Origin of the sequence: Serratia nevei, assembly GCF_024160145.1 — a bacterium.
Lineage (GTDB): Bacteria > Pseudomonadota > Gammaproteobacteria > Enterobacterales > Enterobacteriaceae > Serratia > Serratia nevei_A.
The window spans coordinates 1-47,697 of the sequence record NZ_JAMYWQ010000036.1; the positions used below are offsets into that span (position 1 = coordinate 1).

Below are 47,697 nucleotides of genomic sequence, written 5' to 3' on the forward strand. Positions count from 1 at the left end.
TGTGGTGAAATTGATAATGCCAAGAGCCTGGGAAAGTTCCATTTTAAGGGTCCATGACGATGCCATGGACCCTTTGTACAGCAACCACAGGATCGGTCAATTGATCCTTAAACGATCGGCATTACCCAACCGGGTGGCTTTTGTCTTTCAGCGCCGATCAGTCCAGCTTGGGATGCTGGTCGATCAGGATCTGCTTTTTCTTTTCCAGCTCGGCGATCTGCGCGTTGATATCCTCGACTTTCTGTTCGATGTTGTCGTAGGTCTCCTGCAGCAGTTCTTTCGCCTCGGTGCGGTCCGAAGCGGCCGGCGTCGCGCCGCGCAGCGGTTTGTTGGCGGTTTCTTTCATGTACAGACCGGTGATAAGACCGATCACCGCCACGACCATCAGATAGTAGGCCGGCATGTACAGGTTGCCGGTCGCCTCTACCAGCCAGGCGGCGGCGGTCGGCGTCGCACCGGCGATCAGCACCGAAATGTTGAACGAAATCGCCAGCGCGCTGTAGCGGATATGCGTCGGGAACATCGCCGGCAGAATCGAGGCCATCACCCCGGTGAAGGCGTTGAGCAGCACCGCCAGCACCAGCAGGCCGACGAAGATCAGGCCAATCACGTTACTGTTGATCAGAATGAAGCACGGGATCGCCAGCGCCAACAGGCCGATGCTGCCGCCGATAATGAACGGCTTACGGCCGATGCGGTCACTGGTCAGGCCGATCACCGGCTGCACGAACAGCATGCCGATCATGATGGCGATGATGATCAGGACGCCGTGATCTTCCGAGTAGTGCAGGTTATGCGACAGGTAGCTCGGCATGTAGGTCAGCAGCATGTAATAGGTCACGTTGGTGGAAATCACGATGCCGACGCACACCAGCAGACTTTTCCAGTGTTTGGCCGCGATCTCTTTGAACGAGGTTTTCGGCGGATTTTCGATGGCGTTGCGATCGTCTTTCTCCATCTTGTCCACATGCTGCTGGAATGCCGGGGTTTCTTCCAGCGCATGGCGCAGATAGAGACCGATCAGGCCCAGCGGCGCAGCGATGAAGAACGGAATACGCCAGCCCCAGTCGAGGAAGTTGGCTTCGCCGACGATGCTGGAGATCAGTACCACCACGCCTGCCCCCATCACAAAACCGGCGATGGAGCCGAAGTCCAGCCAACTGCCCATAAAGCCGCGCTTGCGGTCCGGCGAGTATTCGGCGACGAAGATTGCCGCGCCGGAATACTCACCGCCGACGGAGAAGCCCTGCGCCAGCTTGGCCAGCAGCAGCAGGATCGGCGCCCAGATGCCGATCGACGCATAGGATGGGATCAGGCCGATACAGAAGGTGCTGACCGCCATGATGATAATGGTGACCGAGAGGACTTTTTGCCGGCCGAACTTATCGCCCATGGCACCGAAGAACAGACCGCCGAGCGGACGCACCAGGAAGGGCACGGAGAAGGTCGCCAGCGCGGCAATCATTTGTACGCCGGGCGAGGCGCCGGGGAAGAAGACCTGGCCAAGCGCATAGGCGACAAAGCCGTATACGCCGAAGTCGAACCACTCCATCGCGTTGCCGAGGGCCGCCGCGGTGATCGCCTTCTTGAGTTTGCTGTCATCGATGATGGTGATGTCGTTAATGTGCATTGGTTTATGTCGTTTTTTTCTTAACTTCATATAATCATCCCTTAATGAATTATTCGTCGTTTGTGAAAGCGTAATCTCCGTTCACTGTTGTTTTCGAGTTATCAAATCGGCTAATCGAATCGCGGTTCAAGACGATTCATTATCCACATTAAAACTGCGGTGTGGATCACAAAATAACGTCATTCATGCCGAGGTTATGTCATTTAGGTGACTAATTATTTTGCATCTATAGCTTAACGTTATATCTTGCGACGATCAAATTCAGCAGTTTAACTTAAGTTTTTGCACTAATTTGGTGCGAGAATGGTCTGATAATTGCGCAATTTGGCGATTTTTCGTCTGATGGGCGATGCTTAAAGTATAGAGAGCGCGGGGGATAAAACAGGAAAAACTGATGTGTTTTCGGCAAAAAAGCGCCTGGCCAGATGGCCAGGCCACCGGGTTATGGCACTGACGAACCGCCGAATTCCAGGTAGATTTTCGCCAGATTTTGGTACTGCGCGAAGCGGTTTTCGTCCACGGCCAGTTCCGCCTGACGGCGTTGCTCCTGAGCGTTTAGCCAGTCGGTAATGGTGACGGCGCCCTGCCGATATCGCACCTCGTTCAGCCGTTCCGATTTGCGCGCCAGCGCCAGCGAGGCCTGCAATTGCGTCTCCTGCGCCGACAGCTGCGCACGCAGCGACAGGGCGTTGTTCACATCGCCCATCGCCTTGTACAGCGCCTGTCTGAATTCCAGCACTTGCTGTTCGTAGTCATTGCGGGCGATCTTGATATCCACGCCCATTTGCCGCCATTGCAGGAACGGCAACGTCAGGCCCGCCCCGAGGCTGCCTGTCGGATTGCGCAGGAACTCCAGCAGCGCACTGCTGCTGGCGCCCAGCGAGCCGGTCAGGCTGAACGCGGGATAGTATTGCAGGCGTTTTTCGTCGACGTTGGCCAGGGCGGCGCGCAACCGTAGCTCTTTGGCGCTGAGATCCGGGCGACGGCTCAAGACGCTGGCGGGAATGCCGGTGTTGATCTGCGGCATCGCCGTTGTCGGCAGGCGCGCGGGTGCGAACGTGGCCTGCCCGGCAGGAGCGCCCAACAACACCGCCTGCTCGTTCAGGGCCTGTTGGTGTTCGTGTTGCAACGCCAGCAGCCGGCTTTGCTGCGTCAGCACGTTTTGTTCCGCGTTGACCACGTCCAGCGCCGAGATGCTGCCGGCGCGGTAGCGGGCGTTGGCCAGCCGCAGCGTCTGTTGGGCATAGGTAATGCTCGCCTGGCTGACACCGATCTGCTGATTGAGGAAGCCGATGCGCCAGTAATTGGTGGCGGCGTTGGCCAGCAGCGTCAGGCGCACCGCCTGCAAATCCTGCTCGGAGGCTTGGCTGGCCCACTCGGCGGCGTCGCGCTGGCGCGCCAATTTGCCCCACAGATCGACTTCATAGCTCGTCGAGAGAGACGCACCGCTGGTTTTATTCCATGCGGAGGATTCCGACAGCGGGCGATTGATGCCGCTGTTCAACGAGGCGTTGACGTCGGGCGCGGTGCTGATGCCGACGCGTTCAGCCTCGAGGCGCGCGCGGTAGACACGCAGCGCGGCGACGGCCAGATCGTTGTTGCTTGCCATCACCTGTTGCAGCCAGCGATCGAGCTTGGGATCGTGGAAATCGCGCCAATCGAATGGTGTCGGCGCGGCGTTGGTGGCCGCATGCTGCCAGCTCGTTGGGTAAGTGACCTGCGGCGCGCGGTAGTCGCTTTTCAGGGCGTTGCCGCAGCCGGCGGTGAGCAGGGCGGCGAGACTTAACGCCAGGGGAGATAAAATTTTCATGGGTTACTCGCTGGCCAATGAAACGACCGGATCCATCCTTGCCGCTTTGCGGGCGGGGAGATAACCGAAGATCATGCCGATTAAGGTTGAACAGAAAAACGCCGTCGCGGCGGCTTGCCAGGAATAGATGGCGGTGAACATGCCGCCCGCCAGCGAGGTGAACAGCGAGCCGGCGGCGAACGACAGCGCGATGCCCAAGACGCCGCCGATCAGACAGACCAGCACCGCCTCTATCATAAATTGTTGCATGATATCGCTGCGCCGTGCGCCGACCGCCATGCGCACGCCGATCTCGTGGGTGCGCTCGGTCACCGAGACCAGCATGATGTTCATCACGCCCAGGCTGCCGATCACCAGCGAGATCGAGGCCACCATCAGGATCAGCAAACTGAGCGTCATCGAGGTGCGCTCGATCGATTTACGGAACTGATCGCGGTTGAAGGTCATGAAATCCTTCACCCCGTGGCGCTGGGTCAGCAGTTGTGTGATGGCGCTGACGGCGGCTTCGCTGGCGACGTCATCCTTCAACCGCACGGTGATGCCGCTGAGCGTAGTCTTGCCCACCATGCGGTACATCACCGTGCTGTAGGGCATCCAGACGCTGATGCGGTTGGGCGCATAGTTGCGTTCGCTTTTGGCGACGCCGACCACCCGTGCCGGCACCGAGCCGAGAAATACGATCTGGCCGAGCGGTTCGACGCCGAAATCGCCGAACAGCGCCTGGCGCGCGTTGTCGTCGATGATCACTTCCTGCAGCGCGTTGCGATCGTCGCGGAAGGTGGCGCCTTGCACCAGCGTGATGCCGTTGACGCGGAAATAATCGCGCCCGACGCCGGTGATTGACGCGGTGGCGGATTTGCTGCGAAAACGGATGCTGTCGGACGCGCTGACCTCCGGGCTGACGCTGTCGACGAAGCTTTGCTGCGCCAATGCGTCGGCGTCGGCCGGCAGCAGGGTGCGGATGCTGTCGATGGCATCGTCGAAGAAGTCACGCCCTGGATAGATGCTCACCACGTTGGTGCCGAGCCCCTTGATATTCTCCAGCGTGCGCTGCTTGGCGCCTTCGCCCAGTGCCACCACCGTAACCACGGCGGCGATGCCGAAGATAATACCGGTCATGGTCAGCGCGGTGCGCAGGCGATGGGCGTTCATCGCCTTCAGCGCCATGTGCAGCGATTCACGGGTGCGGTCGATCAGGCTTTGCCAGCCGCTTTGCCGGCTGCGGTTCGGCGGCGGCAGCGCTGCGGCGGGTGCCGATTGGCGGCCGCTGTCAGCGATGATCTCGCCGTCCCGCAGCTCGATGATGCGCTGCGCATGCTGCGCCACGTTCATATCGTGGGTGACGATCACCACGGTGTGGCCGCGCTGATTCAGCTCGCTGAGGATCGCCAGCACTTCCTGGCCGGATTGGGTGTCCAGCGCGCCGGTCGGTTCGTCCGCCAGGATAATTTCGCCGCCGTTGATCAGCGAGCGCGCGATGCTGACGCGCTGCTGCTGGCCGCCGGAAAGCTGCCCGGGCTTGTGGTCTTCGCGTCCCTCCAGGCCCAACCGCGCCAGCAGTTGCGCCGCCCGCTGCCGCCGCCGATCGCGCCGGGCGTTGGCGTAGATGGCCGGAATTTCAACGTTGCCCAGCGCGCTGAGATCGGGCATCAGGTGATAACGCTGGAAGATAAAGCCGATATGCTCGCGGCGCAGGCGGGCCAGTTCGTCCGGTGACAGGTGGGCGGCGTTCTGGCCGCTGATGTAGTAGTCGCCGCGATCCGGCACGTCGAGACAGCCCATGATGTTCATCAGCGTCGATTTGCCGGAGCCGGAGGCGCCGATGATCGCCACCAGCTCGCCGGCGGCGATGGTCAAATCGATGTCTTTCAACACTGTCAGCGCCTGACCGCCGTTGGTGTAGGTCCGGCTGATGCCTTTTAGCTCGATGATCGCGTTCACAGGAAAATGCCATCCTCAGCCGATTTGGCGGCGGGCTGCGACAGCACCACGGTTTCACCGGCTTTCAGGCCGCTGAGGATCTGAATGTCGACATTGTTGGTGATGCCGGTGGTCACCTCGCGCGTTTCCAGCCGCTGGCCCTGGGTCAGCACCTGCACCTGCTGCACTTTCCCGTCGGTTTTATGCACCGCCTGGATCGGCACCAGCAGGGCGTTTTTCGCTTCGCCGAGCAGCAAGGAAACCTGCGCGGTCATGGCGATGCGCAGGCGGTTTTCCGGGTTGGGCACGTCGAGCAGCGCGTTGTAATAGACCGACGCGTTCGAGGTGCCGGAGCCGGACGCGGAGCTGGTGCCGGCGAGCGAGTCGTCTTTCATTACCGATTCCGGCGCCAGTTCGATGGTGCGCAGCGTGGCGTCGTAGCGTTTATCCGGATCGGAGAAAATGGTGAAGTAAGCCTTTTGCCCTGGAGAGATGCGGGTGATGTCAGCTTCAGAGATCTGCGCCTTAATGGTCATCATATCCAGCCGCGCCAGCTTGACGATAGTCGGCGCACTTTGGGTGGAGTTGACCGTTTGCCCCTGTTGCGTGACCACGGCGATGACGATGCCGTCCATCGGCGCGACCACGCGGGTATACCCCAGATCGATCTTTTTCTTGTCGACTTCAATCTGCGCCTGCACCAGGCGCGCATTGAGCGAAAGCAGTTCGGCGCGGGTGGTGGCGAGCGTGGCCTCGGCGGTTTCGAAGTCTTCACGCGAGCTGGCTTCGTCGTTCAGCATGCGCCGCTGACGTTTGAAACGCGACTCGGCCTGCTTCAGCTGTGCCTGCTTGGCCTGCAGTTCGGCCTTGATGACGTTCAGCGCCGCCTCGGCGTTGCGCAGGTCGTTGCGCTGTTGCAGATCGTCGATGTCGGCGATCGGCTGCCCTTTGGTGACGCGATCGCCCAGTTTGACCTTCAGCGATTTGACTTCGCCGGAGACCCGCGCGCCGACGTTAACGCGTTCGACGGCATCCAGTCGCCCGGTGGCCAGCACGGCGTTCTCGATATCGCCCAGGCGGGCCGGCGCGGTAACGTAATCCTGCTGCGGCGGGCGTTGCCAGTAGAGGGCCAGCGCGATGGCGGCGGCGATGAAAATGATGACGGCGATCAGCGCCAGACGGCGGGGTGTGAGTTTCAGTGATGACATGCCCAGGTTTTCCATAACGATAAAAGCGGCGGTTCCAGTCTGCCATCATGGCAGCGCCAGCCTGAACTGGCGCTAAACGTGAGGCGCTTTCCCGCTGGAAAGGGGATAGTAAAGGCTTTCCCGCTAAAGATCACGGTGAGTTATTATCCGCCGGGTGGGCAACCGGCTGCGCGGTACGCTATACTGGCTAAAAAACCAGTATTCATTTATCAGCAGGATAACGCCGTCGCCATGATGCCAAACCGCCTCGAGCCGGAACTCGACCTTTACCAATACCCGGAGCACCTGCGCGCCTGCCTGGCGCCGTTGCCCAAAGGGCCGGGCGTCTATGTGTTTCACGGCCAGAGCGAAAGCCTGCCGCTTTACATCGGTAAAAGCGTCAACGTACGCAGCCGGGTAATGGCGCATTTCCGCGCGCAGGACGAGGCTAAGATGCTGCGGCAAACCCGGCATATCAGCTTTATCGAGACTGCGGGCGAGTTGGGGGCACTGCTGCTGGAGGCGCAGTTGATCAAGCAACAACAGCCGCTGTTCAACAAACGCCTGCGGCGATCGAAACAGCTGTGCGCGCTGCGTCTGCAGGCGGACACGGTGACGATTGCCCACGCCAGGGAGATCGATTTCGCCGTCACGCCCCACCTTTATGGGCTGTTTGCCAATCGCCATGCCGCGCTGGAAAAGCTGCGCGCTATCGCCGACGAGCATCGTTTATGTTACGGCAAGCTGGGGATCGACAAGCTGCCCGCCGGGCGCGCCTGCTTCCGCTACAGCCTGCGCAAGTGCGCCGGCGCCTGCTGCGGCATGGAGCCGGCGCAGGAACATGCGCGGCGGCTCGGCGCGGCGCTTGAGCAGCTGCGTATTGCCTGTTGGCCGTTTGCCGGGCGAGTGGCATTGGAAGAACAGGGCGAGACGTTGCGTCAGTACCATGTGATACACAATTGGTTTTATCTGGGCTCGGTCAGCAGCCTGGCGCAGGCGCAGCGGCTGCAGAGCGCGGCCAGTCATTTCGACAGCGATGGCTACAAGATTTTGTGCAAGCCGCTCATCGCCGGCGATTACCGGATTATTGAGCTGCCGTAATGCCATAACGCTGGCGATAGCCTAAGACTTATCTGTAAATTCAGGGTATTATGCTGAAAAAGCTTGAGTCCATAATGTTGTTGTGGATAATGGCGCCCCGAAGCGAAGGAACGCGCTATTAACTCAGTTGGCAGAGTGATTGGTTTTATAATGGCTTGTTTTGGCTTGAAAATTGATAGACGCGGGTTCGAGTCCTGCATAGCGCGCCAGCTTTCTTCCCTTCATCTCACCGCGTCACCGCGCTTATCGTAAAGCGCACCCAGGTTGATTTGCACTATCGGCTCCTCGTTGGGATTTTCGGGTGTGCTTTACCGTAACCGCTGGCTTTCCTTCCTCTTTCTCTTTCGATCCTTTGCTAAACTGTAAGCAGGCAGGTTTGCTGCCCGGCAACAGGAGGTCGATATGTCTCACTCCGAGCAACTGCAGGAACTTTTGCAACGCGTCGCCGCCCTTGAGGCGAGAGAGAAAGCGCTGAGCGCTGCGTCCAACGCTTATCAGGCGATTATCACCACCATGTTGGGCAATATGGAGAAGACCGAACGTGACCGGATCATCGCGATGATCGATCAGGCTCATGAAATCGCCTATGCCCGCGCCATTCAACGCAGCAACGAACCGCAAAAACAGAAAATCAAACAGGCCGACGACGTGGCACAGCGCATGTTCATGTTTGCGCAAGGCAAAGCCGCTCAGCCGCGCTGAATCCGAACTATAACAGTTGCCGCCATTAAGTTGGCTAACTGATCTACCCGGCGAAACTGTACTTGTGTTACTTTTAGCGGTGAGATTGGATGGTAATGCTGTACCCAGCATAAGGTTGTAACGATGGACGCGATTAAAAGCATCTTGGTTAGAGAGATTGAACAGATTAACCGGCGCGAAGGGCGTGACGGCAAGCCGCGCTTCAACGGCGAATTCGCCCGTACTCACCGCTATCTGTGCCTGGCCATGTTCGCCGGTTATTTCGCGGTGATCGCCGTCATGTACCAGGTGCCGTATATGGGAATGTATGCCTTCCTGGGCTTCACCGCCTTCGTGCTGTTTATGTTCGCCATGCTGCTGATCGAGATCCGACCGGTATACCGTTTTGAGGACATCGGGGTGCTGGATCTGCGGGTTTGCTACAACGGCGAATGGTACTTCACCCGCGCGCTGTCGCCTTATGCGGTGCAGCAATTGCTGGATGATCCGTCCATCGGCGCCGCGCTGAAACAGAAGATGCGAGTGATCATCGGCAATAAAGGCGAAATCGACTTCTACGACGTGTACGATCTGGCCTACGGAAAAAAGCCGCAGGATGAGCAGCCGCAGCTGGCGGCGGCAAACTGAAAGGTTTCCGGCCGGCGGCTTGTCGATTATACTCAGCGTTTGAACGCGAAGCAGAGTGAGGACCAAGCGATGAGTGATGATATTTTCGATTTTGATATCGATGCCGAACTGGCGAAAGCCGAAGAAAAAGCGGCGCAGAAGGTAAAAGAGGTTCCTGAGTTTCTTGAAGACGAAGCAGACTGCGAAGGTTGCAAAATCTGATCGCCTGACCGATAAAAAAACCGCCGCGGCGGTTTTTTTATGTCAGGGCATCGCACGTTATCACTCCAGCACGAATCCCCAGATCAGGAACGCCGCCACCAGAATCAGGCAAAGCGCGGACACCGTTACCAGTATTTTCCCCAGAATGTCTTTTTCTTGTTCCCGCTGCGTCACGTTCAAATTATCCAATTAAAAGCCTGTGGACCAAACCGGCGATGCTGAGATCGAGCACCGCTACGGCCAGTGCCATGATCACCATCACCGAAAGAAATCGAGTCTTGCCGTTCACGTCCCTAATCCTGTGGTTGCCGCCGTTAAATTATTTTCATATCAAACGGATATAATTTAGCTGCGCCGTCCCCGAAACATCATGACAGAGATTAAGAACGTTCTTAAGGCCAGAAGTTCCCTCGCGTGATAATGCCGGCCCCGTTAGTCGGCCACGATCCTGACGCCGATCTTGCTGACTTGATTGCCGTCCATTTCGGCGATGGTCCAGGTCAGGCCGTCCCACTCTACCTGGTCGCCGATCACCGGCTCGCCGCCGATCAGTTGAATGACGAACTGGCCAAGCGTCTGCTGTTCGTCCACGTCGTCTTGCAAATTGAGGCCATAAACCTGCGAGATGTCGCTTAAACGGGCGTCGGACTGCAGGATAAAGTCGCCGAAGAAACGCTCGTCGAGCGTCACGGCCGGTGCCTGGCTGAACAGCTTGCCGAGGATCGGCAGGTCGTGCTCATGGCCGATAACGCACAGAATATCGTTCTCCCGCAGGCGCGTACTGCCGCTGGGGTGCAGCAGCTCTTTGCCGCGGAACAGGGCGGCGATGCGGGTATTGGGCGGCATTTTCAGCTCGCGCAGCGCCGCGCCGACGCACCAGTTTTCCGCCGAAAGCTGATAAACGAACTGCTCCCACTGGTTTTCCGGGTGCACGTCGAGACCCACTCGGGAGATCGGCGTCAGCGCCGGCGGCACGATCACCTTGGCTTTTTTGGCGGCAAACGACAGCGTGGTGCCTTGCAGCAGCAGGGAGACCAGCACCACGAAGAACGCCACATTGAAAAACAGCTGGGCGTTGGGCAGCCCGGCCATCATCGGGAACACCGCCAGGATCACCGGCACCGCGCCGCGCAGGCCGACCCAGGAGATAAAGCCGCGCTCGCGCAGGGTAAAGCTGCGGAACGGCAACAGGCCGATAAACACCGACAGCGGGCGGGCGAACAGGATCATCCACAGCGACAGCAGCAGGGCAGGGATGGCGATCGGCAGCAGCTCGTGCGGGTTGAGCAGCAGGCCGAGCACCAGGAACATGCCGATCTGGCTGAGCCAGGCCAGGCCATCGAAGGTTTGTACGATGCCGTGACGGTTGCGGATCGGCCGGTTGCCCAGCAGCAGGCCGCACAGGTACACCGCCAGAATGCCGCTGCCGTCCAGCGCGGTGGTCAGCGCGAAAATAAGAATGCCGCCGCTTACCGCCAGCAACGGATAGAGGCCGTCCGCCAGTTTGATGTGGTTGATCAGCGTCAGCAGCAGCCAGCCGCCGCCCAGACCGAAGACGATGCCCATGCCGAACTGCTGCATCAGATGCAGCGGGAAGGTCCAGCTCAGCGCGGTTTCCCCGGCGGCGATCATCGCAATCAGCGTGATGGTGAGAAACACCGCCATCGGATCGTTGCTGCCGGACTCGATCTCCAGCGTGGCGCTGACGCGCTCGTTCAAGCCTTTGCCGCCCAGCAGCGAGAAGACCGCGGCGGCGTCGGTGGAGCCGATGATGGCGCCGATCAGCAATCCCTGCAGCAGATCGAGATTGAACAGCCAGGCAGCGGCCATGCCGGTCAGGCCGGCGGTGATCACCACGCCGACGGTGGCGAGAGACAGCGCCGGCCACAGGGCGACGCGGAACGAGCTGACCCGGGTGCGCATGCCGCCGTCGAGCAGGATCACCGCCAACGCGAGGTTACTGACCAGATAAGCGACCGGATAATTGCTGAAGACGATGCCGCCGGGGCCGTCGACGCCGGCCAGCATGCCGATCGCCAGGAAGATGACCAGGATCGGAATACCGAGGCGGGAAGAAAATGAGCTGAGCAGAATGCTTGCCCCCACCAGCACGGCACCGATGACGAACAAACTGTTAATGGTGCTGGCATCCAAAATATCGCTCTCCTGAGGCTGGGGGATAGGGGCACTGCGCGTGTGTCGATGATAACGTGTTTAGTGGGTAAAACGCCAAGGCTGATTGCGAAAACAACCGATCAATTATTGCCCTTTGATGCGATTAAACTAAGAAAGTGAGGGGAAGAGGGGAAGTTCTGCCTTTTATTCAACATTATCAGACTGCTGTATTTCTGCTTTGGCAACAATGCCCGATCGCTGCGGAGAGTAAAACCATTAAGCCCGCGCAGGCAGGCCTAATGGTTTGCAGGCGCGCCAGGGTTAATGGTCGAGCGATTCCAGCGCCCGTTTGATCAGCTCGGTAGCCAGCTTTCTTTCCGTTTCGGAAATGCCGTCGAGATTGAAGTTGGAGAGGTCTGTTACCAAAACGCTGCGTTCTTTGCCGCTGATCGAAGCGTCGAGTGCGGACAGCAGCCTGCCGAGGATCTTCAGCAAGGTGGCGTTTTCCGCTACGGCTTCTTGAGCCGGGGTCTTTTTATCGGTCATTCAAAATCCTCTCTGTCGTGACGGAAGGGAGATGCAGCTAACGCTAACGATTGAATGAAACGATCGCGCAGCCCTTCGGGGGTGTTGAGCCCAATCACTACCGTTAAGGCAGGGATCCGGATTTTTACTTATGCATTGCAGTTATAACGGCTAGGTTACCTATGCAGCCGTACCACTTTGCCCGAACGGGCACCGCCAGGCTGAGCAATGTGTGCTCTGCATGCAAACGACCAGTATAGGCTTTTTGCGCGGCGGCAATATGACAGAAAAACCCTGCAAACGGTCAGGTTTGCAGGGCAAAGGATTATTGCGGTTTGCCAGAGAACAGGAAGCGCAGTATCGGAATGCGTTTGTGCAGTTCATATAAAGCGAAGGCCAGCGAGAAGACAAACAGCAGGCCCAGCAGGAATCCCAGCAGGTTGTTGCCGATATAAGGCGTCACGAAAGCGCCATATATCAGGGTCAACGGATGGTGTACCAGATATATAAACAGCGAGGCGTTGACCAGATAGGTGATGCGCGGCGAGTGATAATTCAGCAGGTTATGTCCGAACGAGAACACCACATTGGTCATCAGGATCCCCATTAGGCTTTTGATCACCACTTCCAGCTCGAACATATAGCTGCTGTGCGCCAACAGTTTCTGGTTCAGCATATATGCGATAAACAGCAGCAGCGCGCCGAGCAGCGCCAGTGGCGAACGGCGCAGGAAAATCTCCTTAAGCCACACGTACTTAAACGCATAGGCGCCGAGGATGAAGAACGGCAGGTAGAACATCGTCTCCATCACCACGAAATTGAACAGACCGTTGGATAATAGCTGCGGCGCGAAAATTAAAATAATGCGGTGCGCGGCCGAATAGCATAGCGCATAAATAAAGAAGCACAGTGAGATGTTTCCTAATCCACGCAGTCTATTTATTATCGCCGGAATATGCTCACGGGTTTGACGCTTGATTTTGCGGAACAGATAAAAACAGGTGCAGGTTAACAATGACAACGTCAATAAGAACCACAGATGAGAAACCAATTCCCAAACTGTTACATTTATTTTCTGATAGACAGAAAACTCATCCCAGCCGCTTAATTTATCGGTGAAATATTTCAGCATGAAAAACTGCGGCACCGTAATTAGCGGGATAGAGCTCAGCAACGGGATCGCCACCCGCTCCAGCCTGACCTTCAGCCACCGGTGGCGCTCGTAGCGCTCGTAGAGCATGTAGGAGAAGTAACCGGAGATCACGAAGAACACCTGCATGCGGAAGGCATGGATGAAGTCGTTCAACACCGTGAGCGAGAAGGAGGGGACTGCGCTGTTCACCGCCCAGGCGTGGCTGGAATAAATCAGTGACAGGTGAAACGGAATGCCGAGCAACATCAAATAGGCTCGGATCGAATCGAGGAAAAACTCGCGCTGTTTGCTGCCTTTAGTCATAGATTACCGCTGGTGATTTAATCGGGTGCTCATTAACACGCTTAATAAGTCGTCAAAGGTTAAATTGTTATCCGGAACCCTACTATAGCCCCCCGCATTTTTCCATAGCGTCTTGTTGCGCGGCTTGCTACGCTGGTGTTCCATCAGCTGCTTAAACAATGAGCCGTAAGCATGAACCATCCATTTATCATGTTGTCGGAAAGCTGAGTAATCCATTAATATGGATTTAAATGATTTGAGCACACGAATAGGGGGGGATGTGCTAGTTAATATATTATCCGGACAACCACGCGCCACGAGCGTTCGTTGGTTAGGTGCTACCGTATTGTTCACGCTGTTCAGTTCGCCGGCATGGGCCTTTTCTATTGATGATGTGGCCAAGCAGGCGCAGGATCTGGCGGCGAAAGGTTTCGAAGCCCCGAAGAGCAACCTTCCTTCTCAGTTCCGCGAGATGAAGTTCGCAGACTATCAGCAGATTCAGTTCAATCACGATAAAGCCTATTGGAGCAAGCTGAAAACCCCTTTCAAGCTTGAGTTTTATCATCAGGGGATGTATTTCGATACGCCGGTGAAAATCAACGAAGTCAGCTCTACCAGCGTAAAACAGATCAAGTACAGCCCGGATTACTTCAACTTCGGTTCGGTCAAGCACGACCCTGAATCGGTGAAAAACCTCGGCTTTGCCGGCTTTAAGGTGATCTACCCGATCAACAGCGCCGACAAAAACGATGAGATCATGAGCCTGCTGGGCGCGAGCTATTTCCGCGTGGTGGGTAAAGGGCAGGTTTACGGGCTTTCCGCTCGCGGCCTGGCTATCGATACCGCCTTGCCGTCCGGCGAAGAGTTCCCGCGTTTTCGCGAATTCTGGGTTGAGCGTCCGAAGCAGGGCGACAAGCATCTGGTGATCTACGCGCTGCTGGATTCCCCGCGCGCCACCGGTGCTTACCGCTTCACCGTGATCCCGGGCCGCGACACCACCGTGGACGTCGAATCCAAAGTGTTCCTGCGCGACAAGGTGGGCAAACTGGGCCTGGCGCCGCTGACCAGCATGTACCTGTTCGGGCCGAGCCAGCCGTCGCCGACGCTGAACTATCGCCCGGCGTTGCACGATTCCAACGGCCTGTCTATCCATGCCGGCAACGGCGAGTGGATCTGGCGCCCGCTGAACAATCCTAAGCACCTGTCCGTCAGCACCTACACCGTCGAAAATCCGAAAGGCTTCGGTCTGCTGCAACGCGGCCGCAACTTTAAGGATTACGAAGATCTGGACGATCGTTACGATCTGCGCCCGAGCGCCTGGATCGAACCGAAGGGCGACTGGGGTAAAGGCAAGGTCGAGCTGGTGGAGATCCCGACGGCGGATGAAACCAACGACAATATCGTGGCGTTCTGGACGCCGGATACGCTGCCGGAAGCCAAAAAGCCGCTGTCGCTCAGCTATCGTCTGCGTTTTACCCGCGATGAAGACAAACTGCATTCGCCAGACATCGCCTATGTGGCGCGCACCATGCGTTCGACCGGCGACGTGAAGCAGTCCAACCTGATCCGCGAGCCTGACGGCAGCGTGGCCTTCCTGGTCGACTTCGTCGGCCCGGTGCTGAAAGGGCTGGACGCCAACACGCCGGTTGCTTCTCAGGTCAGCATCGGCGACAACGGTGAAATGGTCGAAAACAACGTCCGCTATAACCCAGTGACCAAAGGCTGGCGTCTGACGGTGCGTCTGAAAGTCAAAGACGACAAGAAGCCGGTAGAAATGCGCGCGGCGCTGGTCAATGGCGATAAGACTCTGTCGGAAACCTGGAGCTATCAGCTACCTGCAAATGAATAAGTCTACTCACCCCGCCCAGGATTATCTTGCGGCGCTGCCTCTGACCGCCGAGCGGTCGGAGGCGCTCAACCCTCAGACGCTGGATGACGCTCAGGCACTGGAGGCGCTCCATCGGCAGATGGGCGCTGCCGACGCCAACGTCGACAGCCTGTCGGCGGACGATGTGGCGCTGGCCTCGGTCAAACCGCGTATTGAAAGCGCCTGGCCGGATGCGGTCAGCGATGACGACTTCGATACCGACGCCGAAGGGCGCGCCATTCTGAAGGCGACGCCGCCGATCAAACGGACCACCATGTTCCCGGAAGCCTGGCGCACCAACCCGGTGGCGCGCTTCTGGGATTCTCTGCTGGGGCGTTCGCCGCACAATCGGCACGCCACCAAAGAAGAGGCCGAGGCCGAGAACCGCTGGCGTATCGTCGGCTCTATGCGCCGCTATGTGTTGCTGGTGCTGATGCTGGTTCAGACCGGCATCGCCACCTGGTACATGAAAACCATCTTGCCTTATCAGGGTTGGGCGCTGATCGATCCTGTCGCCATGCTGGATCAGGACCTGATGCAGTCGGTGCTGCAACTGCTGCCGTATGTGCTGCAGACCGGCATTCTGATCCTGTTTGCCGTGTTGTTCTGCTGGGTCTCGGCCGGTTTCTGGACCGCGCTGATGGGCTTCCTGCAGTTGCTGATCGGCAAAGACAAATACAGCATTTCCTCCACCATCAAGGGCGATGAGCCGATCAACCCGGCGCACCGCACCGCGCTGATCATGCCTATCTGTAACGAAGACGTCGAACGCGTGTTCGCCGGCCTGCGTGCGACCTATGAGTCCGTCGCCGCGACCGGTCAGTTGGAACACTTCGATATCTACGTGCTGAGCGACAGCTACGATCCGGACATTTGCGTGGCCGAGCAAAAGGCGTGGATGGAGCTGTGCCGCGATGTCGACGGCCACGGCCGCATCTTCTATCGCCGCCGCCGCCGCCGCGTAAAACGCAAGAGCGGCAACATCGACGACTTCTGCCGTCGTTGGGGCGGGCAGTACAGCTACATGGTGATCCTGGACGCCGACAGCGTGATGAGCGGCGAATGCCTTACCGGGCTGGTGCGTCTGATGGAAGCCAACCCGAACGCCGGCATCATCCAGTCCGCGCCGAAGGCGTCTGGCATGGATACCCTATATGCGCGCGTGCAGCAGTTCGCCACCCGCGTCTACGGGCCGCTGTTCACCGCCGGCCTGCACTTCTGGCAGCTGGGCGAGTCGCACTACTGGGGCCATAACGCCATCATCCGCGTGAAGCCGTTTATCGAGCACTGTGCGCTGGCGCCGCTGCCGGGCGAGGGTTCCTTCGCCGGTTCAATCTTGTCGCACGACTTCGTCGAAGCAGCGCTGATGCGCCGCGCCGGCTGGGGTGTGTGGATCGCTTACGATCTGCCGGGCAGTTACGAAGAGCTGCCGCCGAACCTGCTGGACGAGCTGAAACGCGACCGCCGCTGGTGCCACGGCAACCTGATGAACTTCCGTCTGTTCCTGGTGAAAGGCATGCATCCGGTGCACCGCGCGGTGTTCCTGACCGGCGTGATGTCCTACCTGTCGGCGCCGCTGTGGTTCATGTTCCTGGCGCTCTCCACCGCGTTGCAGGTGGTGCACACCCTGATGGAACCGCAATACTTCCTGCAGCCGCGGCAGCTGTTCCCGGTCTGGCCGCAGTGGCGGCCCGAGCTGGCGATAGCGTTGTTCTCCACCACGCTGGTGCTGCTGTTCCTGCCGAAGCTGCTCAGCATCGTGCTGATCTGGGCCAAGGGCGCGAAAGAGTACGGCGGGGCGTTCCGTCTGTTCATTTCGATGCTGATGGAAATGCTGTTCTCGGTGCTGCTGGCGCCGGTGCGCATGCTGTTCCATACCGTGTTCGTGGTGAGCGCGTTCCTCGGTTGGGAAGTGGTGTGGAATTCGCCGCAGCGTGACGATGACGATACGCCGTGGGGCGAAGCGTTCCGCCGCCATGGCTCGCAGATGTTGCTGGGCCTGGTGTGGGCCGGCGGCATGGCGTGGCTGGATCTGCGCTTCCTGTGGTGGCTGTCGCCGATCGTGTTCTCGCTGATCCTGTCGCCGTTCGTGTCGGTGCTGTCGAGCCGCGCGACGCTGGGCATGAAGAGCAAACGCGCCAAGCTGTTCCTGATCCCGGAAGAGTACAACCCGCCGCGCGAGCTGCTGGCGACGGAAGAGTACCTGCATCTCAACCGCAACCGCGCGCTGACCAACGGCTTTATGCACGCCGTGGTCAACCCGTCCTTCAACGCGCTGGCGACGGCGTTGGCGACGGCGCGTCACCATCTGCGCGCTACCCTCGATCGCAACCGCGAGGAGCGGGTGAACGAAGCGCTGCAGCTGGGGCCGGAGAAGCTGGTGAAGGGCAAACGTCTGGAGCTGCTGAGCGATCCGGTCACGCTGGCTCGTCTGCACCAGCGCGTCTGGCTGTTGCCGGAAGGCGCCGCCTGGCGTGAGCACTATCAGCAGTTGCCGCACAACCCGCTGGCGCACCCAACGGGCCGGCGTTAATCGCTAAACGGCAATGTTCGACGGGGAATGCGCATGGCGCGTTCCCCGTTTTTTTACCTATTGCTTACGCGTGCCGGTGCCGGCGGAAAAAGGGAACTGTGGTAGACTGCGGCCGATGCGTTGTTCACTCGCGAAACAACCCCTTGCTCAGAGTCGATGTCGTGAAGCTCTCTTCCTCCCTTCGGCTGGTCTGCGTGGCGGCCGGCGTGATGGTCTTAACCGGTTGCGGCAGCATCATTAGCCGTACCGTGCCCGGCGCGGGGCATGGCCACCAGTACTATCCCGGCGTGCAGTGGGATCTGCGCGACACGCCCTGGCGTTACGTCACCGTGATAGACGTGCCGTTGTCGATGGTGGTCGACACCTTTATGCTGCCGTTCGATGCGCAGCACGGCCCCTATGAATAAACCGGTTCAGCGGGTGGCGAATACCACCAGCTGATAACCTTTCTGCCCGCAATGGAAAGACGCCAGCGCCGTCATGCCCAGCCCTTGCACGTGCGCGGCCAACGAATGCGGGTTATCGTCGTCGATAAACAGCGCGCCCACGTCATAGTCATGACTGGTGTGCGCTTTGACCGCGGCGTAGAGGCGTTTCAGCACGCCTTTGCCGCGCCAGGCGGCGTCGAGGCAAACCGGGCCGTAGAGAAACACCCGCTGCTCACTCAGCGCCCGCCCGGCGAAGGATTGCGTGGCGAGCGTCGCCAGCATCGCATCCACCACCGGCGGCCGCGGCTGCACGTCGGCGGGCATCAGGCAAACAAACCCTGCCAGTTGGCCCTCCTGTTCGGCCACTAGTATGCCGATGCCGCGGTTGATCGCCGTCAGCTGCGCCTCATTCATGCGCGATACGATAAATCCCTGCCGTTTTTGGCGCTCGCTGAGCGCTTCCGGCACGTTTTCCCCCTGCAGTTGCAGGATGGCGGGGTAGTCGGTAGAACGAGCCTGACGAATCATCATGGCGCCTCCCTGGCGATCAAAACGTGGTGCGGGTTAACGTTCATCCCATTCATCGGCCGCGGCCTGGCCTTCTTCGGTATCCAGCGGCGGTTCGAGCTGGAAGTCGCCTTCTTCCCATTCATACAGGGTATTCTCGTCTATCCACTCGGCGGTGATTTCCACCTCGTCGTAGTCACCGTCGAAAATCGCCTGCGCTGCCGCACCGCTGCGCAGCGGCAGGCATTCCACCGCTTCGCCTTCTTCTTCGAAGAACTCGGCCTGCCACATCGTGTCGCCATCTTGCATCACGTATTTTTGCAGATTGAACTGCTGCGGCACCGGCGGTTCGTCATCGCTGCCGCCTTCGGCGGTGTCGATAAACTCGTCGCGTGCGGCCTCGATAGCTTCTTCCAGGGTTGCATACAGGCTCATGTTCGCCTCCGTTGACGATGAGAGTAAAGCGCCCGGCGCACTGCCGGTGCCGTGGGGGGAAACGTCAAAACTAATTGTTGTCTCACTGGCGCAGGATGCAAATTTTTTTGTTGTCCGCTTTGCGGTGTCAGGGAGGGCGGTGCAGGCAAATAGTTTATAAAATGATATTATATTTTTTTATAAACTGATTGGAGGGGAGATGGATATCGACGCGATGCGCAAGGCGGCGGCGCAGGCCGGTGCGATGCTGCGCACCTTGGGCAATGAAGATCGGCTGCTGCTGCTGTGCCGGCTCAGCCAGGGCGAGATGGCGGTGAGCGAGCTGGCGCAGGCGCTGGATATTCGTCAGCCGACGCTGTCTCAACAGCTTGGCGTGCTGCGCGAGGAAGGCTTGGTCTCCACCCGGCGCGCCGGCAAGCAGATTTACTATGCGGTGGCCGACGCCAAAGCGCTGGCGCTGCTCACGACTTTGTATCAACTGTATTGCCCACTGCCGGAGAACTGCGATGACCATTGACTGGCAACACTTCACGCCTTATTCCGCGCTGGCGGGCGGGGCGATTATCGGCGCTGCGGTAGCGCTGCTGTTGTTGTTCAACGGCCGCATCGCCGGTATCAGCGGCATTACCGGCGGCTTAATGGGCGCGGCCGGCCGCGAATGGGGCTGGTGCGCCGCATTTCTTGGCGGGTTGCTGCTTTCCCCCTGGCTGTATGCTATCGCTGCGGCTTTGCCGTCCGGGGAAATGGCGGCCGGCAGCGGCGGGTTGGCGGTCGCGGGGCTGTTGGTGGGGCTGGGTACCCGATTGGGCAGCGGCTGCACCAGCGGGCACGGCGTGTGCGGCGTCGCACGGTGGGCGCCGCGATCGTTGGCCGCCACGGCGGTGTTTATGCTGCTGGGCTTTACGAGCGTGTGGCTGATGCGCCACCTGCTGGGAGGGTGAAAATGCTCAAATCCCTGTTGGCGCTGCTGAGCGGCGTGATTTTTGGTCTGGGGTTAATTATCGCAGGCATGGCCAATCCGGCTAAGGTACTGGCGTTTCTCGATATTACCGGCCAGTGGGATCCTTCGCTGGCGCTGGTGATGGTTGGGGCGATTGCGGTGGCGGCACCGGCCTTTATGTGGGCGCGGCGACGCGAGCGGAGTCTGTTGGGGGAACCGTTGCAGATCCCGGCCGCCGGGCGTGTGGATCGCCGTTTGCTGGTGGGCAGCGCGCTGTTCGGCGTTGGTTGGGGCATCGCGGGCATTTGCCCTGGCCCGGCCTGGGTGTTGGCGGGGGCGGAGATTCAACGGGTATGGCCGTTCCTGCTGGCGATGCTGGCGGGCATGGCGCTGTATGAGATTATCATGAGGCGGAGGCGTTCATGTCGATAGACAAGGCGGTATTGCGCATTGCGCGCCCGACCGATCGGTTGCAAGAGATTGCCACGCTGTATTGCCGTGGGCTGGGGTTTGAAAGGCTGGGCGAGTTTGTCGATCATCAGGGCTTTGACGGCATTATGATCGGGCATCCGCAGCATGCCTACCATCTGGAGTTCACGCAGCATCGCGGGGTGCGGGTTGGGCAGGCGCCGACGCAGGATCATCTGCTGGTGTTTTATCTGCCGGATGAGAACGAATGGCGAGCCGGGTGTGAGCGGATGCGGGCGGCGGGATTCTTGGCGGTCGTCGCCTATAACCCCTATTAGGATAGGGCGGGGCAAACCTTTGAAGATCCTGACGGCTACCGGGTGGTCTTGCAACATCAGAGCTGGCAAGCATAAAAAAACCGGCGCATCGAGCGCCGGTTTGCGAGATAAAAATGGGTTATGCGTCAGGCGTTGGTCGCCGGTTTTTGCGCGCTCTTGGACTGGGTATTTTCCAGCATGCGGCGAATCGGCACGATCAGCACGATCAGCACGGCGGCGCAGATCAGCAGCGCGACGGAGCAGCGCGCGAACAGATCCGGCAGCATATCCAGCTGGTCGGCCTTGACGTGGCCACCGATCAGGCCGGCCGCCAGGTTGCCCAGCGCGCTGGCGCAGAACCACAGCCCCATCATTTGCCCGCGCATTCTCTCCGGCGCCAGCAGCGTCATGGTGGCCAGCCCGATCGGGCTCAGGCAGAGCTCACCCAGCGTCAGCATCAGGATACTGCCCACCAGCCACAGCGGCGATACGCCGGCGCCGCCGTTGCTCAGCACATTCTGCGCGGCCAGCATCATCAGGCCGAAACCGCCGGCGGCGCACAGGATACCGATCACGAACTTGGTGATGCTGCTCGGGCGCACGTTATTGCGTGCCAGCGCAGGCCAGGCCCAGCTGAACACCGGTGCCAGCAGGATGATGAACAGGGCGTTGATCGACTGGAACCACACCGCCGGGATCTCGAAGCCGCCGACCATGCGATTGGTGTAATCGTTGGCGAACAGGTTGAACGAGGTCGGCTTCTGTTCAAACGCCGACCAGAAGAACGCGGCGGAGATCAGCAGGATAAAGCATACCAGCAGGCGTGCACGCTCTTTGCGGCTCAGGCCGGCAAAGGCGAACAGATAGATGAAGTACAGGGTGACCGACGCGGCGATGACGTACACCAGCACGCTGGCGACCTCGACCGGATTGATCACGATGGTGCCATGGGCGATCAGGACGATGACCGCCGCCAGGCCTACCGCCAATGCCAGCAGCCAGGCGCCGACGCCTTTTTTCTTCGCGACCGGGCTGTTCCAGGTGGAATCCAGGCCCACTTCGCGGTCATAGCGTTTCATCGCCGGTACGGCGAACACCCGGAAAATCACCAGCGCCACCAGCATTCCGATACCGCCGATGCCGAAGCCCCAGTGCCAGCCGTGCGACTTGATCAGCCAGCCGGAGATCAGTGGGGCGATGAACGAACCGATGTTGATGCCCATGTAGAACAGCGAGAAACCGCCGTCGCGGCGCGCATCGCCTTTCTTGTACAGCGTGCCGACCATCACCGAGATACAGGTCTTGAACAGGCCGGAACCGAGCACGATGAACATCAGGCCGATAAAGAACAGGTTGGTGCCCATCACCGCGGACAGGGCGATCGACAGGTGGCCGAGGGCGATCAGGATCGAACCGTACCAGACGGCCTTGCGTTGGCCGAGCCAGTTGTCCGCCAGCCAACCGCCCGGCAGCGCCGCCAGGTACATGCTGCCGGCGAAGATGCCGACGATCGCCGACGCGTTCTCACGCGCCAGGCCGAGGCCGCCGTCGTACACGGTGGCGGCCATAAACAGGATCAGCAGCGGACGGATGCCGTAGAACGAAAAGCGTTCCCACATTTCGGTGAAGAACAGAGAACCCAGCGGATAGGGATGGCCGAAGAAGGTCCGGCTTTCTGACTTATTGACAGAGGATTGCATAACGATTTCCCAATAAAAAGGCGCTGCATGGCTGCAGCCCGTATTGTGGTTGTATGTGTATTTAATGAAGGCGATCCGCCCAATGCGGATTACCCGACAAAACCGCGGCTGCAACGCTGATAAACCGTGGAAAGCGTGCTGACCTTTTTTCACTTGGCCGATGGTTCACATCTGGCGTGATATTATTTAACCATTTGATAACTGGTCGTTGGTTTTGTCTAGTACCTGTATCCCATTTTTTAGACGAAAAGTCGACAAGCATCTCCTTTTATGGTTTTTCTGTTGGTTGTGGCGGGAATATGATTGACAGCGGGTTTTATGCGCTGAAAGTTAATTAATTTTTAATAAACAAGATGTTGAAGTAAGAATGTTCTGAGTGGGGCGAAAATTCGCAGGCCAGAAGGAAGCATTATTAAAAGTAGGGGAAACGCATCGTTGATCCGGCCAACGGCGAAAACTGGCGATAAATGCAGCTATTGCTCTTCCTGCAACGTGTCTTCCCGCATGTAACCCGGCCGCCGCCGCAGGCACCACCAGGAATAGCCGGCGTTGAACAGCACCACCAAAGCGGTGACGCCGAAGACCGCGCGAAAGCCGTAGCCGGCGGAGACCGCAGCGCCCAGCAATGGGCCGCTGACGTTGCCGACGTCGCGGAACGATTGGTTATAGCTGAAAATGCGGCCGGCCACCTGATTGGTGCAGTTGTAAATCAGCAGCGTCTGTACCGCCGGCAGCAGCGCGCCGTCGGCCGCCCCCAGCAGAAAGCGCAGCACGCCGAGCTGCCACGGCGTTTGCACGAACGCCATCGGGATCAGCAGCAGCACCGAGACGATCAGCATACATATCAGAATGCGCTCCGGGCCGATGCGATCGCCCAGCTTGCCCAGCCGTGGGGCGCTCATCAATGCCGCGACGCCGGGCACCGAGGCGATCAGCCCGCTGATAAACGCCAGGTTATGGGTGGCGCCGGCCAGATCGCGCACATACAGCGTCAGGATCGGCGCAATCGAGCCGGTGGCAATCTGGATAATCATGGTAGTCACGAACAGGCTGAGCACCAGCTTCGGGTTTTTCAGTGAGGCAAACACCTGCCGTGCGTGCAACATGTCGCGTTTTTGTACCGGGGTGAACTGCTCTTTGACATACAGCAGCGTCAGCACGAAGCAGATGAACAGCACCGCGGCGGTGATGTAAAACACCGGGCGCAGACCATAGAGGTCGGCCAACAGGCCGCCGATCAGCGGGCCGATCAGCGCACCGCCGACGCCGCCGGTTGACAGGGTGCCGAGCGCCCAGCCGCTGCGGTTGCGCGGCACCTGGGTGGCGATCAGTGCGTTGGCGTTGGGGATGAACCCGCCGAGCAGCCCCAGCACCGCTCGCAGCGCAAGAAATTGCCAGACCGTTTGCGCCATGCCCATCAGTACCATGACGATCGCCATGCCCAATGCGGAGCGCAGCAGCATCAGTTTACGGCCGCGTCGGTCGGCCAGGGCGCCCCAAAATGGCGCGGCGATAGCGGAAAACAGGAAGGTGATGCTGAACAGCAGACCGGACCACATGTTGAGCGCCTGATGGCCGGTTACACCCAGCGTCTCTACGTACAGCGGCAGAAACGGCATCACCAGGCTGAAGGCGGCGCCGGTGAGAAAACACCCTACCCAGGCGACGAAAAGGTTGCGTTTCCAGTTAACGGGTTCTGCTGCCGAAGCCATAAATGTCCACTGCCGAAAGGTGACGCGCTTTGCCGGCGGCAAGATGAAGGGGCAAAACGTGAAAGTTAGCTTGGTAAGTATGCGCCGCCAGCGCGGCGACGGCAAACGAAGGGACAAGGATTGGGCAAAAAATGAAATAAAGTTTTAAAAAAGACGTTTAAACCTTATTCCGCGCTTAGCGCGCGGAATTTACAGCGTTTTATAGTCCGGCCAGCGCCTCGAAACCGGCGGCGGTGGTGGTGGCGCTAAAGTCGGTGACCTCGTAGTGAGCCACGGCGTTAAACGGATCTTCGGCCAGGATGGCGTCCAGCCGCGCACGCTCAATGCCCTTGGCCAGGATCACGCCGCCGGTGCGGGGATTTTTGCGGCCGGAGGCGACGAAGGTGCCGTCCTGAAAATATTTCTTAAGCCAGGCGATGTGCCCGTCAAGGTGGCTGTCGACTTCGGCGATCGGGCGATGGTAGGTCAGGCTGACAATGTACATGGCGGCTCCGGGTTGGCGGCAAAGGCTTTACCATCCCACCGTCGCCGTTGATTCTCAAGAGGTGCGCAATAAAAAACCCGCCGGCGGCGGGTTTGCTTTATCAGTAGAGCGAAGGCTCGCCTTCCGGGCGGGTCTTGAAGCGGCGATGCAGCCACATGTATTGGTCTGGCGCCATCAGGATCTCTTTCTCCACCACTTTATTCATAAAAGCGGCGGCCTCGATTTCATTATCCAGCGGGAAGTTCTCCACTGCCGGTTGCATGATCAGCTCATACCCTTTACCGTCCGGCAGGCGGCGCGGGGTGAACGGAACGATCGCCGGTTTACCCATCCGCACCAGCACGTAGCTGCCGGTGGTGGTGGCGGCTTTGTCCACCGCGAACAGCGGCACGAAAACGCTGCTGCGCGGGCCGTAGTCGTGATCCGGCGCATACCAGATGATATCGCCCTGTTTCAGGGCGCGGATCATGCCTTTGACGTCCTTGCGATCCAGCATCGACTTGTTGGAGCGCATGCGCCCCCAGGTTTGCAGCCAGTCCATCAGCTTGTTGTCGTGCGGGCGGTAAACGCCGATGCCCGGGTTGTGAATGCCGAAGATACGCGCGCCCAGCTCCAGCGTCAAAAAGTGCAGGCCAATCAGCAGCACGCCCTGGTGGTTGTCGCGCGCCTTTTGGATGTGTTCCAGGCCGCTGACCTTGAACCAGCGCTCGATGCGCCAGTTAGGCCAGAACCACGCCATGCCGGTTTCAAACAGCCCCATGCCGACCGATTCGAAATTCTTTACCACCAGCGCATCGCGTTCGGCCTGCGGCATGTCGGGAAAACAGAGCTCGAGGTTGCGTTGGGCGATAGCGACGCGGCGCTTGAGAAAGCGCATGGCAAACCGCCCGATCGAGGTGCCGAGCCAGTAGATGACGGGGTAAGGCAGCAACACCAGCAGATACAGCAAGCCGATGCCGATCCAGGTCAGCCAATAGCGTGGGTGCAATAAGGAGCGATTGAAAGTAGGAACTTGAGTCATGGGTTCTCTGTTTGAATACGGTTGTTTAAGTGTCATGACAGAGTCATAGCATGGCCCGGCAACCAAATGAGCTCGGCCGCAAGGTTCGTTTCTGCCGTTTGTTTGCGACTATTGTGGCATTTTTCTCGCGTTCCGGGAAAACACAACGCATTAAAATCCCCTTTTGGACGTTAAATATGCATTGGGCGCCGAATTTTCCCACAAACTTTCCTGCGCAAAGCCAACCCCGGTACCAGGGCCGGGGCATTTTTCATGGGTAAACGTGTTGGCATCATGAAGCTGCGCGGCGGCGGTTTTTCGGGTATGATGTGCGCCGCGCGCGGGCCGGCAGGCGGCGCGCGATAATCAGTCACCTCCCGAAAGACAGGAAAGTACACCATGCCAGTGTTACATAACCGAATTTCTAACGAGGAACTGAAGGCGCGCATGCTGGCGGAAACCGAGCCGCGTACCACAGTTTCTTTTTACAAATACTTCTCCATCGACGATCCCAAAGCGTTTCGCGACAGCCTGTACGTTCAGTTCGAAAAACTGAAGGTGTTCGGCCGCATCTACGTGGCTAAAGAGGGCATCAACGCGCAGATCAGCGTGCCGCAGCATAACTTCGACGCGTTCAAAGCCGCGCTGTTCGCCTCGCATCCGGCGCTGGATCAGGTGCGCCTGAACATCGCGCTGGAAGACGACGGCAAATCCTTCTGGGTGCTGCGTCTCAAGGTGCGCGAACGCATCGTGGCCGATGGCATCGATGACGCGAGCTTTGACCCGAGCAACGTCGGCGAGTATCTGCAGGCCGATCGCGTCAATCAGATGATCGACGATCCGAATACGGTATTCGTCGATATGCGCAACCACTATGAGTACGAAGTCGGTCACTTCGAAAACGCCATCGAGGTGCCGTCGGATACCTTCCGCGATCAGCTGCCGATGGCGGTGGAGATGCTGCAGGACAGTAAAGACAAGAACATCGTCATGTACTGCACCGGTGGCATTCGCTGTGAAAAAGCCAGTGCCTATATGCTGCACAACGGCTTTAAAAACATCTACCACGTGGAAGGCGGGATCATCGAGTACACTCGCAAAGCGAAAGAGCAGGGGCTGCCGCTGAAGTTTATCGGCAAAAACTTCGTGTTCGATGAGCGCATGGGCGAACGCATCTCCGACGATGTGATCGCCAACTGCCACCAGTGCGGTGCGCCGTGCGACACCCACACCAACTGCAAGAACGACGGCTGCCATCTGCTGTTCATTCAGTGCCCGAGCTGTGCCGCCAAGTTTGAAGGGTGCTGCAGCGAGATTTGCCGCGAAGAGCTGAAGCTGCCGCGCGAAGAGCAGCGCGCGCGCCGCGCCGGCCGTGAAAATGGCGTCAAAATCTTCAATAAGTCGAAAGGCTTGTTGCAGACCACGATGCACATTCCGGCACCGGAAGAAGAAGGCCCAGCCCGCTGAGCCTGAGGAAATGCGAAGCCCGGCCGCCAAGCCGGGCTTTTTTTATTTCTCGCGCACGCCTTCTACGGAGATGATCAGCTCAACGTCTTGTGACGCCGGGCCCAGATCGGTGGTGATGCCGAAATCTTTCAGCTTGATCTTGCCGTTGGCTTCAAAGCCGGCGCGGTAGCCGCCCCACGGATCGTTGCCCTGGCCAATCAGTTTGGCGTCCAGCGTGACCGGCTTGGTGACGCCGTTCAGCGTCAGGTTGCCGACCACCGCATAGCCGTCGCCGTTTTTCTTCACTTCGGTGGATTCAAACTTGGCCTGCTTGTTCTTCTCTACGTTGAGGAACTCGGCGCTGCGCAGGTGTTTGTCGCGCTCGGCGTGGTTGGTGTCGACGCTGGCGGTATTGATGGTCACGTTGACCTTGTCCTTGGACGGATCTTTTTCGTCGAAGGTGAAGCCGCCGTCGAAGTCCTTAAAGCTGCCGTACAGCCAGCTATAGCCCAGGTGCTGGATACGGAATTCGATAAAGGCGTGCTGGCCCTGTTTGTCGATCTTGTAGTTCGCCGCCAGTGCGGAACCGGCGCTCAGCAGCAGGGCGCCTGCGGTCAGGCCCAATACGGTCTTTTTCAACATAGCAATCTCCATAAATCCAAAGGTTAATCGGCGCTGCTACCCAGCATCCGTTTCAAAGTGACATCACGATCGATAAAGTGATGTTTAAGCGCGGCCAGCCCGTGCAGCACCGAGAGCACTACCACGGCCCAGGCCAGGTAAAGGTGAATGGTGCCGGCGGTATCGGCTTGCTCGGCCATGCCGGTCACGGTGGCGGGCACGTCGAACCAGCCGAATACGCTGATCGGTTGGCCGTCGGCGGTCGAGATCAGATAGCCGCTGATCAGAATGCCGAACAGCACGGCATACAGCGCCAGATGCGCGAGAATGGCGCTGACGCGAGTGAGGCGACCATAGCTGGCCAGAGGCTTGGGCGGCGGAGAGACAAAACGCCAGATCACGCGGATCACCATGACGATGAACAGCAGCGCGCCGATGCTTTTGTGGATCTCCGGCGCCTGGTGGTACCAGACGTCGTAATAGCCCAGCGTGACCATCCACAGACCGAGGGCGAACATGCCGTATACCGTTAACGCCACCAGCCAGTGGATCAACACTGACACATGACCGAAACGATCGGCGGTATTTTTCCAGAGCATCCTGTTTCCTTCGATTACCGATTGGCTGGCTGCAATAATTAAACTTTAGGAAACATAAAATCAATAATAAATTTAACTATGTTACTTCTTAGAAATATTAGTCAGTGAATTTGTTTGAGATGTTCGGAGTTAATCAGATAAATCGTTGAAGATGATATTATTTCGCTAGCGTAAGGATTATGCTAGTTGTTGAAAATTAGGCTTATTCTCTATTAATGTCAGCTTTTGTCATTTTAAGTAAATTCACCGTGAATTGCCTGGCGGGATAATTTGTTGGCAAACGTTATGCCCACGACATGTGGCGAAGAATAGGACGGAAATATTAATTTTTTCGAACGGTTTCACTAAATCCCCTGCGGCGCGGCGGTGGATTTTGCTACCATTAGCGCCAAAAGGCGGCTCCTTGGGGCCGGTTAACCCAGTGAAATAACAAGGAAACGTCATGGGCCGAACCCGTGTAACCGACAGCAGCCTGCGTTTGGCCGTCCTGCTGGCGATGTTGGTGATCATTCTGGCCGGGGTGAAAGCCGCCGCCGACATCGTGGTGCCGTTTTTGCTGGCGGTGTTCCTCGCGATGGTGCTGAACCCGTTGGTGGCGATGCTGGAGCGCAAGCGCATACCGCGCATCCTTGGGGTGACGCTGCTGGTGACGGCGGTGATCGTGGTCGTGATGCTGTTTATCGGCATGCTGGGCGCTTCGCTCAATGAGTTCGCCCGCTCGCTGCCGCAGTACCGCGGCATGATGATCGAGAAGCTGCGCGAGCTGCAGTATTACGCCGATCGTTTCAATATCAGCCTCTCCAGCGAAGCGATGCTGCAGTATGTCGATCCCAGCGCGGCGATGAATCTGGTCACCCGCATGCTGGGGCACCTGTCTGGCGCCATGACCAACGTCTTCCTGCTGCTGATGACCGTGGTGTTTATGCTGTTCGAAGTGCAACTGCTGCCGTATAAACTGCAGCAGGCGCTGGATAAGCCGAACGAAAGCCTCGCCGCCATGCGGCGGGCGCTGGACGGCGTGACGCGCTATCTGGTGATTAAAACCATCATCAGCCTGGCTACCGGGGTGATCGTCTGGATCTTCCTGGCGGCGGTCGGCGTACGCTTCGCCTTTATCTGGGGGCTGCTGGCATTTCTGCTCAACTATATTCCCAATATCGGCTCGGTATTGGCCGCCATTCCGCCGCTGATTCAGGCGCTGCTATTCAACGGATTGGGTGATGCGCTGGTGGTGGCGGGCGGCTTTATTGCTGTCAACATGGTGATCGGCAATATCCTCGAGCCGCGGGTAATGGGGCGCGGGCTGGGGCTGTCGACGCTGGTGGTGTTCCTGTCGCTGATCTTCTGGGGCTGGCTGCTCGGCCCGGTGGGCATGCTGCTGTCGGTGCCGCTGACAATTGTGGCGCGCATCGCGCTGGAAACTACCGAGGGCGGCTATCGGTTGGCGGTTATCCTGGGGGACGGCCGCCCGCCGCGCCAGCCTCCGGCGGCACCGGAGTGAGGAAGATTTTTCCGCTCACGCCGGGCTGGGCGGCGTGTTGCAGCGCCGCTGCGTACTGATGCAAAGGGTAAATCGCAGCGGGCGGGCGCAGCGCCAGCTGGCCGCGCCGCAGCAGTTGGAATAGCTGATAAAACGCCGTTTGCCACTGCGCCGGCGCCGCCTGCGCATTCCACTTGCGCAGATGGAACAGCGAAGCGCGCAGCTTCAATTCGTCCACGACACGCCGCCAGTCCACCTGGCGCCCACCTAAAAGGCCGAGTGCCACGAAATCGCCGCCGACGCGAACCGCCCGCGCCAGCTGCAATCCGTCTTCTCCGCCGATGCAGTCGATGGCGGCACGGGCGCCAAAATTGGACATTTGCGCCAGCTGCGGCGCTTCGATAACGCGCCAGGCGCCGGCAGCCAGCAGCGCCGGGCGATGAGCGGCGTTGCGCACCACTACCGCCAGACGAATACCGCGCAGCGCCGTCAGCTGTGCCAGCAGCAGGCTAACGGCGGAGCCGCCGCCGTTGAGCAGCAGCACGTCGCCGGCGTTGAGCGGCAGCCATTGCGTCAGCAGCACCCAGCAGGTGAGCGGGTTGATATAGATTTGCGCCGTGTCGGCGTCGTCGATGTCGTCCGGTACCCAGACCACCCGCTCTGCAGGCAGCGTGACGTAGGTTTGCCAGCTGCCGTCACCCGCTACCGCCAGCGCGCGTCGGCCGGTCGAGCGCCCACTTTGCGGATCGACGATGACGCCTACGCCTTCATAGCCCGGCACCTGCGGCAGGGCGATGCGGTGCGCGTATTGGCCGTGAATCGGGATCAGGTCGGAAGGATTGATCGGGGCATAGCGCATCTGCAGCAACAGCTGGCCGGGGCGCAGCGGCGGCCTGGCCGCTTGCTGCAGCGCCAGCACCTGGACGGGATCGCCGAAGCGGCTGAAGCTCAATCGGGGAAATGACGGCGGCATGGGTTACATCACGAAGAAAAAATAGACATCCAGCGCCAGCAGCACCAGCCACAGACAAAGGTACAGCACCAGGTGCTCACGCACGTTGTTGACGATAGCCGCCAGTATTCGGTTTAACATTTCAGCCGCCTGAAGAAAGGAACCTTCGATTATAGTCCTTTTCTCGGCGTCTTTTATAGCGTGCTGCGCGGGAGCGGTGGCAGAGCGGCGATAAAAAAGCCTGCGACAACGCAGGCTTGCTGTTACACCGCCAGCAGGGCCAGCGGCGTCGAGTTCGTCGGCGTGCTCGGTGGATAGAAATAGCGCAGCACGTTATACAGCGAGTAAAACTCCAGCCGATTGCGCGCGTTGATCTTCTCCGTGATGTGGCGTTTGTGCACATACACCGTATGCGAGCTGATCTGCAGCTTTTTCGCGATGCGGTAGTTGGGCATTTCCGCCATCCAATATTTCATCACCGTCAGTTCTTGCGGGCTGAACAGGGAGCGTTCTTCACCGTCATCGGCCAGCGCCAGCGGGTTTTCGCGCAGGGTGCGCAAGGTGGCCGGCAGGACGCTTTTATTGAACAGAAATGCGTTGTCGGCGATGCGCATCGGCGTTTCGCTGTAAGGATAAGGCGTATCGAGATAGATAAACAGCAAGGCGGATTGGCTGGCTTCCATAAACGCCAGCAGCTGCGCGTCCGCTTCGTTATGACGGCATTGGTTGCTGAGGTTCACCAGAATGTGGCTCGGCTGAAAGCTGGCCAACAGCGGCGTAGCGTATTCAATGCTGTGGCAGCACTTGATCGTCGTAATCCCACTATCAGCAAAGTAGCTGGCTATACCGACCCGGGTGAAGCAGCATTCGTCCACGACAAGTAGTTTCATGGTGACGTCCTTGTTGAAAGCCGATGGATCATATCTTCTGTAAAATAGGACTTACACTGCAAGTGTTCAATTCGGAAATTCAATTGCTGAATACAAGAAATTTCCGTTATCAGAATTTTTACTTGGTATTTAAAAGAGTTAGCAGGTTAATAAATTGTAACCGTCAAATTTCGCCGCCCAGGGTCCGGAGAGGGCGCGGGCAGCGAAATCCTTCGCTCAGCTAAATCGTTTCAGACCAAAGCTGGAGACGTCGACCGGCGGCGTTTTGTCCTGCGCGAACAGCGCGGCAATTTCGCCCAGCGCACTGGCGAACTTGAAGCCGTGGCCGCTCAATCCGCTGATAACCATCAGGCGGTCGCACTCCGGCAGGGTATCGATAATAAAGTCTTCGTCGGGGCTCATATCATAACTGCAGGCTTCGCCGTGTAAACATACGCCTACACCCGGTAAAAACTGCCGTAGGAAGGTGAAAACTTCGGTACCGTCGCTGGCGTAGCTGCCGAAGGGTTTACGCTGCTCGGGAGCATCCATCGGCTGGCCGCCGTCGTGCTTGCCCACTTTCAGGCCGTCGTTATCCGCCGGGAAGCCGTAATAGTGCGTACCGTCTTGCGCTTCGACGGTAAAGGCCGGAAAACGATTATTCACGCTGTAGCGGCCGTCCGCCTGGTGCCAGGAGAATACCTTGCGCAATGGTGCGACCGGCAACTGCGGCAACAGCGCTTTTACCCAGGTGCCGGCGGTGACCACCGCTTTTCGCGCCGTGAAACGCCCCTCGCCGGTGACGACTTCAACGCCGCCTTCGATAGGTTCTACCGCGTTAACCGGGCAGTTGAACAACTGGCTGCAGCCGGCCTCTTTCGCCAGCTTGACCAGGCTGGCCACCGCCAGCTCGGAGTGCAGGAAGCCGGCGTCCGGCTCAAATACGCCGACGTAACCGTCTGGTGCACGGAACTCCGGCCAGCGTTGATTGATCTGTTCAGCGCTGAGGGTTTGCGCATTCAGGCGGAATTTTTGTGCGCTGTGTTGCGCATTGCGAATGAATTCAGACTGCTGCGGCCCCAGGTTGAGCACGCCGCACGACTGGAACAGGGCCTCGCCGGATTGTTGGATCAGCGCATTCCACAGCGCCTGCGCGCGCAGCACCAGCGGCACGTATTTTTCACCTTCGCCGTATGCGTGACGGATGATGCGGGTATCGCCGTGATGGCTGCCGTTGCGGTGCGGGGGAATGGCGCTGTCGATCATCAGCACTTTCAAACCGGCTCGCGTGGCGTAATAACCAGCCGCTGCGCCGACTGAACCGCTGCCCACCACAATCAAATCATATTCCACGTGCCCACCTTCTCTGATAGCGATTTCTTATCGCCCCATGATAAAAGGTTGGCGGACGCAATGCACTGATTGAGCGGCGAAAGGCAAAGAAAAAGGCGCCGGTAACGGTCGCGGCGCCTTAGGGGTTAGGGGACGATGAATCAATGTTTTCTGCGATCAAGATCCTGGTAATCCGTAGCTTCAATCTTGGCGATGCCGGCCTCTAAGATATTGATTAATTGACGGGCGACATCTGTGGTCAGCCAAAGCGTTCTGTCTACTTGGGCTTCTTCGGGCGTTTGGTCTAGTGAAGACAGGTAATGAAGGCGTATCATCATGGCGTCGTAAACGTCGACAGTACTGATATCCCAACCGACAAGCGGGTGCGTCTGAATTACTTCATCATTTCTGTCCATAAAGACCCCTTATTGAGTAGTAACTACCGTGAGTAACTAACGAGGATCAATGCGGCTCATCATCATGAGAGCAATTACAGTATACGCATCCGCTTTCATCGGGGGAGGGGGTTGTCACCGAAATTTGCAAAATAAATATTTATTTGAACAATTATTCTACAAACCTGTAAGCAGGCCGGTGGATGAAAGAAGCCGCGCGTTATTCCGCGCCGGCCGGTGGCGGTGAGCCGTGCAGGCATTTTTCCAGCTCTTCGGCCAAATGCGCGAAGTGCTTCTGCGTTTCGGCGTCGCGATTTTGGCTTTGCGATTCCAGCTTCAGGCTGTGAATCAGCAATTGGTTGGCTTTATCATCCAGGCTGAATGCCAGATAGGAGAAGGCCACTTCGAGTACGTTCAAGCGCCTTTTCTGATCGGCAATCAGCGCCAGCAATTCGCCAAATGTCATCGCGTCTTCAGATTTCACCTTGTCCGGGGCCATGCTTACTCCTTTGCATTAAATACAGCGCTGAGGCGGATTTTGTTTCAGAGTAAGGGTAAGCGATGAATAGGCGGGGCGCCAGAAACAAAAAAGCCGGAGAGCGACCCCCGGCAAAAACAGCATTGCAGTGTTATTCTGCGCTGAACCACTCGTCCGCGCTTTCCCAGGTTTCCTGCAGGATTTCCTCGATCAGATCCCGGTCGGTTTTGGCCCCCCCCAGTACGGAGAGCCCGTTGGCGCCGGCATAACGGACGTGCACGACGGCATCTGGAAACTGGCGATTGACCCGTTTGCCCAGTTCGCCGGTCAGCGCCTCAATGGCGCCCGACGGCAGCGGCCGGGTTTTATCTATAGTGACTTCAATACGCATAATTGCCCCCGAAGTGATTTACTGTTTATTTATACAGTTAACCGCGAGCGGGGGCAAGGGGGCGCAGCAAAAATATCAGTCTTTCAGCGACCAGTTCAGGGTTTCACCGGCCAGGAAGGGGATCACGGATTCATTGCCCAGGGCGATCTCTTCCGGTTGGGTGGTCGGCACGCGCTGCAGCTCGATGAAGTCTTCGTTGAGCGGCAGGCCATAGAAGCGCGGGCCGTTGAGCGAGCAGAAGGCTTCAAAGTGCGCCAGTGCGCCGAGTTGTTCGAACACGGCAGCGTAAGCCGGGATGGCATTCGGTGCGTTGAAACAACCGGCGCAGCCGCAGCTGGACTCTTTGCGGTGCTTGAGGTGCGGCGCGGAGTCGGTGCCGAGGAAGAAACGATCCGAGCCGCTGGCGACCGCCTGCCGCAGCGCTTCCTGGTGGACATTGCGTTTGAGGATCGGCAGGCAGAACAGGTGTGGGCGAATACCGCCCACCAGCATGTGGTTGCGGTTGAACATCAGGTGCTGTGGCGTGATGGTGGCGCCGAGGAAACGATCGCCCGCCTGCACATATTGCGCCGCTTCTTTGGTGGTGATGTGCTCGAAGACGATCTTCAGCTCCGGGAAGTGGCGGCGGATAGGTTCCATCACCTGTTCGATAAAGCGCGCTTCGCGGTCGAAGATATCCACCGCAGGATCGGTCACTTCGCCGTGGATAAGCAAAGGCATGCCGATTTTTTGCATCTGCTCGAACAGCGGGTAAATGCCGGTCACGTCGCTGACGCCGTGGCTGGAGTTGGTTGTGGCATTAGCCGGATACAGCTTGGCCGCGGTAAACACCCCTTGCTCGAAGCCGTTGACCAGTTCACTGGCTGCCAGGGAGTTGGTCAGGTAGCAGGTCATCAGCGGAGTGAAATTGTGGCCCTGAGGAACCGCCGCCAAAATGCGGTCGCGGTAGGCGCGCGCGGCGGCCACGGTCGTGACGGGCGGAACCAGGTTCGGCATCACGATCGCCCGGCCAAATACCTGGCTGGTATAGGGCACCACCGTTTTCAACATCTCGTCGTCACGCAGGTGGATATGCCAGTCGTCTGGGCGGCGGATTTTCAGAACTTGAGGTTGTGCGGTCATCTAGCTGGGCTCCGGCGGTCAAATACGTCTAATGAAAAGCGAATAATGGGTTTATTCACGCCGGGGTGTAAGGATAAGCGGAAAGTGCCTGAGATGCATCTGTTTGTTGGCGACAAGTTGAAATCAACGGGGCGGCGGGCGCATAGTGGCAGGGATTTCAACGATGCCGACGCCAATACCGTCGACTTTCATCAAGTGGAAAGGGAGAAAGCAATGGAAGTACGCGTGATCGCCACCCTGCAAGCGAAAGCAGGATTTGAAGCCGCCGTCAGCGAAGCGGTGCAGGAGATTATCGAGCCGAGCCGCCAGGAGTTGGGCAATCTGCAATATGATTTGCATCGCGATCTGGAAAAGCCGGGCGTTTTCGTGTTCTTTGAGCGATGGGCCAGCAGCGAAGCGCTGGATAAGCATAATGAAACGGCGCATTTTCAGCAGTTCGTCAACCGGCTTGACGGCAAGTTGGATGCTCTGGACATCAACAGGCTGAAGAAGATCGCCTGAGCCTTTTTGCAGGCAAGAAAAAACCCGCCGGTGGCGGGTTTTTTTTAGGGTTGCAGATTAACTCATTCGTTAACCGGCTGCGGCTTGGTGGCCGGCGCGGTCGCCTGGCTCACCGCCGAGTGACCGCCAGCGGAGCCTTTACCTTCAAAGTTGAAGGTAGGGCGCTGCCAGTCGCTGTGCTTGCGTTCTTCCGGCACATAGGCCGGCGCAGGCGCTTTGGTCATCGGCGCAGTGGCGATGTGTTTGTACAGCACGTCCTGCACGGCTTTCACCGGCGCCGGTTGCTGAACCACAGGCGCAGGTTCCGCGGCGATTGGCGCCGGGGCTTTTTCGACCGGAGCGGCTTCCACGGCTGCTGCCGCAGGCGCTGCCTCTACCGGTGCAGTTTCAACCACCGGCTCGTCTTCCACCGGCTTAGCCTCAACCACAGGCTCTGCCGCAACGGTGTCAGCTACCGGCTCGGCTTCCACTGCCGGGGCAGTCTCTTCCGCTTTCGGCTCTTCAACTGCGGCAGGTGCCGGTGCGGTTTCAACCGGGGCCGGAGTTTGCTCGGCCGGGGTCGCAACGACAGGTACTACGGCTGCCGCTTCTTCCGTTACGGTAACGGCCGCAGTTTCAACGGCGGCTTCGGGTGCCGGCTCGTTGATGCTGGCCGCAACCTGAGTTTCTTCCACGGCAACGCTGTGTTGTTCAACCGCTGCGGCGACAACCGGTGCTGCTGTCTGTTCTACGGTTTCGGCCTGCACTTCGGCTTCTTCAACCTGAGCAACCGGGTAGCTTACCCAGACTTTGCCCGACGCCATTTCCGGCGAAGCGAACGCGCCCGCCAGCGGCATAGGGGATTGCAGCGGGTAACGCTCATCGCGGTAACGACGGCGGCGCTGGCCGCTGACGCGCAGGTGACGCGGTGAACGACGGGAACGACGCGGCATACCTTCGCCGTTGCCGCGGTTTTCGCCCTGGGCATCGTCTTCCGGCTGTGCGGCAACGGTTTCCGGCAGCAGCTTGACGCTGTCGTCGGCCGTCGGCTGCGCGTCAGCGGCTTTCGCGACCGGCGCTTTCGGCGCCAGCAGCTCTTCCGCTGCACGCTGCAGTTCTTCTTCCGCAGACAGGATGCGCACTTTCTGCGACAGAGGGCGGCGCTGACGGCGCTGCATGTTCTGCTGCTGGCGTTCTTCCTGCTCTTCGTCAGTGCTTTCGACCGCTTCAACGCTTTCCAGCGCTTTCACTTCCTGCTGAGCCTGGCGCTTCTCTTCCTGACGACGACGCTGGCGTTCAGCACGTTGCTCACGACGCTGCTGCTGATCTTCGCGCGGCGCTTTCGCGCTTTCTTCCGCGGCGGTTTCCTCAGCGACCGGTGCATTCTGCTGCTGGTTGCGGCGGTTACGGCGCTGTTCATCGCGGGATTCACGCGATTCACGGCCTTCGCGGTTCTCACGCGGTTCACGGTTGTCGCGCTCGCGATTGTCACGGCCTTCACCGCGCTCTTTACGCTCGCCGCGTTCCGGACGATCGCCACGCTCACCGCGCTCTTTACGGCCGGTGCCCTGGCGGCGCTGGCCGCGACGATCCTGACGACGGTTTTCACCGTTACCTTCCGCCTTCGGCGTTTCGGTCGGTTTGGCTTCTTCGACGGCGGGTTGTTCTTCACCGGCGAACAGGCTCTTCAGCCCCCCGAACAGGCGGCCCAGGAAGCCAGGCTTGGCGGCGACCGGCGCTGCGGCTTGAGCCTTGGCAGCGGCAGCGGCAGGCTTGGCCACGGCGACAGCTTCTTCAGCCGGCGGCGGCGCATCGGCGGACAGGGAGAAGGAAGCCAGGGCCGGTTGCTCCGGACGCTTGCGTTCCATCGGCGCATCTTCCAGCGGGCGCTCCATGTCTTCTTCATGCAGCTTCGGCAGCAGGTAGCTCAGGGTAGAGGTTTCCTCACCTTTACGCACGCGCAGCACCGAGTAGTGCGGGGTTTGCATCTGATCGTTCGGCACGATGACGGCTTTCACGCCGCCCTGGCGTTTTTCGATCGCGCTGACGGATTCGCGCTTTTCGTTCAGCAGGTACGAAGCGACCTGAACCGGCACGATAGCGTGAACTTCTTTGGTGTTTTCCTTCAGCGCTTCTTCTTCGATCAGACGCAGGATGGACAGCGCCAGCGATTCGTTGTCGCGGATGGTGCCGGTGCCGTTACAGCGAGGGCACACGTGGTGGCTGGACTCGCCCAGCGACGGGCTGAGGCGCTGACGGGACATTTCCAGCAGGCCGAAACGGGAAATGCGGCCGATCTGGATGCGCGCGCGGTCCTGGCGCACGGCGTCGCGCAGGCGGTTTTCCACTTCGCGCTGGTGGCGAACCGGCGTCATGTCGATGAAGTCGATGACGATCAGGCCGCCAAGGTCACGCAGGCGCAGCTGGCGAGCGATCTCGTCCGCCGCCTCCAGGTTGGTGTTGAACGCCGTCTCTTCGATGTCGCCGCCGCGGGTTGCGCGGGCGGAGTTGATGTCGATGGCGGTCAGCGCTTCGGTGCTGTCGATGACGATCGAGCCGCCGGACGGCAGGCGCACTTCGCGCTGGAAGGCGGATTCGATCTGCGATTCGATCTGGTAATGGCTGAACAGAGGGATTTCACCGCTGTACAGTTTGATTTTGCTGCTGAAATCCGGGCGGCCCAGCGCAGCGATGTGCTCTTTGGCCAGATCGAGAATTTTCGGGTTGTCGATCAGGATTTCGCCGATGTCCGGGCGCAGGTAATCGCGGAAGGCGCGCACGATAACGTTGCTTTCCTGGTGGATCAGGAACGGCGCAGGGCGGCCTTCGGCGGCTTTTTTAATCGCTTCCCAGTGCTTCAGACGGAAGGAGAGATCCCACTGCAGCGCGTCGGCGGATTTGCCTACGCCCGCGGTGCGAACGATCAGGCCCATGCCGTCCGGCAGTTGCAGCGAGGAGAGCGCTTCTTTCAGCTCGGTGCGATCGTCACCCTCGATGCGGCGAGAAATACCGCCGGCGCGCGGGTTGTTCGGCATCAGCACCAGATAGCTGCCCGCGAGACTGATGAAGGTGGTCAAGGCGGCGCCTTTGTTGCCACGTTCTTCTTTGTCTACCTGAACGATGACTTCCTGGCCTTCGCGCAGCACATCTTTGATGTTCGGGCGGCCATGGGAAGAGTAATTGCTAGGGAAGTATTCGCGGGCGATTTCTTTAAGGGGGAGGAAACCATGTCGTTCTGCGCCGTAGTCCACGAACGCTGCTTCAAGACTTGGTTCAATGCGGGTGATTTTGCCTTTGTAAATATTCGCTTTTTTCTGCTCATGACCCGGACTTTCGATATCCAAATCATACAGCCGCTGTCCATCTACGAGGGCAACACGCAACTCTTCCTGCTGAGTTGCGTTAATCAACATTCTTTTCATCTTAACTTACTCGTTATTTTTACATTATCGACAAAGCTGCGGGCAAAATAACCTCATGGCCGGAGTTAAACCGAAAGCCCCGTGTCTTCTCGCAAAGCCGTCAACCTCACGGTTGTCGCCTGCATAGGGGCGCATTATCTCGGTAAGCCTGCTTTTCTTTGTGAAAGACAGCACTTTTGACTCAGGGAATAGCCTCTGATTTACGTCGACAGATCTGATTCCATTTGCCGGCCAAGCTGCAACCCGCAGCCCGCTAATTGTTTGATTTCGCATTACGTCTTACGCCATTGCTGCGTTTTTGCGCGATCAGACAAATTTTATAATTCCACCGTTTTCCCTGTTTAACGAGAATCAACGCGGAAAGTGACTGCATTATTCCACTGCTGATGCCGTTATAGCAAGGTGACTTTTCCTTAACTGCGGAAGAAATCGCAAACGTTCAAATCGGCTTGCTGCCTTATTGTCCGCTGGGGTTTCGCCCGCCGTCAGAGAGACAGTTAAGCACAGAAAAAGATGTGGCGCTATTCACGCGCTCTATTTAGAATCCCGCACCATGAAAACGAACAATCCAGCAGTACAATTCATCACGATTTCCGACGACGAAGCCGGTCAGAGAATCGACAACTTTCTGCTCGCTCGCCTGAAAGGCGTGCCGAAGAGCATGATTTATCGCATCGTGCGCAAAGGCGAGGTGCGGGTCAATAAAGGGCGCATCAAGGTCGAATACAAATTGGCGGCCGGCGACGTGGTGCGCGTGCCGCCGGTGCGCGTAGCCGAGCGCGAAGAGACGCCGGTGTCGGCCAAGCTGGATAAGGTAGCCGCACTGGCAGACTGCATCCTTTATGAAGACGACCACCTGCTGATCCTCAACAAGCCCTCCGGCACCGCGGTGCACGGCGGCAGCGGCCTGAGCTTCGGCGTGATCGAAGGGCTGCGCGCGCTGCGCCCGGAAGCCCGTTTCCTCGAGCTGGTGCACCGTCTGGATCGCGATACCTCCGGCGTGCTGTTGGTGGCCAAGAAGCGCTCTGCGCTGCGCTCGCTGCACGAACAGCTGCGGCTGAAGGGCATGCAGAAGGATTATCTGGCGCTGGTGCGCGGCCAGTGGCAATCCCACTGCAAGGCCGTACAGGCGCCGCTGCTGAAAAACATTCTGCAAAGCGGCGAACGCATCGTGCGCGTCAGCAGCGAAGGCAAGCCTTCGGAAACCCGCTTCAAGGTGGAAGAGCGTTACGAATTCGCCACCCTGGTGAAGGCCAGCCCGATCACCGGGCGCACTCATCAGATCCGCGTGCACACGCTGCATGCCGGGCACCCGATCGCCTTTGACGATCGCTATGGCGACCGCGAGTTCGATCGCCAACTGGCGGGTACCGGCCTGAAGCGGCTGTTCCTGCACGCCGCGGCGCTGCGCTTCGAGCATCCCTCCACCGGCGAAACGATGCGCATCGAAGCGCCGATGGACGAAGAGCTGCGCCACTGCCTGCAGGTGCTGCGCCGGCAGGTGGCCAAGTAATCCGCGTCAGACCAACGGGTTGATGCCTTCAGCCCGCAACATCTCCAACAGCGCGATCAACGGCAGGCCGATCAGGGCGTTCGGGTCCCGGCCTTCCAGCCTGTCGAACAGCGCAATCCCCAATCCTTCGCTCTTGAAACTGCCCGCGCAGTTCAGCGGCTGCTCCTGGCGCACATAGGCAGCGATCTCCGTTTCGCTCAGCGCGCGAAAATGCACGTGGAACGGCTCGCACAGGGCCTGCAGCTGCTTGCTGCGGCCGTTGTACAGCGCCAGGCCGGTATAGAAAGTCACGGCCTGGCCGGCGGCCAGGCGCAGCTGCGCACGGGCGTTTTCCTCGGTATGCGGCTTGCCGGTGATGTTGCCCTCGATCACGCAGACCTGATCGGAGCCGATGATCAGATGCTCGGGATAGGCGAGGGCCAGCGCCTGAGCCTTCGCCGCCGCCAGGCGCAGCACCAGCGCTTCGGCGCTTTCGCCCGGCAGTGGGGTTTCATCCACCTCGGGTGCGGCGCAGTCGAAGGGCAGCTGCAGCTTCTCCAGCAGCATTTTTCGATAGGGGGAGGTGGAGGCTAAAAGCAATCTCTGCATAATTTTTTTCGCAAACCGTAGCGTAAATGGGTACGGCATTTTAAACTGTCGGCCGCTGTGGAAGCGAATATTGGTGAAAGGAGCCGTTTTACGGCCTTTTTCTTTGACTCTATGTCGTTACAAAGTTAATATGCGCGCCCTATGCAAAAGGTAAAATTACCCTTGACCATTGATGCGGTACGTACAGCTCAGAAACGCCTGGACTATGCTGGTGTCTATGCGCCTGAGCAGGTTACTCGTGTTGCCGACTCCGTGGTCAGTGTGGACAGTGATGTCGAGGTGTCGTTGTCGTTCAATATCGACAATCAGCGCCTCGCGGTGATAACAGGGCATGCGGACGTCACGGTAACGTTGATGTGCCAACGCTGTGGAGTCCCGTTCGAACATCAGGTTCACACAACATATTGTTTTAGCCCGGTCGTCAATGATGAGCAGGCTGAGGCATTACCGGAAGCGTACGAACCGATCGAAGTTGACGAGTTTGGCGAAGTCGATCTGTTGGCAATGATTGAAGACGAAATTATTCTTTCACTGCCTGTCGTTCCGGTACATGAATCTGAACACTGTGAAGTGTCCGAAGCGGACATGGTATTCGGCCAACTGCCTCCCGAGGCGGAGAAACCGAATCCGTTTGCCGTATTAGCCAGTTTAAAGCGTAAGTAATTGAGGAGTAAGGTCCATGGCCGTACAACAGAATAAACCAACCCGTTCCAAGCGTGGCATGCGTCGTTCTCACGATGCTCTGACCACGACGACTCTGTCTGTAGACAAAGTATCCGGTGAAACTCACCGTCGTCACCACATCACTGCCGACGGTTTCTACCGCGGTCGCAAGGTTATCGGCTAAGTAGCGATACCTTGACTCGTCTAACCCTGGCGTTAGATGCAATGGGCGGGGACTTCGGTCCCTGCGTCACAGTGCCTGCTTCGTTGCAGGCACTGGCCTCTAATTTACAGCTTCATCTCCTGCTGGTCGGCAATCCCGACGTCATCTCCCCTTTGCTTGCCCACGCCGATCCGGTTCTTCTGGAGCGTCTGCAAGTCGTGCCCGCCGAGTCCGTGATCGCCGGCGACGCCAAACCTTCACAAGCGATACGCGCCAGCCGCGGCACGTCGATGCGCATTGCGCTCGAACAGCTCAGCAGCGGCAAAGCGCAGGGCTGCGTCAGCGCCGGCAATACCGGCGCGCTGATGGGATTGGCGAAGTTGCTGGTCAAGCCGCTCGAAGGCATCGAGCGCCCGGCGCTGATGACGGCGATCCCGAATCAGCAACGCAGTAAAACCGTGGTGCTGGATCTGGGCGCCAACGTCGAGTGCGACAGCACCATGCTGGTGCAGTTTGCCGTGATGGGCGCGGTGATGGCGGAAGAGGTGATCGGCATTGCGCAACCGCGGGTGGCGCTGCTGAATATTGGCGAAGAAGAGACCAAAGGCCTGGATAATATCCGCGAAGCGGCCGCTGTGCTAAAAAATACTCCGGCAATCAACTATATTGGTTACCTGGAAGGAAACGAACTGCTCACCGGCAAGACCGACGTGTTGGTCTGCGATGGCTTCGTGGGCAACGTCACCCTGAAAACCATGGAAGGGGTGGTCAGGGTGTTCTTATCGCTGCTGAAATCGTCCGGCGACGGAAACAAGCAAGCGTGGTGGCTGAAATTGTTGGGCCGTTGGTTGCAAAAACGGGTGGTTAAGCGGTTCGGCCACCTGAACCCCGACCAGTATAATGGCGCATGTCTGTTAGGATTGCGCAGCACCGTAGTCAAGAGCCACGGCGCTGCGAACCCTCACGCGTTTGCAGTCGCAATCGAACAGGCTGTGCAGGCGGTGCAGCGGCAAGTCCCGGAAAGGATTGCTGCGCGCCTTGAGGCTGTATTACCTAAGAGTGACTGATCGTACATGTATACAAAGATTCTCGGTACGGGGAGTTATTTGCCCGTACAAGTGCGCACCAATGCTGATTTGGAAAAAATGGTGGATACCTCTGACGAGTGGATCGTCACGCGTACCGGTATCCGCGAACGTCGCATCGCCGCTGCGGATGAAACCGTTGCGACGATGAGCTTCCAGGCCGCTGAGAAAGCGCTGGAAATGGCAGGTGTGGCTAAAGAAGACATTGGGCTGATCGTCGTGGCGACCACCACGACCACTCACGCGTTCCCGAGCGCGGCCTGCCTGGTGCAGCAAATGCTGGGCATCAAAGACTGCGCGGCGTTCGATCTGGCTGCGGCCTGCGCCGGCTTCACTTACGCGCTCAGCGTGGCCGATCAGTACGTGAAAAACGGCGCGGTCAAACATGCGCTGGTTATCGGCGCGGACGTCTTGTCGCGCACGCTGGATCCCGAAGATCGCGGCACCATCATTCTGTTTGGCGATGGCGCAGGGGCGGTGGTGCTGGGGGCTTCTGAAGCGCCGGGCATTTTGTCTACCCATCTGCACGCCGACGGCAGCTACGGCAACCTGCTGACGCTGCCGTACAAGGATCGTCAGAATCAAGACAAGCCGGCCTATGTCACCATGGCGGGCAACGAAGTCTTCAAGGTTGCGGTTACCGAGCTGGCGCGCATCGTCGATGAGACGTTGCAGGCCAACAACATGGACCGCAGCGAGCTGGATTGGCTGGTGCCGCACCAGGCCAACCTGCGCATCATCAGCGCAACGGCGAAAAAACTGGGCATGGGGATGGACAAAGTGGTGGTGACGCTCGATCGTCACGGCAACACCTCTGCCGCCTCGGTGCCTTCCGCACTGGACGAAGCGGTGCGCGACGGGCGAATTCAGCGTGGCCAGTTGGTGCTGCTGGAGGCCTTCGGCGGCGGCTTTACCTGGGGCTCGGCGCTGGTTCGTTTCTGATTTGGACAGGAAGAAAAAATGACGCAATTTGCTTTTGTTTTCCCGGGCCAGGGGTCGCAGACCGTTGGCATGCTGGCCGAGTTGGCCGCACAGTTCCCGATCGTCGAAGAAACCTTCGGCGAGGCCTCTTCCGCCCTGGGTTACGACCTGTGGCAGCTGGTGCAGCAAGGCCCGGCGGAAGAGCTGAACAAGACCTGGCAGACCCAACCGGCTCTGCTGGCCGCCTCGGTGGCGATTTTCCGCGTTTGGCAGCAGCAGGGCGGTAAAGCGCCTGCGCTGATGGCGGGCCACAGCCTGGGCGAGTACTCGGCGTTGGTCTGCGCCGGCGTGCTGGACTTCAAGGCGGCAATCCGTCTGGTCGAGCTGCGCGGCAAGCTGATGCAGGAAGCGGTGCCGGAAGGCACCGGCGCGATGTACGCCATCATCGGTCTGGACAACGATGCGATCGCCAAGGCGTGTGAAGAGTCTGCGCAAGGGCAGGTGGTTTCTCCGGTCAACTTCAACTCGCCGGGCCAGGTGGTCATCGCCGGCAACAAAGAAGCGGTTGAGCGCGCAGGCGCCGCCTGCAAAGCCGCCGGCGCCAAACGTGCGCTGCCGCTGCCGGTGAGCGTGCCTTCGCACTGCGCGCTGATGAAGCCGGCCGCCGACAAGCTGGCCGTGGCGCTGCAGGATATCACCTTCAACGCGCCACAGGTGCCGGTGGTGAACAACGTCGACGTGCGCACCGAAAACGATCCGGAAGCGATCCGCAGCGCGCTGGTGCGTCAGCTGTACAGCCCGGTGCGTTGGACCGAGAGCGTAGAATTTATCGCAGCACAGGGAGTGACGTCGCTGCTGGAAGTGGGGCCGGGCAAAGTGCTGACCGGCCTGACTAAACGTATTGTTGACACCCTGACGGCTGCGGCGGTGAACGACACCGCCAGCCTGTCGGCGGCGCTTGAACAATAAAGAGGAAAATGATGAGCTTCGAAGGTAAAATCGTTCTGGTCACCGGCGCGAGCCGCGGTATTGGCCGGGCTATTGCAGAAACGTTTGTGGCACGCGGCGCCAAAGTGATCGGCACCGCGACCAGCGAGAGCGGCGCTGAAGCGATCAGCAGCTACCTGGGCGCAAACGGCAAAGGGTTTATGTTGAACGTTGTCGATGCGCAATCTATCGACAGCGTGCTGGCATCGATTCGCGCCGAATTTGGCGAAATCGACATTTTAGTGAATAATGCCGGCATCACGCGTGATAACCTGCTGATGCGTATGAAGGATGACGAGTGGGAGGATATCCTCGACACCAACCTGACTTCCGTATTCCGCCTGTCAAAAGCGGTAATGCGCGCTATGATGAAAAAGCGGTTTGGCCGTATCATCACCATCGGTTCCGTTGTCGGCACCATGGGGAACGCAGGGCAGGCGAACTACGCGGCGGCTAAAGCCGGTCTGATTGGTTTTAGCAAATCTTTGGCACGTGAAGTTGCTTCGCGTGGCATTACGGTCAACGTCGTGGCACCTGGCTTTATTGAGACGGACATGACACGGGCGTTGACAGATGATCAACGCGCAGGCATTTTGTCATCAGTTCCAGCCAACCGGCTGGGCGATGCTAAAGAAATCGCCAGCGCTGTTGCATTTTTGGCCTCTGATGAGGCCGGCTATATCACCGGTGAAACGTTACATGTCAATGGCGGCATGTACATGATTTAAAAAATGTGAAAACCATTTGCGTTATTTGAGGCAAAAACCGCAAAATAGCGTAAAATCGTGGTTTGACCAGCCGGGATTTAGTTGCATCTTTTTCAGCATTTTATACACTACGAAAACCATCGCGAAAGCGAGTTTTGATAGGAAATTTAAGAGTATGAGCACTATCGAAGAACGCGTTAAGAAAATCATTGTTGAGCAACTGGGTGTTAAACAGGAAGAAGTTTTGAACAACGCTTCTTTCGTTGAAGATCTGGGCGCTGATTCTCTTGACACCGTTGAGCTGGTAATGGCACTGGAAGAAGAATTCGACACTGAGATTCCAGACGAAGAAGCTGAGAAGATCACTACTGTTCAGGCAGCTATTGATTTCATCAACGCTAGCCAGCAGTAAGAGAACATATCTAGGCGGTCGTTCGACCGCCTAAGTTTTTTCTATCCCTAGTGTCATATTTTTCCCTCCCTGGAGGACAAACGTGTCTAAGCGTCGAGTAGTTGTGACCGGACTGGGCATGTTGTCTCCTGTCGGCAATACGGTAGAGTCCACGTGGAACGCTCTTCTTGCCGGTCAGAGTGGCATCAGCCTGATCGACCATTTCGATACCACTGCCTATGCGACCAAGTTTGCTGGCCTGGTAAAGAATTTTAATTCTGAGGATTTCATCTCTCGCAAAGATGCGCGCAAGATGGACGCCTTTATCCAGTACGGTATCGCTGCCGGCATGCAAGCCATGCAGGATGCAGGCCTGGACATCACCGAGGCTAACGCCACCCGCATTGGAGCCGCGATCGGTTCCGGCATCGGCGGCCTGGGTTTGATCGAAGAAAACCACAGTTCACTGGTTAACGGTGGCCCACGGAAAATCAGTCCGTTCTTCGTGCCATCCACCATCGTGAATATGATTGCAGGCCACCTGACAATCATGTACGGCATGCGTGGCCCAAGCATTTCCATCGCCACCGCCTGTACTTCAGGTGTGCACAACATCGGCCATGCGGCGCGTATCATTGCTTACAATGATGCTGACGTGATGCTGGCCGGTGGGGCAGAGAAAGCCAGCACCCCATTGGGCGTCGGCGGCTTTGGCGCAGCGCGCGCCCTGTCCACCCGTAATGACAACCCGCAGGCGGCGAGCCGTCCGTGGGATAAAGACCGCGACGGCTTCGTGCTGGGCGACGGCGCCGGCATGATGGTGCTGGAAGAGTACGAGCACGCGAAAAAACGCGGCGCGAAAATCTACGCCGAAGTGGTGGGCTTTGGGATGAGCAGCGATGCTTATCACATGACGTCACCGCCGGAAAACGGCGCGGGCGCTGCGCTGGCGATGGAAAATGCCCTGCTTGACGCCGGTGTGACCCCGTCACAAATCGGTTACATCAATGCGCACGGCACCTCTACGCCGGCGGGTGACCAGGCAGAAGCGCAGGCGGTGAAATCCGTCTTCGGCGCCGATGCCCACCGCGTGCTGGTGAGCTCGACCAAATCGATGACTGGCCACCTGTTGGGTGCGGCAGGCGCGATCGAGTCTATCTTCACCGTGCTGGCGCTGCGCGATCAGGCGGTACCGCCAACCATCAACCTGGATAACCCGGATGAAGGTTGCGATCTGGACTTCGTGCCTCACGAAGCGCGCCAGGTCAGCGATATGGAGTTCACCCTGTGTAACTCCTTCGGCTTCGGCGGCACCAACGGCTCGCTGATCTTCCGCCGAGTGTAACTCGCGCTGTGGAGAACTGACGAAAAGCCCGGTTTTTTAACCTAATGCCGATCGTTTAAGAACACTTGAACGATCCACTCAGTAAGAGACAATCCGGATTCAGCCCTCTGATTCCGGATTTTTTTATGTCTGAACACGATATGGATTTCGTTGTTGATGTTTG

Annotated in this window: 48 protein-coding genes, 1 tRNA gene and 1 pseudogene; 24 read left to right on the top strand and 26 right to left on the bottom strand. The window is 58.6% G+C overall.

Features of this window, described 5'->3' with window-relative positions; genetic code table 11:
• Window positions 1-157: 157 nt before the first annotated feature.
• The 4 genes from proP to etsA all read right to left on the bottom strand — a co-directional run bounded on the left by proP (window position 158) and on the right by etsA (window position 6,568).
• A complete protein-coding gene (gene proP / locus M6G53_RS20105; RefSeq protein WP_253334063.1) occupies window positions 158-1,660 on the bottom strand; it encodes a glycine betaine/L-proline transporter ProP in 1,503 nt (500 codons plus the stop codon).
• 412 nt (window positions 1,661-2,072) lie between these two features.
• Window positions 2,073-3,440 (bottom strand): macrolide efflux RND transporter outer membrane subunit EtsC, encoded by a 1,368-nt coding sequence (gene etsC, locus M6G53_RS20110; RefSeq protein ID WP_253334065.1) that lies wholly within the window; start codon window positions 3,438-3,440, stop codon window positions 2,073-2,075.
• A gap of 3 nt (window positions 3,441-3,443) precedes the next feature.
• A complete protein-coding gene (locus M6G53_RS20115) occupies window positions 3,444-5,381 on the bottom strand; it encodes a MacB family efflux pump subunit (protein WP_253334067.1) in 1,938 nt (645 codons plus the stop codon).
• The gene (gene etsA, locus M6G53_RS20120; RefSeq protein ID WP_494546274.1) at window positions 5,378-6,568 is read right to left on the bottom strand and encodes a macrolide efflux RND transporter periplasmic adaptor subunit EtsA; all 1,191 of its coding nucleotides are present in this window, start codon (window positions 6,566-6,568) and stop codon (window positions 5,378-5,380) included. The genes M6G53_RS20115 and etsA overlap by 4 nt, the downstream gene beginning before the upstream one ends.
• Window positions 6,569-6,799: 231 nt before the next feature.
• On the opposite strand from etsA, the gene cho reads away from it, so the two are divergent.
• The 5 genes from cho to M6G53_RS25525 all read left to right on the top strand — a co-directional run bounded on the left by cho (window position 6,800) and on the right by M6G53_RS25525 (window position 9,178).
• Complete coding sequence (cho, locus tag M6G53_RS20125) at window positions 6,800-7,648, top strand: excinuclease Cho (RefSeq protein WP_253334069.1); 849 nt, start codon at window positions 6,800-6,802, stop codon at window positions 7,646-7,648.
• Window positions 7,649-7,760: 112 nt separating this feature from the next.
• Window positions 7,761-7,857, top strand: a tRNA-OTHER gene (locus tag M6G53_RS20130).
• A 193-nt stretch (window positions 7,858-8,050) separates the two neighbouring features.
• Window positions 8,051-8,350, top strand: a complete 300-nt coding sequence (locus M6G53_RS20135; RefSeq protein WP_016928230.1) for a sigma-S stabilization anti-adapter protein IraP — start codon at window positions 8,051-8,053, stop codon at window positions 8,348-8,350.
• Between the two features lie 123 nt (window positions 8,351-8,473).
• The gene (locus tag M6G53_RS20140) at window positions 8,474-8,977 is read left to right on the top strand and encodes a YlaC family protein (RefSeq protein ID WP_253334070.1); all 504 of its coding nucleotides are present in this window, start codon (window positions 8,474-8,476) and stop codon (window positions 8,975-8,977) included.
• A 69-nt stretch (window positions 8,978-9,046) separates the two neighbouring features.
• Window positions 9,047-9,178: a hypothetical protein gene (locus M6G53_RS25525; RefSeq protein WP_015377413.1), complete on the top strand. Its 132-nt coding sequence runs from the start codon at window positions 9,047-9,049 to the stop codon at window positions 9,176-9,178.
• Window positions 9,179-9,238: 60 nt separating this feature from the next.
• On the opposite strand, the gene M6G53_RS25530 is transcribed toward M6G53_RS25525, so the two are convergent.
• The 4 genes from M6G53_RS25530 to mdoC all read right to left on the bottom strand — a co-directional run bounded on the left by M6G53_RS25530 (window position 9,239) and on the right by mdoC (window position 13,274).
• Entirely contained in the window at window positions 9,239-9,367 is a 129-nt protein-coding gene (locus M6G53_RS25530) for a hypothetical protein (protein WP_301286265.1), read from the bottom strand.
• Between the two features lie 243 nt (window positions 9,368-9,610).
• Complete coding sequence (locus tag M6G53_RS20145) at window positions 9,611-11,332, bottom strand: potassium/proton antiporter (protein WP_253334071.1); 1,722 nt, start codon at window positions 11,330-11,332, stop codon at window positions 9,611-9,613.
• A 282-nt stretch (window positions 11,333-11,614) separates the two neighbouring features.
• Window positions 11,615-11,839, bottom strand: a complete 225-nt coding sequence (locus M6G53_RS20150; RefSeq protein ID WP_253334072.1) for a hypothetical protein — start codon at window positions 11,837-11,839, stop codon at window positions 11,615-11,617.
• Between the two features lie 304 nt (window positions 11,840-12,143).
• On the bottom strand, window positions 12,144-13,274 hold the full coding sequence (mdoC, locus tag M6G53_RS20155) for a glucans biosynthesis protein MdoC (protein ID WP_253334073.1): 1,131 nt from the start codon (window positions 13,272-13,274) through the stop codon (window positions 12,144-12,146).
• A 259-nt stretch (window positions 13,275-13,533) separates the two neighbouring features.
• Between mdoC and M6G53_RS20160 the strand changes: the two genes are divergently transcribed.
• From M6G53_RS20160 to M6G53_RS20170, 3 genes are all read left to right on the top strand, one after another.
• The gene (locus M6G53_RS20160; protein ID WP_253334074.1) at window positions 13,534-15,102 is read left to right on the top strand and encodes a glucan biosynthesis protein G; all 1,569 of its coding nucleotides are present in this window, start codon (window positions 13,534-13,536) and stop codon (window positions 15,100-15,102) included.
• Entirely contained in the window at window positions 15,095-17,653 is a 2,559-nt protein-coding gene (gene mdoH, locus M6G53_RS20165; protein WP_253334075.1) for a glucans biosynthesis glucosyltransferase MdoH, read from the top strand. Before M6G53_RS20160 ends, mdoH begins: the two co-directional genes overlap by 8 nt.
• A 209-nt stretch (window positions 17,654-17,862) precedes the next feature.
• The gene (locus tag M6G53_RS20170; protein ID WP_046688460.1) at window positions 17,863-18,060 is read left to right on the top strand and encodes a YceK/YidQ family lipoprotein; all 198 of its coding nucleotides are present in this window, start codon (window positions 17,863-17,865) and stop codon (window positions 18,058-18,060) included.
• Window positions 18,061-18,066: 6 nt separating this feature from the next.
• Here the strand turns inward: M6G53_RS20170 and M6G53_RS20175 are convergent, their stop codons facing one another.
• Entirely contained in the window at window positions 18,067-18,612 is a 546-nt protein-coding gene (locus tag M6G53_RS20175) for a GNAT family N-acetyltransferase (RefSeq protein WP_253334077.1), read from the bottom strand.
• A gap of 33 nt (window positions 18,613-18,645) precedes the next feature.
• A complete protein-coding gene (locus tag M6G53_RS20180; protein ID WP_253334079.1) occupies window positions 18,646-19,023 on the bottom strand; it encodes a MysB family protein in 378 nt (125 codons plus the stop codon).
• A 199-nt stretch (window positions 19,024-19,222) separates the two neighbouring features.
• Between M6G53_RS20180 and M6G53_RS20185 the strand changes: the two genes are divergently transcribed.
• The 4 genes and pseudogenes from M6G53_RS20185 to M6G53_RS20200 all read left to right on the top strand — a co-directional run bounded on the left by M6G53_RS20185 (window position 19,223) and on the right by M6G53_RS20200 (window position 20,784).
• Window positions 19,223-19,540 (top strand): ArsR/SmtB family transcription factor, encoded by a 318-nt coding sequence (locus M6G53_RS20185; RefSeq protein ID WP_253334081.1) that lies wholly within the window; start codon window positions 19,223-19,225, stop codon window positions 19,538-19,540.
• Complete coding sequence (locus M6G53_RS20190) at window positions 19,530-19,964, top strand: YeeE/YedE family protein (protein ID WP_253334083.1); 435 nt, start codon at window positions 19,530-19,532, stop codon at window positions 19,962-19,964. Before M6G53_RS20185 ends, M6G53_RS20190 begins: the two co-directional genes overlap by 11 nt.
• A gap of 2 nt (window positions 19,965-19,966) precedes the next feature.
• The gene (locus M6G53_RS20195) at window positions 19,967-20,395 is read left to right on the top strand and encodes a YeeE/YedE family protein (RefSeq protein WP_253334085.1); all 429 of its coding nucleotides are present in this window, start codon (window positions 19,967-19,969) and stop codon (window positions 20,393-20,395) included.
• Window positions 20,386-20,784: pseudogene (locus M6G53_RS20200) on the top strand (VOC family protein). The gene M6G53_RS20195 and the pseudogene M6G53_RS20200 overlap by 10 nt, the downstream one beginning before the upstream one ends.
• 50 nt (window positions 20,785-20,834) lie before the next feature.
• Here M6G53_RS20200 and M6G53_RS20205 read toward each other — a convergent pair.
• The 4 genes from M6G53_RS20205 to M6G53_RS20220 form a co-directional block, all read right to left on the bottom strand.
• A complete protein-coding gene (locus M6G53_RS20205; protein WP_253334087.1) occupies window positions 20,835-22,388 on the bottom strand; it encodes a peptide MFS transporter in 1,554 nt (517 codons plus the stop codon).
• 473 nt (window positions 22,389-22,861) lie between these two features.
• Window positions 22,862-24,100, bottom strand: a complete 1,239-nt coding sequence (mdtG, locus tag M6G53_RS20210; RefSeq protein WP_253334089.1) for a multidrug efflux MFS transporter MdtG — start codon at window positions 24,098-24,100, stop codon at window positions 22,862-22,864.
• A 199-nt stretch (window positions 24,101-24,299) separates the two neighbouring features.
• Window positions 24,300-24,584 carry a YciI family protein gene (locus M6G53_RS20215; protein WP_049199424.1) on the bottom strand — a complete coding sequence of 95 codons (285 nt, stop codon included), beginning with the start codon at window positions 24,582-24,584 and terminating at the stop codon, window positions 24,300-24,302.
• A 100-nt stretch (window positions 24,585-24,684) separates the two neighbouring features.
• Complete coding sequence (locus tag M6G53_RS20220; RefSeq protein ID WP_253334091.1) at window positions 24,685-25,605, bottom strand: Kdo(2)-lipid IV(A) acyltransferase; 921 nt, start codon at window positions 25,603-25,605, stop codon at window positions 24,685-24,687.
• A gap of 378 nt (window positions 25,606-25,983) precedes the next feature.
• Between M6G53_RS20220 and trhO the strand changes: the two genes are divergently transcribed.
• Window positions 25,984-27,051: an oxygen-dependent tRNA uridine(34) hydroxylase TrhO gene (gene trhO, locus M6G53_RS20225; protein WP_253334093.1), complete on the top strand. Its 1,068-nt coding sequence runs from the start codon at window positions 25,984-25,986 to the stop codon at window positions 27,049-27,051.
• Between the two features lie 42 nt (window positions 27,052-27,093).
• Here the strand turns inward: trhO and M6G53_RS20230 are convergent, their stop codons facing one another.
• Complete coding sequence (locus tag M6G53_RS20230; RefSeq protein ID WP_019455856.1) at window positions 27,094-27,672, bottom strand: YceI family protein; 579 nt, start codon at window positions 27,670-27,672, stop codon at window positions 27,094-27,096.
• A gap of 23 nt (window positions 27,673-27,695) precedes the next feature.
• Window positions 27,696-28,250, bottom strand: a complete 555-nt coding sequence (locus M6G53_RS20235; protein ID WP_164268169.1) for a cytochrome b — start codon at window positions 28,248-28,250, stop codon at window positions 27,696-27,698.
• Between the two features lie 442 nt (window positions 28,251-28,692).
• On the opposite strand from M6G53_RS20235, the gene M6G53_RS20240 reads away from it, so the two are divergent.
• Window positions 28,693-29,751 carry an AI-2E family transporter gene (locus tag M6G53_RS20240; RefSeq protein ID WP_253334095.1) on the top strand — a complete coding sequence of 353 codons (1,059 nt, stop codon included), beginning with the start codon at window positions 28,693-28,695 and terminating at the stop codon, window positions 29,749-29,751.
• On the opposite strand, the gene M6G53_RS20245 is transcribed toward M6G53_RS20240, so the two are convergent.
• The 8 genes from M6G53_RS20245 to pyrC all read right to left on the bottom strand — a co-directional run bounded on the left by M6G53_RS20245 (window position 29,699) and on the right by pyrC (window position 35,269).
• On the bottom strand, window positions 29,699-30,703 hold the full coding sequence (locus tag M6G53_RS20245) for a zinc-dependent alcohol dehydrogenase family protein (protein WP_253334097.1): 1,005 nt from the start codon (window positions 30,701-30,703) through the stop codon (window positions 29,699-29,701). The two genes, M6G53_RS20240 and M6G53_RS20245, sit on opposite strands and share 53 nt — an antisense overlap.
• Window positions 30,704-30,706: 3 nt before the next feature.
• Entirely contained in the window at window positions 30,707-30,823 is a 117-nt protein-coding gene (locus tag M6G53_RS20250) for a DUF2770 family protein (RefSeq protein ID WP_004927822.1), read from the bottom strand.
• Window positions 30,824-30,945: 122 nt separating this feature from the next.
• On the bottom strand, window positions 30,946-31,572 hold the full coding sequence (locus M6G53_RS20255) for a LuxR C-terminal-related transcriptional regulator (RefSeq protein ID WP_253334099.1): 627 nt from the start codon (window positions 31,570-31,572) through the stop codon (window positions 30,946-30,948).
• Window positions 31,573-31,788: 216 nt separating this feature from the next.
• A complete protein-coding gene (gene solA, locus M6G53_RS20260; protein WP_253334100.1) occupies window positions 31,789-32,904 on the bottom strand; it encodes an N-methyl-L-tryptophan oxidase in 1,116 nt (371 codons plus the stop codon).
• A 140-nt stretch (window positions 32,905-33,044) separates the two neighbouring features.
• Window positions 33,045-33,299 carry a biofilm formation regulator BssS gene (gene bssS / locus M6G53_RS20265; RefSeq protein ID WP_004927812.1) on the bottom strand — a complete coding sequence of 85 codons (255 nt, stop codon included), beginning with the start codon at window positions 33,297-33,299 and terminating at the stop codon, window positions 33,045-33,047.
• Between the two features lie 199 nt (window positions 33,300-33,498).
• Window positions 33,499-33,777: a hypothetical protein gene (locus tag M6G53_RS20270; protein ID WP_019455850.1), complete on the bottom strand. Its 279-nt coding sequence runs from the start codon at window positions 33,775-33,777 to the stop codon at window positions 33,499-33,501.
• A gap of 130 nt (window positions 33,778-33,907) precedes the next feature.
• Window positions 33,908-34,147, bottom strand: a complete 240-nt coding sequence (gene dinI, locus M6G53_RS20275; protein ID WP_253334101.1) for a DNA damage-inducible protein I — start codon at window positions 34,145-34,147, stop codon at window positions 33,908-33,910.
• A gap of 75 nt (window positions 34,148-34,222) precedes the next feature.
• Complete coding sequence (pyrC, locus tag M6G53_RS20280) at window positions 34,223-35,269, bottom strand: dihydroorotase (protein ID WP_253334102.1); 1,047 nt, start codon at window positions 35,267-35,269, stop codon at window positions 34,223-34,225.
• A 213-nt stretch (window positions 35,270-35,482) separates the two neighbouring features.
• Between pyrC and M6G53_RS20285 the strand changes: the two genes are divergently transcribed.
• Window positions 35,483-35,770 carry a putative quinol monooxygenase gene (locus tag M6G53_RS20285; RefSeq protein ID WP_253334108.1) on the top strand — a complete coding sequence of 96 codons (288 nt, stop codon included), beginning with the start codon at window positions 35,483-35,485 and terminating at the stop codon, window positions 35,768-35,770.
• Window positions 35,771-35,832: 62 nt separating this feature from the next.
• On the opposite strand, the gene rne is transcribed toward M6G53_RS20285, so the two are convergent.
• Window positions 35,833-39,171, bottom strand: a complete 3,339-nt coding sequence (gene rne, locus M6G53_RS20290) for a ribonuclease E (RefSeq protein WP_253334103.1) — start codon at window positions 39,169-39,171, stop codon at window positions 35,833-35,835.
• Window positions 39,172-39,724: 553 nt separating this feature from the next.
• Here rne and rluC point away from each other — a divergent pair.
• Window positions 39,725-40,684 (top strand): 23S rRNA pseudouridine(955/2504/2580) synthase RluC, encoded by a 960-nt coding sequence (gene rluC, locus M6G53_RS20295; protein WP_197861820.1) that lies wholly within the window; start codon window positions 39,725-39,727, stop codon window positions 40,682-40,684.
• Window positions 40,685-40,690: 6 nt separating this feature from the next.
• On the opposite strand, the gene M6G53_RS20300 is transcribed toward rluC, so the two are convergent.
• The gene (locus M6G53_RS20300) at window positions 40,691-41,272 is read right to left on the bottom strand and encodes a Maf family protein (protein WP_253334104.1); all 582 of its coding nucleotides are present in this window, start codon (window positions 41,270-41,272) and stop codon (window positions 40,691-40,693) included.
• Between the two features lie 141 nt (window positions 41,273-41,413).
• On the opposite strand from M6G53_RS20300, the gene yceD reads away from it, so the two are divergent.
• The 8 genes from yceD (at window position 41,414) to fabF (ending at window position 47,534) form a co-directional block, all read left to right on the top strand.
• Window positions 41,414-41,935, top strand: a complete 522-nt coding sequence (yceD, locus tag M6G53_RS20305; RefSeq protein WP_004927780.1) for a 23S rRNA accumulation protein YceD — start codon at window positions 41,414-41,416, stop codon at window positions 41,933-41,935.
• 16 nt (window positions 41,936-41,951) lie between these two features.
• Window positions 41,952-42,119, top strand: coding sequence for a 50S ribosomal protein L32 (gene rpmF / locus M6G53_RS20310; protein WP_004927778.1), 168 nt, complete (start codon window positions 41,952-41,954; stop codon window positions 42,117-42,119).
• Window positions 42,120-42,130: 11 nt separating this feature from the next.
• Complete coding sequence (plsX, locus tag M6G53_RS20315; protein WP_074188615.1) at window positions 42,131-43,165, top strand: phosphate acyltransferase PlsX; 1,035 nt, start codon at window positions 42,131-42,133, stop codon at window positions 43,163-43,165.
• Window positions 43,166-43,171: 6 nt separating this feature from the next.
• Window positions 43,172-44,125, top strand: a complete 954-nt coding sequence (locus tag M6G53_RS20320; protein ID WP_025302411.1) for a beta-ketoacyl-ACP synthase III — start codon at window positions 43,172-43,174, stop codon at window positions 44,123-44,125.
• Between the two features lie 18 nt (window positions 44,126-44,143).
• Entirely contained in the window at window positions 44,144-45,073 is a 930-nt protein-coding gene (gene fabD, locus M6G53_RS20325) for an ACP S-malonyltransferase (protein ID WP_015377451.1), read from the top strand.
• Between the two features lie 11 nt (window positions 45,074-45,084).
• Window positions 45,085-45,819 (top strand): 3-oxoacyl-ACP reductase FabG, encoded by a 735-nt coding sequence (fabG, locus tag M6G53_RS20330; protein WP_016928193.1) that lies wholly within the window; start codon window positions 45,085-45,087, stop codon window positions 45,817-45,819.
• Window positions 45,820-45,973: 154 nt separating this feature from the next.
• Complete coding sequence (gene acpP, locus M6G53_RS20335; protein WP_004719003.1) at window positions 45,974-46,210, top strand: acyl carrier protein; 237 nt, start codon at window positions 45,974-45,976, stop codon at window positions 46,208-46,210.
• Between the two features lie 82 nt (window positions 46,211-46,292).
• Window positions 46,293-47,534, top strand: coding sequence for a beta-ketoacyl-ACP synthase II (gene fabF, locus M6G53_RS20340; protein WP_049197999.1), 1,242 nt, complete (start codon window positions 46,293-46,295; stop codon window positions 47,532-47,534).
• Window positions 47,535-47,697: the final 163 nt, after the last annotated feature.

Excerpts from the sequence above, each read along its gene's own strand:
- M6G53_RS20135 (WP_016928230.1), top strand. The coding sequence starts at position 8,051 with ATGTCTCACTCCGAGCAACTGCAGGAACTTTTGCAACGCGTCGCCGCC.
- M6G53_RS20205 (WP_253334087.1), bottom strand. The coding sequence starts at position 22,388 with ATGCAATCCTCTGTCAATAAGTCAGAAAGCCGGACCTTCTTCGGCCAT.
- M6G53_RS20230 (WP_019455856.1), bottom strand. The coding sequence starts at position 27,672 with ATGTTGAAAAAGACCGTATTGGGCCTGACCGCAGGCGCCCTGCTGCTG.
- M6G53_RS20255 (WP_253334099.1), bottom strand. The coding sequence starts at position 31,572 with ATGAAACTACTTGTCGTGGACGAATGCTGCTTCACCCGGGTCGGTATA.
- M6G53_RS25525 (WP_015377413.1), top strand. The coding sequence starts at position 9,047 with ATGAGTGATGATATTTTCGATTTTGATATCGATGCCGAACTGGCGAAA.
- M6G53_RS20250 (WP_004927822.1), bottom strand. The coding sequence starts at position 30,823 with ATGTTAAACCGAATACTGGCGGCTATCGTCAACAACGTGCGTGAGCAC.
- proP (WP_253334063.1), bottom strand. The coding sequence starts at position 1,660 with ATGAAGTTAAGAAAAAAACGACATAAACCAATGCACATTAACGACATC.
- M6G53_RS20190 (WP_253334083.1), top strand. The coding sequence starts at position 19,530 with ATGACCATTGACTGGCAACACTTCACGCCTTATTCCGCGCTGGCGGGC.
- M6G53_RS20240 (WP_253334095.1), top strand. The coding sequence starts at position 28,693 with ATGGGCCGAACCCGTGTAACCGACAGCAGCCTGCGTTTGGCCGTCCTG.
- fabD (WP_015377451.1), top strand. The coding sequence starts at position 44,144 with ATGACGCAATTTGCTTTTGTTTTCCCGGGCCAGGGGTCGCAGACCGTT.
- M6G53_RS20220 (WP_253334091.1), bottom strand. The coding sequence starts at position 25,605 with ATGACTCAAGTTCCTACTTTCAATCGCTCCTTATTGCACCCACGCTAT.
- mdoH (WP_253334075.1), top strand. The coding sequence starts at position 15,095 with ATGAATAAGTCTACTCACCCCGCCCAGGATTATCTTGCGGCGCTGCCT.
- M6G53_RS20235 (WP_164268169.1), bottom strand. The coding sequence starts at position 28,250 with ATGCTCTGGAAAAATACCGCCGATCGTTTCGGTCATGTGTCAGTGTTG.
- etsC (WP_253334065.1), bottom strand. The coding sequence starts at position 3,440 with ATGAAAATTTTATCTCCCCTGGCGTTAAGTCTCGCCGCCCTGCTCACC.
- dinI (WP_253334101.1), bottom strand. The coding sequence starts at position 34,147 with ATGCGTATTGAAGTCACTATAGATAAAACCCGGCCGCTGCCGTCGGGC.
- M6G53_RS20140 (WP_253334070.1), top strand. The coding sequence starts at position 8,474 with ATGGACGCGATTAAAAGCATCTTGGTTAGAGAGATTGAACAGATTAAC.
- bssS (WP_004927812.1), bottom strand. The coding sequence starts at position 33,299 with ATGGACAGAAATGATGAAGTAATTCAGACGCACCCGCTTGTCGGTTGG.
- M6G53_RS20270 (WP_019455850.1), bottom strand. The coding sequence starts at position 33,777 with ATGGCCCCGGACAAGGTGAAATCTGAAGACGCGATGACATTTGGCGAA.
- cho (WP_253334069.1), top strand. The coding sequence starts at position 6,800 with ATGATGCCAAACCGCCTCGAGCCGGAACTCGACCTTTACCAATACCCG.
- M6G53_RS20175 (WP_253334077.1), bottom strand. The coding sequence starts at position 18,612 with ATGATGATTCGTCAGGCTCGTTCTACCGACTACCCCGCCATCCTGCAA.
- fabG (WP_016928193.1), top strand. The coding sequence starts at position 45,085 with ATGAGCTTCGAAGGTAAAATCGTTCTGGTCACCGGCGCGAGCCGCGGT.
- yceD (WP_004927780.1), top strand. The coding sequence starts at position 41,414 with ATGCAAAAGGTAAAATTACCCTTGACCATTGATGCGGTACGTACAGCT.
- M6G53_RS20195 (WP_253334085.1), top strand. The coding sequence starts at position 19,967 with ATGCTCAAATCCCTGTTGGCGCTGCTGAGCGGCGTGATTTTTGGTCTG.
- M6G53_RS20150 (WP_253334072.1), bottom strand. The coding sequence starts at position 11,839 with ATGACCGATAAAAAGACCCCGGCTCAAGAAGCCGTAGCGGAAAACGCC.
- rne (WP_253334103.1), bottom strand. The coding sequence starts at position 39,171 with ATGAAAAGAATGTTGATTAACGCAACTCAGCAGGAAGAGTTGCGTGTT.
- trhO (WP_253334093.1), top strand. The coding sequence starts at position 25,984 with ATGCCAGTGTTACATAACCGAATTTCTAACGAGGAACTGAAGGCGCGC.
- M6G53_RS20215 (WP_049199424.1), bottom strand. The coding sequence starts at position 24,584 with ATGTACATTGTCAGCCTGACCTACCATCGCCCGATCGCCGAAGTCGAC.
- acpP (WP_004719003.1), top strand. The coding sequence starts at position 45,974 with ATGAGCACTATCGAAGAACGCGTTAAGAAAATCATTGTTGAGCAACTG.
- M6G53_RS20180 (WP_253334079.1), bottom strand. The coding sequence starts at position 19,023 with ATGAGCCTGTATGCAACCCTGGAAGAAGCTATCGAGGCCGCACGCGAC.
- M6G53_RS20300 (WP_253334104.1), bottom strand. The coding sequence starts at position 41,272 with ATGCAGAGATTGCTTTTAGCCTCCACCTCCCCCTATCGAAAAATGCTG.
- pyrC (WP_253334102.1), bottom strand. The coding sequence starts at position 35,269 with ATGACCGCACAACCTCAAGTTCTGAAAATCCGCCGCCCAGACGACTGG.
- rluC (WP_197861820.1), top strand. The coding sequence starts at position 39,725 with ATGAAAACGAACAATCCAGCAGTACAATTCATCACGATTTCCGACGAC.
- mdtG (WP_253334089.1), bottom strand. The coding sequence starts at position 24,100 with ATGGCTTCGGCAGCAGAACCCGTTAACTGGAAACGCAACCTTTTCGTC.
- M6G53_RS20185 (WP_253334081.1), top strand. The coding sequence starts at position 19,223 with ATGGATATCGACGCGATGCGCAAGGCGGCGGCGCAGGCCGGTGCGATG.
- M6G53_RS20245 (WP_253334097.1), bottom strand. The coding sequence starts at position 30,703 with ATGCCGCCGTCATTTCCCCGATTGAGCTTCAGCCGCTTCGGCGATCCC.
- M6G53_RS20285 (WP_253334108.1), top strand. The coding sequence starts at position 35,483 with ATGGAAGTACGCGTGATCGCCACCCTGCAAGCGAAAGCAGGATTTGAA.
- mdoC (WP_253334073.1), bottom strand. The coding sequence starts at position 13,274 with ATGACTAAAGGCAGCAAACAGCGCGAGTTTTTCCTCGATTCGATCCGA.
- M6G53_RS20320 (WP_025302411.1), top strand. The coding sequence starts at position 43,172 with ATGTATACAAAGATTCTCGGTACGGGGAGTTATTTGCCCGTACAAGTG.
- rpmF (WP_004927778.1), top strand. The coding sequence starts at position 41,952 with ATGGCCGTACAACAGAATAAACCAACCCGTTCCAAGCGTGGCATGCGT.
- etsA (WP_494546274.1), bottom strand. The coding sequence starts at position 6,568 with ATGTCATCACTGAAACTCACACCCCGCCGTCTGGCGCTGATCGCCGTC.
- M6G53_RS20170 (WP_046688460.1), top strand. The coding sequence starts at position 17,863 with ATGGTCTTAACCGGTTGCGGCAGCATCATTAGCCGTACCGTGCCCGGC.